Here is a 57,671-nt window from a genome sequence, read left to right as displayed (position 1 = left end):
GTTACGCCAGAGCGAACAACGTGAACGGTGAGTACTAGAAAAAGTATCATCATGATCATGTTGCGCTGCACGCTAAAATCGGTCAACCATGTTGCTGCTGCAGTAAAGCCCATCAGTTCAGCTAGCGGCGCGAACATAAACGCGAGTAGCCAACCTGACACGATTGCGTAGAAGCTTAAAATCAGTGACAAAACCACAAGACCAACAATGCCCGTAAGCGCGCCAAAGTTACGCCAAAACGGTTTGTTGCTGAGCGCTCGTAGCGCCTCTACAGGGTTGCGCTGACGCATGCGGCCAATGGTTAATTCAGCAACTAACATTGGATAAGCGAGTAGGGCAACCATGAGCAGGTAAACCAATAAGAACGCACCACCGCCATTTTGTGCAGCTTGGGTTGGAAAGCCCCATATGTTACCGACACCAACGGCAGAGCCAGCAGCAGCTAGAATAAATCCAATTCGCGATGAAAAAGCAGGAGATTTTAGGGCCATTTTTGTTATTTCTTATTGTTGTTTTAATGGACGAGCAACTTAGGCGGTAAGCTCACCGCGTAAGTTGGTTTCTAATAGATTATTGATTTCTGATTGTGACAGGTTTTGAGACAACAGGTAGTGAAGTTTGGTTAAAGCCGCTTCAACCGTCATGTCATGGCCACTTACTACGCCGACTTTTGCCAGTGCATTGCCCGTTGCATACCCGCCCATGTTCACTTTGCCTTTGAAGCATTGGGTGCAATTAAGCACTACCGTACCCTGTTCAATTGCACGTCGCAAGCTCGCCAAAAGCTGTGGGTCTTGTGGGGCGTTGCCCACCCCGTAGCTTTGCATGATCAGCGCTTTAACAGGCTGTTGGAGCATGTTATCAAAAATAGCGGCCGAGATGCCCGGGTACAAGGTGACGACACCAATAGCCTGCGGGGTTACCGGGGTAAGACGTAGTGGTTCCTGACCCAACGCATTCACTTCACCGGCTTCGACCGATATTTGAATACCGGCGCGTAATAGCGGTGAAAAATTGGGCGAATCGAAGGCATTAAACCCATTGGCGTCAGCTTTTGTAGCCCGATTCCCGCGGTACAGTATGTTGTTAAAAAACAGGCCGACTTCGTGAATTGGGTAATTCGCTGCAATGTATAAGGCATTGAGTAGATTCGTTTGACCATCCGAGCGCAATGCAGCAAGTGGAATTTGGGACCCCGTAATAATTACCGGCTTGGCCAGATTTTCGAACATAAACGACAGTGCTGAGGCTGTGTAGGCCATGGTGTCGGTGCCATGGAGAATAACAAAGCCATCGTAGTCCATGTAATGGCTGCGGATATCTTCGGCAATGTGCTGCCAGTCTGCTGGCGACATGTCCGATGAATCCATTAAAGGGGTGTATTCATGAATGGTAAATTCAGGCATTTCCTCGCGATAGAATTCGGGCATACGCTGAACACATTCGGTTAAGAAACCAGGCACAGGAATATATCCCTGTGCCGATTTTTGCATTCCTATCGTGCCGCCCGTGTAGGCGACGTAAATACGTTTTTTAGTCATGAATTACCGCAATGGACAGAGTTCGCACAGTGCATAAACACCGTTTGGATCGTTAAATTTGTCCACTAATTTAACTTCCTGCCAAACACGTTGCAATTGCATTTCAATCGGTGAGTGATTTTTCTCGACAAGTGAACTTGGCAAAATCACGCTAGCCTGACCAAATAAGTCACGCATGAACTGTTCGCGTACCGACAACTCAGGCTCAATGACTTGCACGTCATACTCAACAATGTCAGCAAATTCAGCTGCTGCACGAATTGCATCATCAAGCTCGCCAAGTTTATCAACTAAGCCATATTTCTGAGCTTGCGCGCCAGTCCAGACACGACCTTGCGCTACTTGATGCACGGCGTCATAGGTCATATCACGACTTTCAGCAACCATTCCAACGAAATCACGATAGAATTTCTCGATGGTTAGCTGCACCATTTGTTTTGCTGAATCGTCGAGACCACGCGTGATGTCTAACACCGGCAGGTTGGTGGTATGGTAGCCATCGTTGTACACACCAATTTCAGCCAGTGAGTTTTCGATGGTAAAGAACATACCAAACACGCCGATAGAACCGGTAATGGTCGATGGTGACGCCCAAATTTCATCTGCGCTGGCTGCAATCCAATAACCGCCTGAGGCTGCAACGCTACTCATGGATGCTATCACTGGTTTGCCAGCCTTTTGCAGTTCAAGTAATTCCTGACGGATAACCTCAGAAGCGAAACCGCTGCCGCCTGGGCTGTCAATACGCAACACCACGGCTTTCACTTGATCGTCAAGGCGCGCTTTGCGTAATAATTCAGCTGTGCTATCGCCGCCAATTGACCCAGGCTTTTGATGACCATCGACAATCACACCACGTGCTACCACCAACGCAATGTTTGCACGGTCAGTTTCTTCCGTTGGATACGCCTCACCATTGAGTGATTCCAGATAATTTTCATGATCAATTTTACGCCAGCTTTTCTCGTCTTTGTCGAGGCCTGTCAGGGTAATCATTTCTTGACGGAATTGTTCGCGCGAATAAAGCGCATCAACCAAGCCCGTGGCCACTGCCATTTGGGCAAAATCGTTGTCATGCTGTTCAATGGCCGCTAAAACGTCGTTGATGTCACCAGAAAGCATACTGGCATCAATGTCACGTCGTTCTGCTAAGTCGGTGATAAAAGTCTGCCACAGTTCGTCATACAACACTTTGTTGGCTTCGCGAGCTTGCTCAGACATATTATTACGGGTGTAAGGTTCTACCGCTGATTTGTAGGCACCGACTTTGAATACGTGGGTGCTGATTTTTAGTTTTTCCAGTAATTCTTGGAAATACAAGCGATACGAACCATAACCTTCGAACATTAACATGCCAAGTGGGTTCAGATAGATTTTGTCGGCGTGAGCTGCGATATAGTACTGATCTTGCGAATACGCGTCTGCGTAGGTCATTACCGGCTTTCCGGTTTCACGAAACTGCAATAACGCCTCGCCGAGTACCTGCATTTTGTTGAGGCCGCCCCCCGCAAAACTGCTTATATTTAATTGGATACCGCTAATGCGATCATCGGTTGCCGCATGTTCAATTGCGCTAACCACATCGTTGACGAGGACTTCTGCTGGGGCACCGCTGCCGCCAATCATTTCATCAAAAAACGCATCAACCGGATCAACCCATGTTTTTTCTTCAACTAAACGACCGTTTAGTTCCAACACCAGCACACCGTTGTGCGGCACACGAATCGGCTCTTCGTCAGCGGCAAATAAGCTGATGACAACAATAAGAACGATAAAAAACACGATATTCACAATGATTTTGCGAATCGTGTTTATCAGACCGAAGAGTTTCTTGAATACCGAAGCAGTCCCGCTCATACGTAGAAATCCCAAATTTAATGACAGATGCCATGAAGATTACAGTAGAATTTTCCCAGAAACCAGTAAGACAATGTAACAGAGCGTGATCATTTGCTAAGCTAGCTGCTGGAATAAATCTATCGCTTTGCTTCATTGCCTTGAGGATTATATGCACGCTCTGGAACTGCTTACACAACGTTCATCCATGCCACGTCTCATAGAGCCTGGTCCAACTTCAGAACAATTTGACTTGATGCTCAAAGCCGCTGGGCGGGCACCAGACCATATGGCCTTGATGCCTTATGAGTTTATTGTTTATGACGGCAGCAACAGACAACAGCTTGGTCAGGTTTTTCAGCGCGCGGCAGCCAATAAAGGTGTAGCCGAAGCGCAGGTGGTACAGGCGAGTCAACTGCCGTTGCGGGCCCCCTTAGTTATTGCGGTTGCAATGAAGTATCAACCCCACGATAAAGTGCCGCGTGATGAACAGTTAGCAAGTGCAGCTTGCACCGCATTACTTATGCAGCAAGCAGCCTTCGCGCAGGGGCTTGGTGCAATTTGGCGCACCGGCTGGTTTGCGGAGGATGAACAGGTAAAGGCTGAGCTTGGTTTATCGCCGGACGATGCCATTGTTGGTTTTCTCTATGTCGGTACTCCGGCGGTTCCTACGCCAATAAAGCCCGATAAAGATATCCAAAGCAAAGTTCGTTTTCCTGAATAATGGGAATAAAAAAACCAGCCGAAGCTGGTTTTTTTATGCGTGTTGACAACTAAAATTCCGCAGATTTTGGGGCCCGCGGGAATGGAATCACATCGCGGATGTTACCCATGCCGGTTACATAGGTAACCAAGCGTTCAAAACCTAGCCCAAAACCAGCATGTGGAACGGTGCCATAGCGACGCAGGTCACGATACCAGCTGTAATCTTCAATCGGTAGGCCGAGCTCCGTCATACGAGCGTCGAGACGTTCCAGGCGTTCTTCACGTGCGCTGCCGCCGATAATTTCGCCAATACCCGGTGCCAACACATCCATTGCCGCAACCGTTTTGCCGTCATCATTCTGGCGCATGTAAAACGCTTTGATATCTTTCGGATAGTTTTTCAGCACAATTGGGGCACCGACGTGCTCTTCCGCTAGATAGCGTTCGTGTTCCGACTGTAAATCAGTTCCCCATTCTACGGGGTACTCGAATTTCTTACCGCAGTTTTGCAGAATTTCCACGGCGTCGGTGTAATCCATGTGCACAAACTTGTTGCTGACCACGTGATGCAAACGATCAAGTACATTCTTATCCACGCGCTGTTGGAAAAACGCCATGTCGTCAGCGCGTTCTTCAAGTACCGCATTGATACAGTACTTCAGCATATCTTCTGCCAAGTACGCGATGTCGTTTAAGTCAGCAAATGCAACTTCAGGCTCGACCATCCAGAACTCAGCCAAATGGCGACTGGTGTTCGAGTTTTCGGCGCGAAAAGTAGGGCCGAAGGTATAAATTTTGCTTAAGGCACAAGCGTAGGTCTCGCCGTTTAACTGGCCGGAAACGGTTAAAAATGCTTCTTTACCAAAAAAGTCTTTGCTGTAGTCAATCTGGCCTTCATCAGTGCGCGGTAAGTTCATCATGTCTAGCGTAGAAACACGGAACAGTTCGCCAGCACCTTCGGCATCAGATGCTGTAATAATAGGCGTTGACACCCAGAGATAGCCGCGTTCATGGAAGAAACGATGTAGCGCTTGCGATAAACAGTTACGAACCCGCATGACAGCACCGGTTATATTGGTGCGCGGACGTAAATGGGCAAATTCCCGCAAGTATTCCATGGAGTGTGGTTTTGGTGACATCGGGTAAGTGTCTGGGTCTTCAACAAAACCATAGACATGCAGCCCGGTCGCCTGAATTTCGAAGCTTTGACCTTTGCCAGCAGATTCTGCCACGGTACCCGTCACGGCGACACTACAGCCTGTCGTCAACTTAAGCACTTCGCTCTCATAATTATCGAGATTATTCGGGACAACCGCCTGAATTGGATCAAAACACGAACCATCATGCACGTTAATAAATGAAATGCCTGCTTTTGAGTCGCGACGGGTACGAACCCACCCGCGTACAGTCACTTCATCACCAACGGCAACTTTTCCCGATAAAACATCGACAATTGTAGCGAAGGACATGGGCCTACAAACTCCGTAAGTTAGGGTATAAAGACAAAATAGGCTGATATGTTACCTTGCTTTGCGTCAGACTCAAGAGAAAATCACGCAGATGCCGCAAGCCTGCACATGGTTTGGGTTAATTGTGTCAGTTGTGATGCTGAAATCAGGAAAGGCGGCATCACATAAATAAGCTTACCGAAGGGGCGAATCCAAACCCCATTATCAACACACAGTCGCTGAGCCTTAGCAACGTCAACTGGTTCATGCATTTCAATGACACCTATCGCGCCAAAACAGCGCACGTCAGCAACCTGTGGGTAAGCTTTTGCCACTGCAAGTTCCGTACGTAACTGCGCCTCAATGGCATCCACTTGTTGCTGCCATGGGCTGTCCAATAGCAGTTTTAAGCTGGCAGTGGCGATTGCGCAAGCGAGCGGATTGCCCATAAACGTTGGGCCATGCATGAAGGTGCCACCGGCTGGGCCTGCACTAATGCTGTCAGCGACGGTGTTGGTACAAAGTACCGCCGCTTGCGTCAGGTAGCCCCCGGTTAACGCCTTACCAATACACATAATGTCCGGCGTGATGTCTGCATGTTCACAGGCAAAGAGTTTGCCGGTACGGCCGAAACCTGTGGCAATTTCGTCAGCGATTAACAGCACTTGGTATTTATCGCAGAGTTCACGCGCACCACGCAAATATTCGGGATGATAGAAACGCATTCCTCCTGCACCCTGAACGATTGGCTCCAGAATAAGAGCTGCTAATTCGTGCTGATGGTTTTCAAGAAGCTGTTGCAGCGGCAATAATGCTTCGGGGTGCCACATATCGTCCGGGCCAATTTCTGGTGTTGGCGCGAAGAGTTGCTCGCGCAGACTGCCTTTAAATAAGCTGTGCATGCCATTCACGGGGTCACATACCGACATCGCCGCAAAGGTGTCGCCGTGATAACCGCCCCGAATGGTTGCCATGCGATTTTTATCGGGCTGGTTGCGGCTAAACCAATATTGCACCGCCATTTTTATTGCAACTTCCACAGAAACCGAGCCGGAGTCAGCCAAAAACACTTTGCTGAGGCCTTCGGGAACAACCTTTAGCAAACTTTGGCAAAGTTCAATTGCAGGCTGGTGGGTAATGCCGCCGAACATGACATGACTCATACTACTAATTTGTTTGGTGGCTGCCGCATTTAATACTGGGTGATTGTACCCATGTATTGCTGCCCACCATGACGACATACCATCAACCAGTCGGGTACCATCATCGAGAATAAGTTCACAACCTTCGGCTCCAGCCACTGGATAAACGGGCAGCGGATTGTTGAACGAGGTGTAAGGGTGCCAAATGTGATCGTGATCAAAACGTAGGTCGTCTGTTGTTAACATTGATTAAAAAGTAACCGTTTGTAATTTAAAATGTGCATTTGAAGTTGACAGTCTAGGTAATCTCCGTACCCTGTGCAATATCTAATCTTCAGCAACCCGAATAAAAAAGGACATTCAACATGTCAGCAACGATTCGCCATGATTGGCAAATCCAAGAGATTGAAGCGTTATTTGCGCTGCCATTTAATGATTTGTTATTCCAAGCACAACAAGTACACCGTCAAAATTTTGATCCGAATGCGGTTCAAGTGAGCACGTTGTTATCAATAAAAACCGGAGCTTGCCCTGAGGACTGCAAATACTGTCCACAAAGCGCGCATTATCGTACAGACGTTGATAAAGAGCGCTTGATGGCAGTGGAAAAGGTTTTGGCGGAAGCCAAATCAGCCAAAGAGCAGGGCGCAAGCCGTTTTTGTATGGGTGCCGCATGGCGAAACCCCAAAGACCGCGACATGCCTTATGTGATTGAAATGGTTAAAGGTGTGAAAGAGCTTGGCTTGGAAACGTGCATGACACTGGGCATGTTAAGCCCGCAGCAAGCGCAAGTGCTCAAGCAGGCAGGACTTGATTATTACAATCACAACTTGGACACGTCACCGGAGTTTTACGGCAAAATCATTACAACACGCACCTATGCTGACCGCTTATCAACCCTACAAAATGTTCGCGATGCCGGTATGAAAGTTTGTGCTGGGGGGATTGTTGGTATGGGTGAGAGTCGTCGCGATCGCGCCGGATTATTGGCACAATTGGCAAACTTACCGCAACACCCAGAAAGCGTGCCGGTGAATATGCTGGTCAAAGTTGAAGGGACCCCCTTTGCAAAGCTGGATGATATGGACCCGTTCGAATTTGTTTGCACCATTGCTATTGCGCGCATTCTGATGCCGCAGTCGTTTGTGCGCTTATCTGCCGGACGGGAATCAATGAGTGATGAACTGCAGGCCCTTTGCTTTATGGCCGGCGCTAACTCGATTTTTTATGGTGAACGGTTGTTAACGACAGCCAACCCTGAAACGAATCACGATCTCGCTCTGTTTGAACGCTTGGGATTAGAGCCTATGCCTCATGGTGATTACAGCGATGAAGTGCATCAGGCTGTTATAAGTGATGCGGTTGCCGAGCAACAAGAACCCGTTCGCTATTACGAAGTTCGGTAACATTAACAATGCAAATTCAGGGCGTTTTACAACGGCAACTTGAATTACGCCGTCAGCAGCGCAGGCACCGTAGTCTTTCGGTTGCCGCCGCTGCGCGCGATTTTTCGGCGAACGATTACTTGGGTTTGTCGCAGCACTCTCAAGTGCGCGCTGCGTTTCAACAAGGCATACAGCAGTGGGGTGCTGGGAGTGGTTCATCGCCCCTAGTGGCCGGTTACCAAACGCCACATGCCTATTTACGGCGACAACTCAGTGAATGGCTCGAACGCGATAATGTTTTACTGTTTAGCAGCGGGTTTAGTGCAAATCAGTGCACCATGCGTGCTCTCGCGCCATTGTACGAGCGCGTAGTGTTAGACCGCTTAAGCCATGCATCACTATTGGATGGTGTGCGTGAGCAGCGCCACTGGAAACGTTTTGCACATAATGACGCCGCGCACGCGAAAAAACAGCTCAAGCCAGAAGCTACAAATTTAATCGTCACCGAGAGTGTGTTCAGCATGGATGGCGATAGTGCACCACTGTCCGAGCTGGCAGCTTTGGATGCCGATTTATGGGTTGATGATGCCCATGGTCTGGGTATTGTCGGGCCGGAAGGCCGAAGCGTTGGCGGCCAATTCAGTCAGGCGCAAGTCCCATTAGTAACGGCTACCTTTGGCAAGGCTCTCGGTGTGATGGGTGCGGCATTGGTGGGCACCGACAGTGTGACTGATTATTTAGTGAATTTCGGCCGTGAATTTATTTATTCTACTGCCTTTCCAGCTGCGCAGGCGGCTGCCGTTAGTGCTGCGATTAAGATAGTTCAGAGTGCCGAGGGCACGCAATTACGTCATCAACTGGCTACGAATATTGCGTTATTTAGTGATTTGGCGGCACGCGCCAATATTCCGCTGGGGGATAGTCGTCATGCCATTCAAACCTTGGTGGTAGGAAGCGATGCGAACGTGATGCGCATCGGTGAAGCATTAAGTTCGCAGGGGTTTAAATGTGGCACGATTCGCCCACCCACGGTGCCAGAGGGCACAGCACGGCTTCGCATAACACTCACGGCTCAACATCAGGAAGCGAACATTCGTGCTTTTGTCGCTGCATTGGCCGATTGTTACCATCAGTTAACCGAAACACAGGCAGTTTGAACGATGCTGGCGCAAAGTAACAACGCTCATAAAAGTAAAATTGCCCAACATTTCAGTAAAGCTGCCACGAGTTACTGCGATCACAACTCATTGCAACGACAATGTGCAGAAACATTGCTGCAGATGTTACCGCAATATACCGGTGTAACGGTGGATGCCGGCTGTGGCCCCGGCGTAAACACGCTGGCGCTGCAACAACGTGCCAGTCACTATATTGGATTAGATTTTGCGGCGGGCATGTTGCAGCAAGCACAAGCAGGGTATGCCGACGGCTGTTGGGTGCAGGCTGATATTGAAGCATTGCCTTTTGCGGAACGTTGTATTGACACCATTTATGCGAATTTAGCGGTGCAGTGGGTGACTGATTTATCCAAGACCCTGCAACAGTTAGTTGATTGTTTGAAACCATCTGGGCGCGCGGTGGTGAGTACCGTATTGGACGGTTCTTTGGCGCCGCTGGGTAGTTGCTTTCAACGGGTTACTGGAAGCGAACGGCATAATAAGTTTATCAATACTCGACAGCTTGATGCGTACTTAGGGAGCTTGCGCGGGGTAACGTGGCGTTGCACACAACAAAGCATTGCCGTGCCATATCATCAGGTTCGCGACATGCTGCATGACTTAAAAGGTATCGGGGCTAATTATACAATGCAACAAACACGCGGGTTGACCAAGTCACAGCTCGGTGCTGTTGAAACAGCCATGGAGGCGCATCGGAGCAGCGATGGTGTGCTGTACTTGCGCTGGGAAATCGCCTTTATTGAATTAATCAAAGATTAATTATAATTGCTTTTTAGTTGGGTTTAAATGAAGAGAATTTTTATAACAGGTACTGATACCGATGCCGGCAAGACAACGTCTGCTACCGCGCTTATCCATGCGCTACACAATCATGGTCGCAGGTGTGTGCCATTAAAACCGGTAGCTGCTGGCGCTGATGCAGTTGCGGGGCAATTGCGCAATTCGGATGCGTTGCGATTAATGGAAGCCTGCGATATCGCGGTATCCGTAAGCGCATATCAGCGGGTTAACCCATTTTGCTTTGCGCCACCCATTGCACCGCATATTGCTGCGAATCAAGCCGGTGAAGCCGTTACTTTAGCTGCATTAGTGCAACATACAGAAGCGGTGGCAACAGCGAATGCCGATGTTTTGATCATTGAGGGCGCGGGTGGTTGGCTAGTGCCGTTAAACGATGCGGTGAGTTTAGCTGATTATGCACAAGAAGCCGCTGCAGAAATTGTGTTAGTGGTTGGTATGAAGCTTGGTTGCTTAAACCATGCGTTGCTCACCGCAATCGATATTGAACGGCGCGGCCTGAAGTTAGTCGGTTGGATAGCCAACCAACCACAGGCTAAACCAATGTCGGAATACAACGCCAATATAGCTACGTTAAAGCGGTTACTTCGGGCCCCGTGTTTAGGCGAAATTCCTTATTTGCCAGAGGCCCATGCTGAGCAATTGGCTGATTTTCTGAACGTTAATTCGCTGCTTTAAGCCACTGACTGCAGTCTTGCTGAGGTGCTAGCTCGTGTTTTTCGCCGTTTAAGAATACGAATCCTGGTGTATTGCCCTGATAGCTCATGGTCTGATTTGAGATTCTAAGCGCCGTTCCTTCAGGAATAGCCACTACTGGCGTGGTTGGTTCAAGCACCATAAATTCAGCCAGGCGCTGATCACGGGTTTCGCCATGAAAACCAGGTGGTTGATAGTCGGTATAATGCGGGTTGAGTTGAAACGGCACCAGTTTAAGTGCAGTAAACGATGGTGGTTCAATGATCGGCATGTCATTGGTGGTACGAATGCTTAACCCGGCGATATTCGAACCTGCGCTCCAACCAATATAAGGTGTGCCGCTGCTCACTGCAGTTTGGATAGGCGCTATTAAGTTAAAATGATAAAGCTGCTGAAGCAGGTGAAAGGTATTGCCACCGCCAACCATTATGGCTTCAGCTTCGGCGATTGCTTTGGCCGGGTCTGCGGCGGTTTCAATACCAGTTACTTGAATGTTTCGTGGTTTTAATGCAGTTGCAACTTTTGCGGTGTAGTCCGCATATGACATTGTTACACCTGCGTATGGGATAAAGAGAACGTTTCGGGTTTCGCAAAGCGTGGCGATGGGGTCAAGACATGGCGCTAAATAGTCACTTTGTCCGGCGCGTGAGCTACTTAAGAGTAATATTTGCGCAGATTTCATTCGGTTCTCCTGATTACAGCAATAGATCATGCATATTTTGCAGCTAGATTGGTCCATAGCTTAACAAAACACGTAATAAAAAACATAGCAAAAGCCTTGTAATTAAGGGCTGACGCCCTTATAAATCGGGTAGTCGTTGGAGTCATTACGAGGTTAATGAAAATGTTGCGGATTGTTCTTTTTTTGGCAACGAACTTAGCAATTCTTTTGGTACTTGGTGTGGTTATGAATTTGGTGCTTCCAGCACTCGGTATCGAACCCTCGCAATATCAAAGTTTGTTTATATTTGCCGCTTTATTTGGCTTTGGTGGTGCGTTTATCTCGCTGGCTATGTCAAAATGGCTGGCGAAACGCGCGGTTGGGGCGCATGTTATCACGCAACCTCGTAACAGCACCGAGCAATGGCTATTCAATACCATTGCTCGCCAAGCTCAAAAAGCTGGTATTCCAATGCCAGAGGTAGCAATTTACGACTCGCCCGAGCCCAACGCGTTTGCTACGGGCGCAAGCAAAAATAATTCGTTGGTAGCTGTTAGTACAGGTCTACTGCGGGCAATGAATCAGGACGAAGTTGAAGCGGTTCTTGCACATGAGATTAGCCACATTGCTAATGGCGATATGGTGACACTGACCTTGATACAAGGTGTGGTGAACACTTTTGTAATATTTTTTGCGCGCGTGATTGCTGGGGTTATCAATAACGCAACTCGCAGTAGCTCGCAAAACGGTCAAGGGCTGGGCGGCTTTGCTTATTTTGGCATTGTGATGTTGCTGGAATTGGTATTTGGCATTCTCGCAAGCGTCATTGTAATGTGGTTTTCGCGTCATCGAGAGTTCCGTGCCGACGCAGGATCTGCAGCACTCGTGGGTAAGCATAAAATGATAGCTGCATTAAAACGTTTGCAAAACGGACAAGAGTCAACGCTCGACGGCTCCATGTTGGCTTTTGGCATTCAAAGTAAGCGCAGTTTTAGCGAACTTTTTATGAGTCATCCACCTTTAGCGAAACGTATTCGAGCGCTCGAACAACTTTAAAATTATAAGGATAATCATGACCAATTGGAGTGCCCGCAGCTGGAGGGATAAACCAATCCAGCAACAGCCTAGCTATGCGTCGTTACCAACGTTGCAAAGCGTAGAGCAGCAACTGAAAACTTTTCCGCCGTTGGTTTTCGCAGAAGAGATTCGTGCGTTGCGCACCCAATTAGGCAAAGTAAGTCAAGGTCATGGATTTCTGCTGCAAGGTGGCGACTGTGCGGAAACGTTTAGTGATTTTACCGCGCCGAAAATTCGCGATACCTTCAAAGTTATTCTGCAAATGGCGGTGGTGCTAACCTTTGCTGGCTCATGTCCGGTAACAAAGGTCGCTCGCATGGCAGGGCAATATGCCAAGCCACGTTCAAGCGATTTCGAAACTGTTGACGGTGTGTCACTTCCCAGTTATCGCGGTGATATTATTAATGCTGCAGATTTTACTTCAGAAGCCCGTGAGCCTGACCCACAGCGAATGATCAATGCCTACCATCACTCGGCAGCAACGTTAAACTTGTTGCGCGCGTTTGCGCAGGGTGGTTTAGCCGATCTACACAAAGTACATAAATGGAACATGAGCTTTGTTGAGGCTAATCCGCTTAAAGAGCAATATTTACGCGTTGCTGAGCAGATTCAGTCTGCACTGAAATTTATGGAAGTGTTGGGCATTAACGCGCAAAGCAATGCCACCATTCACGAAACGCAATTGTTTACGTCACATGAAGCGTTGTTGTTGCCCTATGAAGAGGCACTTACGCGCACCGATACACTCACTGGGCTCCCGTATGATTGTTCTGCGCATATGGTATGGATAGGCGAGCGTACGCGGCAACTTGACCATGCGCACGTTGAGTTTATGCGAGGTATTCATAACCCGCTGGGCGTTAAAATAGGTCCAACAACAAGTCCTGACGATGTGATGCGTTTGCTTGATGTGCTCAATCCGGATAATGAAGCAGGGCGGATGACGTTCATTAGTCGCATGGGTGCGAATACGTTGGCCGATGCGTTGCCAGCAATTGTTCGCCGAGTGAAAGCAGAAGGGCGCCACGTCGTGTGGTCGAGCGATCCAATGCATGGCAACACAGTGAAAGCCGAAAATGGTCTTAAAACGCGTAATTTTGATGCCATACATCAAGAATTGCGCCAATTTTTCGCGGTTCACCAAGCAGAAGGCACCTATCCTGGTGGCGTTCACCTTGAAATGACGGGTGAAGATGTTACCGAATGCACCGGTGGCGCCTATCAAATAAGCGAACGTGACTTAACCCAAAGGTATCGCACGCAATGTGATCCTCGCTTGAACGCTGACCAAGTGTTAGAATTAGCGTTTCTTGTTGCTGATTCATTGAAAGAAGCACGCCAAGGCCGCGGTTAATCCAGACATTTTCGAGGTTATAGTAGTATATGTCACACTCTGTTGAGCAATTTTTTGATAATCTTTGGAACGATTACGTTCAGTTAACACCGTCAGCTGCGAAAGTTCATCAAGTACTTGGGCAGGGCCGGTCAATCATTAACGATCATGTTGCTTTTCGTACGTTCAACATTGCACCTGTGCGTTTAGCTGCATTAGCTAAACACTTTGAAGATATGGGCTATAAAGCTTCAGGCGACTACGTGTTTGAAGCTAAGAAGCTGGTGGCCAAGCATTACGAACACAGCGATCCTCGGTTACCAAAAATATTTATTTCAGAGCTGCTGGTGGAAGAGTTTTCACCGGAGTTGCAACGAATCGTGAATGCCTTGGTTGCACAAGTTGACGCGCAAAGCGTTGCAAAACCAGAGTTTTTATACTCCGGTGCGCATTGGCAAATCAGCAGTACCGATTACGAACAATTGCTTGAAGAAAGTGAGTATGCGGCTTGGATGGCTGCTTTTGGTTTTCGAGCGAATCACTTTACCGTGAACGTGAACGAGCTACCAGACTTCGAGTCACTCGAACAAGTGAACGCAACGCTTAAAGAAGCCGGTTTTATGTTGAACACTTCAGGTGGCGAGATTAAAGGTTCGCGCGACGTGTTTTTAGAACAGTCGTCAACCATGGCCGACCATACCGCGGTGCGCTTTAGTGATATGGAAAAAGTAATTCCAAGCTGTTTCTATGAATTCGCAAAGCGTTATGAGATAGCGCCTGATCAGCTCTACACTGGTTTTGTTGCAGCTTCAGCCGACAAAATCTTCGAGAGTACCAATGCGCGTGCGCAGAAAGAGCAGGACGGCAACGCTTAAAAGCGATGCCGTTCGAGATTCGTTTCAGCCAGTATTTTGGCAGCAATCTCTTCCACTGAAAATCGGGTAGAGTCGAGAAACGGTATGGCTTCGCGGCGGTACATTTTCTCGACTTCCTGCAATTCATAGCGGCACTGTTGCATGGATGCATATTGACTGCCTTCGCGGCGCTTGCTGCGAATTTCATGCAAACGCTGCGGATCTAACGTTAATCCATAAATCTTGTGACGATGAGGCTTAAGCACCTTAGGTAGTTGCAAGTTTTCCATATTATCGTCTTCAGTAAGCGGGTAGTTCGCAGCCTTAATGCCGTAATGCAGTGCCAAGTACAGGCTGGTAGGTGTTTTACCGGTACGTGACACGCCCAGCAAAATAATATCTGCTTCGCCGTAATTTGACACGTTACTGCCATCATCGTTGGCAAGCGTGTAGTTCACTGCATCAATACGAAAATCATAATTTTCACGTTCGTCATTATTTTCTTGTATTCCATGCGTACGGTGGGTTTTAGGCTGTGCGGCCATGTCGAGTTCTTTACTTAAGGGCGCAACAAAGTAGTCCAGGAAGTCATAGCAACTGCCACGGCTTTCAGTGATAACGCGCTTTATATCAATGCTGACAAAGGTATGAAATATAATTGGGCGTTCACCTGACTCTTCAAATGCTTGATTTATTTTACGCGTTGCCAACTCAGCTTTTTCGATGGTATCGACAAAAGCTAAGGTTTTATGGATAACTTTAAGTGGAAACATTGAGAGCATTGCTTTGCCGAAAGCTTCGGCGGTAAGGGCCGTTCCATCGGAAATGTAAAAGATTGTGCGCATGTTAGCGGTATTCCCAGCAGATAAAAGTGGATAAGATGTTAACTTGTGCAGCCCCAATGTGTAAAATACATTGCCAATCGGGCAGTCAATTTTGTGACTGTGTCACGCCTAAACTCCACGAGGAACTCACCGTGCAGAATAACGTACAAGATTATGTGCTTTGGTATGATCAATTAGGGATGAATGATGTTAACCGTGTCGGCGGTAAAAATGCATCACTTGGGGAAATGATTAGTCACCTGGCTGGTGCCGGGGTCGATGTTCCCAACGGCTTTGCAACCACCGCTGAAGCATTTAATGAGTTTCTTGAGCAAAGTGGTGTGAATGAACGCATTCATGAAATTCTCGATGACCTTGATACTGACGACGTTCGCGCCTTGACTGAAGCCGGCAAAAAGATTCGTCAATGGGTTATCGAAACGCCTTTTCAAGCGGAACTCGATGAAGCAATTCGCGCGGCCTATGAACAGTTGAGCGGCGGTAATAGCGAAGTGAGCTTCGCCGTACGTAGCTCGGCGACTGCCGAAGATATGCCAGACGCATCGTTTGCAGGGCAACAAGAAACATTTCTGAACGTGCATGGCATTGACGCGATCATGGAAGCGATTAAGCATGTGTTTGCCTCGTTGTTCAACGATCGCGCTATTTCGTATCGTGTACACCAAGGTTATGACCACCGCGGTGTAGCGTTGTCAGCGGGTATTCAGCGCATGGTACGCAGTGATATTTCGGCATCTGGTGTGATGTTCTCGATTGATACAGAATCCGGTTTTGATCAAGTGGTATTTATAACCTCGTCATACGGTTTAGGCGAGATGGTGGTGCAAGGTGCGGTAAACCCTGATGAGTTTTATGTGCACAAGCCAACACTGAAAGCCGGACGCCCGGCCGTTTTACGCCGCAATCTCGGCAGTAAAAAGATACAGATGATTTATTCGGATGCCACTGATCACGGCAAGCAAACGTCTATTGTTGATATTCCAGCTGAACTATCAAACAAGTTTTCAATCACCGACGCAGAAGTTGAAGCGTTAGCGCGCCAAGCAGTAATTATTGAACAGCATTATGGCCGTCCAATGGACATTGAATGGGCAAAAGATGGCGTTGATGGCAAGCTTTACATCGTGCAGGCGCGTCCAGAAACGGTGCAGTCGAATAAGAATGGACAGGCTCTTGAGCGTTATGCACTGAAATCGAAAAGTGACGTTGTGGCAGAAGGTCGTGCCATCGGTCAGAAAATTGGCGCTGGTGTAGCGCGTGTTCTAAACAACATTTCTGAAATGGACCGAGTGCAACCGGGCGATGTATTGGTAACCGACATGACCGACCCAGATTGGGAACCTATTATGAAACGGGCGTCCGCGATAGTAACCAACCGCGGTGGCCGTACGTGTCACGCTGCCATCATTGCGCGTGAGCTGGGCATTCCTGCGGTTGTGGGGTGTGGCGATGCCACTGACCGTATCGCAGCAGGCGCTCCGGTAACCGTTTCATGCGCCGAAGGTGACACCGGCTATATCTATTCTGGTGAGCTTGAATTTGACGTTACGACGTCGGATGTGGGTGACATGCCTGCGCTACCATTAAAAATTATGATGAACGTCGGTAATCCAGATCGTGCTTTTGATTTTGCGAGTTTACCGCATGCAGGCGTGGGTCTTGCACGGTTAGAGTTCATTATTAACCGCATGATTGGCGTGCACCCGAAAGCGCTTTTAAACTTTGATCAGCAGAGTGCTGAGCTGCAGCAGCAGATTCGGGGTTACATGGCGGGCTACGACAGCCCACGTGAATACTACGTCGGTAAGCTCACAGAAGGTATTGCAACACTGGCAGCTGCGTTTTCACCAGAGCGCGTGATTGTGCGGATGTCCGATTTTAAATCGAATGAATATGCCAATCTGATTGGTGGGCGTCAGTATGAACCCCATGAAGAAAATCCGATGCTCGGCTTCCGTGGCGCAGCACGTTATATTTCGGAAGATTTCCGTGATTGTTTTGCGATGGAATGCGAAGCCATCAAGCGGGTTCGCAACGACATGGGCTTAACGAACGTTGAAGTGATGATTCCGTTCGTGCGTACCTTAGAAGAAGGGCGTAAAGTTATCGAACTACTGGCTGAGCAAGGCCTGGTGCAGGGCGAAAACGGTTTGCGTGTCATTATGATGTGTGAATTGCCATCAAATGCTCTGTTAGCTGAAGAGTTCCTTGATATTTTTGACGGCTTCTCAATTGGCTCGAATGACTTGACTCAATTAACGCTTGGTTTAGACCGTGACTCGGGGGTTATCGCCCATCTGTTTGACGAGCGTAATGAAGCAGTTAAAGCCTTACTTTCAATGGCCATTCAAGCGGCTAAGAAAAAGGGCAAATATGTTGGTATCTGTGGCCAAGGCCCTTCAGATCATGCTGATTTCGCCGCATGGTTGGTTGAACAGGGTATCGATTCGGTATCGCTGAACCCGGATACGGTTATTGAAACGTGGCTCTATTTGGCAAAACATCACAGCTAAGTTGTAGGAAGGTCAGGGCGCTTTATGACGGAAACTCGATCAGTATTACCGATATTTACCGCATATGAGCGCCTTGAAGCGCGTATCGAAACGGTTTATCAAGATTATTTGCTTGCACTTGATGCGCAAGGTTTCGATGGCGACATTGATGCGACCTATGGGGGGCGCATGGTGGCTGCAACGGATAACAGTATTTATCAGCAGGCGCCGCAAGCGGTACTGTACCCGCGCACCGTGGCCGCATTGCAGCAGGCGCTGCAGGTTGCCCAGCGCGATAGCTTTCGTGGAATTCAATTTGCGCCTCGCGGAGGCGGCACCGGTACCAACGGTCAGTCGTTAACGGCTGGTATTGTGGTTGATCTGAGTCGTTATTTCACCGATGTCACTGAAGTCAATAAAGCCGACCATTGGGTGCGTTGTCAAACGGGTGTGGTGAAAGATGCACTGAACGACGCGGTGCGCAGTGAGGGGTTGTTCTTTTCTCCTGATTTATCTACCAGCAATCGCGCGACCATAGGTGGCATGATCAATACCGATGCGTCCGGGCAAGGCTCATTGGTTTACGGTAAAACGAGTGATCATATTCTTGAGTTAACGTCGGTATTAATCAACGGCGATTGCTTGGTAACGCGGCCAATTTCGCGTGCTGAAGCTGAAGATAAAGCCCAGGGCCAAAGTTTAGAAGCCGCTATTTACCGCCAGGTACTTGCAACCTGCGTCGGGCAGCGCGCTGCCATTGACGATAAATTTCCAGCCTTAAATCGGTTTTTGACTGGCTACGACTTAAAGCATTGCTACAACCCTGAGCAAGATACGATTGATTTATCGCGCTTGTTAGCGGGCTCTGAAGGTACTTTAGCTTTTATCTGTGAAGCGCGGCTGAATTTAACCGAAATTCCAAAGCACAAAGTTCTGGTTAACGTTAAATACAGCGACTTTCAGGCCGCACTTCGCAATGCACCGTTTTTGGTGCAGGCGCGTGCAACATCTGTTGAAACCATTGACAGTAATGTGCTTGATTTGGCCCGTAACGACATTATTTGGCACCAAGTAGCTGAACAATTGCAGGATGTTCCGAATCAAACCATGCGCGGTATTAACATGGTGGAATTCACCGCAGTAAACCAAAGTGAGATTGATACCAAAGTACAGGAACTTTGTGGGCAACTGGATGCATTGATCGCTGATCAACCGGATGCCGGTGTGATTGGCTATCAAATTTGCGCTGATGCCCAGAGCATTCAAACCATATACGCCATGCGCAAAAAGGCAGTGGGCTTGCTAGGCGCTACGAAGGGCCGGCGTAAACCTGTCGCTTTTGCCGAAGATACAGCAGTACCGCCTGAGCATTTAGCCGACTTTATCGACGAATTTCGTCACTTGTTAGATGAATACGAACTGCATTACGGCATGTTTGGTCATGTTGATGCAGGCGTGCTGCATGTGCGCCCGGCGCTCGATATGACGAACCCGGAAGATGAAAAGTTACTGCGTGTGATCAGTGATAAGGTTGCTGTGCTTACCGCTAAATATGGCGGTTTAATGTGGGGTGAACACGGTAAGGGCTATCGTTCTGAGTACGCACCAACATTTTTTGGTGAAGCGCTCTATGGTGAACTGCAAAAGATTAAGGCAGTATTTGACCCTGATAACCGGCTCAACCCGGGAAAAATCTGCACGCCTTGGGGCTCAGATGCTCGTCTCGTGTCGGTAGATGCAACCAAGCGCGGTGCTTATGATCGGCAAATACCTATTCATGTTCGCGATAGCTTTAATGACGCCATGAGCTGTAACGGCAACGGTCTTTGTTTTAATTATGATGCTGATTCGGCAATGTGCCCGTCATTCAAAGCCACTGGCGACCGGCGTTATTCTCCCAAAGGGCGGGCTACGTTGATTCGGGAGTGGCTGCGGTTGAGTAGCGCACAAGGTTTTGACCCATCAGGTTTACCGCAGGGTAAACAAGCCAACTTACTACAAGAAAATGCCAGTTCGGTACCTCATGATTTTAACCATGAGGTGAAGTCGTCCATGGATGCTTGTCTTGCATGCAAAGCATGCGCAAGCCAATGCCCCGTAAAGGTCGATGTACCGCGGTTCCGAGCACGGTTTCTGGCGTGGTATCATCAGCGCTACCGGCGCCCAATTAAAGATTATTTGGTAAAAAATGTCGAGCCTATTGCGAAAAACATGGCGAAGTTCCCAAAGTTTAGCAATGTCCTGACGCATAACCCGATAAGTCGCTGGGTTACCGAGCGCGTAGTGGGGTATGTTGATGCGCCTAAACTTTCAACGCCAACGGCAGCGCAGCGTTGGCGTAAGCTGCAATGGCCAAGCTATACCGCTGAACAATTGACACAGTTAAGCGCAGCCGACCAAAAAAACTTAGTGGTTCTGGTTCAAGACCCGTTTACTAGCTTTTATGAAGCCGACTTACTTGAGGCATTTGGCACCGTTGCGGAGCGCCTTGGCTTTAAGCCGGTGTTGTTGGAGTTTGTTGGGAATGGTAAGGCGCAGCATGTTAAGGGCTTTCTTGATGCATTTACTGCCACAGCAACGCGCGTGACGCAACAATTGAATCAGGTTGCAAACTTAGGTTTACCCTTAGTTGGGCTTGATGCTTCGACAGTGCTTTGCTTACACGATGAATACCGTGAATATGTTACCGATGAGCAAAACTATCGCGTATTAATGGCTCATGAATGGTTAAGTGACGTATTGCCATCCCGTGCCGAGCGATTAAGCTTAGTGGCACCTAGGCAACCCATGCAATTGCTCAGTCATTGTACGGAACAAACCGCATTACCGACGGCGGCGAAGCAGTGGCAGCAGATATTTGCTACGTGGCATGTGCCGTTAAATCTTGTTGCGACTGGTTGTTGCGGTATGGCAGGCACTTACGGTCATGAATTGGCGCATCAGGAAACCAGCACGAAGCTTTACGATATGAGCTGGAAAGCCAAGGTAGAACAAGACGTCGTCACGCTTGCGACGGGTTTTTCGTGCCGCTCGCAGGTTCACCGAATGAGCACAAAAAAGCGGGCATTACACCCGCTTCAATGGCTTGCTAATAACTGCGCTTAACGCGCAGCTTTAGCGTTGGCAATAACTTCTCGCGCCATCTGGTCAGCAATTTCGCCAGTTGGACGCTGTTCTTCAGCTGAACGGGTAAAGATTTGATCGAGTGTGTCGTAGATATCACGTACACGCTTATCAGTCTCTGCACGGCTCATATTCGCAGCTTCACTACAAACGTGGATAACACCACCGGCGTTGATGACATAGTCAGGGGCGTACAAGATACCCATGTCCATGACAATCTTGTCGTGAGCAGGCGTTGCTAATTGGTTGTTTGCGCTGCCGGCAATGATTTTGGCCTTGATAAGTTTTAAGGTGTCATCATTGATAGTCGCGCCAAGAGCGCACGGTGCATACACGTCAACGTCTAAGCCATAGATTTCATCCAGGCCAACAACCGTGGCTTTCAATTCAGCTGCCGCACGGGCACAGGCTTCTTCGTTAATGTCTGTTACGAATAATTGCGCACCTTCTTTCGCACAATATTCAGCAAAGTCGTAACCAACTGCACCAAGACCTTGAACGGCGATTTTGACACCATTCAAATCGTCGCTACCGAACTTGTGTTTAGCAGCCGCTTTCAGCCCTAAGTACGTGCCTAACGCCGTGTGTGGCGATGGGTCACCTGCTTTTTCAGCGGTGCCAGCAACAAAATTTGTTTCTTCAGCGACGTAAGCAATGTCACTGGTGCGAATATTTACGTCTTCGGCAGTGATATAACGACCACTGAGCGAGTTCACAAAACGGCCATAGGCACGCATCAACTCTGGCGTTTTAATCGTTTTTGCATCGCCGATGATTACGGCTTTGCCGCCACCAAGGGGAAGGCCCGCCAAGGCGCTTTTATAGGTCATACCGCGTGATAAGCGCAGTACGTCAGTTAATGCTTCGGCTGATGAAGGGTAGTTCCACATGCGGGTGCCACCAAGTGATGGACCAAGCGTGGTGTCGTGAATAGCAATAATTGCTTTTAAGCCTGTTTCTTTGTCATGACAAAACACGACTTGCTCGTGTTGGTCGAACTCTTTGTGTTCGAATAGAGACATTCTAGGTAATCCTCGTTCATCCCAAAAAATTGCGCGAACATTAGCATTTTGATCTGTATTTCGCTAGTGAATTACCGAAATAAACTGTTAACGTTTACGTAAACTGTTGCAAGCTAAGTTTACAGTCGGTAAAACCGTTGCGTTTAAGCCAAATCTCGGTAGTATAACTGAACGATTTAAGCGTATATGTTAACCATTTTAAGCAGTAGGGCGAGACAAAATTATGGCAGAACAGCCGCCAAAAATGACCGAAGAACAAATTTCAGAATGGGTTCGTGCGCAATTTCAGGCCGCGAACAAATACCTGGCTGAGCAGGGCATTATTACTGATCGTATTCTTTCGAAAGATAGCCGGTATCTGGTGCCACACGTGGCAGTATGGAAGTTTACTACACAAGATAAAAAGACATTGTGGGTAATTAATGGCGATGTGCCGACCGATATTATCGGTGACAAGGCCGCAAAAGATGCGCGTGACGCCATGCGTTATTTTGCATTGCGTTGGCAGATGCAGGCCGAAGGCGTACTGCAGCAAGCAACCAATGAGCCTGAACAACAAAAGTACGCCCAGTATTTGATTAATCGCGCCGAAAATTTGTATCAGCTATCTGAAAGCAAAGAAATGTGGCAGCAGCAAGTCTAGTCTTGCTGCGCAATCACATCAATTACACCGTTATTAATAAGGTCGCGGCATAAAGCTACGGCCTTTTTATTTTGTAACACGGGTATCAAGTCGGTTAGCGCGGTGTCTTGCCATAACTCGCCAATAAACTCGGCAAGCGGCAGAACATCATTGTTTAATGGCCACGATTCACCATTTGCATAAAGCTGATCAGCGTTGGGGCCGATCAAGATCCGCGCTCCCGGCGTGCGCGCGATATACACATCGGTAGGCTGGCTTAATAGTTCAACGAGCTCTTCGGCTTGAATGAAACCTTCGGGCTGCGGCAATGGTCGTTTGCTTTGCGACAAAACTAATAGCATGGCATGGTCGAGATCAATGCTGCTCATCGAGTTCAGCAAAAACTCACGTACATGCTGCAGCTGTTCGGCTGTTACATGATGTGGCGCACCATAACTTGATGCCTGTGCGTCACGGTAGCGCGGTAGCTGTACATCATTTAACTGACTTAGCATATCGGTTACCGAAGCACCCAATTCTGCTGTGTTGGGTGCGCGAAAACCCACCGAATAATTAATGCTGGGTTCTAAAGCGACGCCATTATGCGGGCAACCGGCAGGAATATAGAGCATATCGCCGGGCTCGAGAATTGCATCAATTATGGGTTCAAATGTATCCGCAAGCTGTTTCAAATCGGGATGCGGGCAAATTTCATTAGCGGCGCTAACGCGTGCACCAACTTGCCAATGCCGGCGGCCACTTCCCTGAATAATAAATACGTCGTATTGATCAAGGTGTGGGCCAACGCCACCGTGTTCTGTGGCAAAACTAATCATCACATCATCGATACGCCAGTCAGGCAAAAATCGAAATGGCGCGATGAGTTGCTGAACTTCTGGTACCCATTCGTTCACAGACTGAACCAAGAGTGTCCAACCAGCTTCACCAAATTCATCATAGGATTCGAAAGGCCCGTGGGTAACGTTCCAAGTGCCGGCGTGATTCTCAATTACCCGAGAATCAACACCTTCTTCAAGCGCCAGCCCAGCGAGTATTTCCGGTTCAATTAAGTCATCAAAGTTCTTAAAAGCACCGCGGATTAAACGTGGGTGTTGCTGCCAACTTTCGCGCAGAAAATTGGCATGATCGATATTCAATTTCAAACTCATTCGCCCAGCTCATCAACAAAAGCAATCGCACGGCCAATGTAGGTGGCAGGTGTCAATTGTTTAAGTTCAGCTTTGGCTGCGGCTGGCATATCAAGACTGTCAATAAAATCAGCCATTGCAGCTTGGTTGATGCGTTTACCACGGGTTAATTCTTTTAGTTTTTCATACGGTTTTTCAATACCGTAGCGACGCATAACTGTTTGTACGGGCTCTGCTAATAATTCCCAATTCTGATCCAGTTCACGTAATAGGTTATCCGCATTCACTTCAAGCTTGCTAATACCTTTCAGGGTGGCTTGATAGGCAATAAGTGCGTAGGCAAAACCAACACCCAGGTTACGCAGTACGGTAGAATCTGTTAAATCGCGTTGCCAGCGGCTAATGGGCAGCTTTTGGGCTAAATGTGTCATCACCGCATTCGCCAGGCCCAGGTTGCCTTCTGAGTTTTCGAAGTCGATAGGGTTAACTTTATGCGGCATGGTTGATGAACCCACTTCACCAGCGATTGTGCGTTGTTTGAAGTGATTCAACGCAATGTAGCCCCAAACGTCGCGATTAAAATCAATGACAATGGTATTAAAGCGGGCTACGGCATCAAATAATTCCGCAATGTAGTCATGCGGTTCAATTTGTGTGGTATAGGCATTCCAAGAGAGCCCTAACGAGGTTACAAATTGCTCCGATACCTGATGCCAATCAACGTCAGGGTAGGCCGCGATATGGGCGTTATAGTTACCCACTGCACCGTTTAGTTTACCCAGAAATGGCACTGCAGTTATCTGGTCAAGTTGACGTTGCAAACGTACAAACACGTTCGCCATCTCCTTGCCCATGGTAGTTGGTGTTGCCGGTTGCCCATGGGTGCGCGCCATCATAGCCACTGACTTATGTTCAACGGCTAACCCACGAATGGCGCTGGTGAGTTCCTGCATGCTCGGTAACATGACGGTATCCATTGCCGCACGCAGCATTAACGCGTGAGATAGATTGTTAATATCTTCAGAGGTGCAGGCAAAATGAATAAATTCACTTACAGCGTTTAATTCGTCGTGTTCAGCAACTTGCTCTTTCAGATAGTATTCAACCGCTTTCACATCGTGATTGGTGGTGCGCTCAATGTCTTTCACGCGCTGCGCATCGTGTTCAGAAAAGTTATCAATGATGTTCTGCAAAAATTGGTTTGCTGACTCAGATAGCGCTGGAACTTCACTGATTTGTTCAACCGAAGCCAGTTGCTGCAACCAGCGGATTTCGACAATCACGCGGTTGTGAATAAGACCAAACTCACTGAAAATAGGGCGTAAAGTCGCTGCTTTACTGCCATAACGGCCATCAACTGGAGATAAGGCGGTGAGTGAAGATAAGTTCATCATGATAAAGGCTCCGAGTGCTCACGTAATTCGCGCAAGATTTGTTGAGCAACGCGCACCATGCGTTGCCGTGAGAAAATAAACTGACGGCGCTTGCCGTCAAGCTGACGCCATAACACCGCGTTTCGCACACCAGCTAATAGTAAGGCGCGGATCAGGTGTTGATTACTTGGCTGATTCAAAAATTCTTGTTTGCCATTGATTTTTAATGGCTGCCCAAGCGGTGAGATAACATCGCTATAGGTACTTCCCATGCCCGCAATTACGGTGTCGTCAGCAAACTGAAACTCATGACGCTGGCGATGCAGCTGTTGTAGCCGTTGGCCCAACTGATCAAGTGCCTTTGGATTGCGTTGTAAACGCCGCTCTAACGCCAATATGCCAACAACATAGCGCGTTACTTCAACGTCTTTGTCTTTCGTTGCGCCAATTTGTTGTAATAAGCTCTCTAAACCTAAGCGCAACTGGCTAAGATCTGGATACATTTCAATCACGGTAGTGGGGTTCTGATTGAGTACGCTGTCAATTAATACACGTGTTGCCAATGGGTCGCGCACGCTGCCAAAGCGGGCCACTTGCTTTACGGCTGCGGCTGCTTGCGTTAATGCCGCTAATGCCACCACGCGTTCAAACCAAGGATCACGTTGCAGGCGTGCAATATCGATCACAATAACACCTCATGACTGGCAAGGCGTTGTTCGATAATACCGCCACCGAGGCACACATCACCTTGATAAAACACGGCTGACTGGCCAGGTGTCACTGCGGCAACGGGTTCATTAAATTCAACGCGTACTTTGCCATCATCAAGCGGCGTAACGCGACACGGGATATCGTGTTGGCGATAACGCGTTTTGACAACACAATCAAACGCTTCAAGGTGTGGTTCGCGGTCTACCCAGTCTAATTGACCTGCAATTAAACCGGTTGATAATAAGCGAGGATGGTTTTTACCTTGCGCAACGACAAGCACATTTCGTTCAACATCTTTATCGACCACATACCAAGGTTCGTCGCCGGCATCAGCTAAGCCACCTATGTGTAAACCTTTGCGTTGACCCAGAGTGTGATACATCGAGCCTTCGTGTTGCCCCAGCACTGTGCCGTCAACTGATTCGATAACACCAGGCTGCGCGGGTAAGTACTGTTGTAAAAAGTCTTTGAATTTGCGCTCGCCAATGAAGCAAATGCCAGTGGAATCTTTCTTGTCTGCGGTAACCAACCCTTGCTGTTCAGCAATTCGTCGTACTTCTGGCTTCTCGATATCGCCAACAGGGAATAACGTTTGCGCGACATGGGTATGGGCGAGGGTGTACAGGAAATAACTCTGATCTTTGTTCGCGTCACGCCCGCGAATCAACTGAAATTTGCCGTTGTGTTCGCGTCTGCGCACGTAGTGCCCGGTGGCAATGTAATCGGCACCCAGCGCGCCCGCAGCGAATTCAAGAAACGCTTTAAACTTAATTTCTTTGTTGCACATAATGTCTGGATTCGGCGTGCGGCCGGCGCGGTACTCTTCTAAAAAGTACTCGAACACGTTATCCCAGTATTCAGCAGCAAAGTTTACTGTATGGAGTTCAATACCAAGCTTGGCGCAGACGGCTTCTGCATCGGCAAGATCACTTGCTGCAGCGCAATATTCGTCGGTGTCGTCTTCTTCCCAGTTCTTCATGAACAGGCCTTCGACCTGATAACCCTGCTGTTGAAGCAGATACGCAGAAACTGAGGAATCAACCCCGCCTGACATACCAACGATGACTTTTTTGCTAGCGTTTTCGCTTTGATTTACTGACATTTGTCCTAACTATACTCGCGATTCTTAATGGCCGCGGATTTTACCACACAGGAGGCTCTTCGCGCCACTCGCCTGGCTGCAAAGTACGTAATAGCCACGGCCCAATTCCGGCACGAATCAGTCGCAAAGTAGGGTGCCCAATAGCAGCTGTCATTCGGCGTACCTGGCGATTTCGCCCCTCACTGATTTTAATGCAGAGCCAACAATCGGGAACTGACTTCCGTTCCCGCACCGGTGGATTGCGTGGCCATAAATTCATGGGTTCATCCATACGGATAATTTCTGCGGGTAAGGTCATACCGTCATTCAGTTCAACGCCATCACATAACTGCTGTAGTGATTCATCCGTTGGAATACCTTCAACTTGTACCCAGTAGGTTTTGGTTAGTTTATGTTTGGGGTGACTAATCTTATGCTGCAATTCGCCATCATTCGTAAGCACCAATAAGCCTTCGCTATCTTTATCAAGACGGCCAGCAGGGTACACATCATTATATGGAACCAAACCTTTTAAGGTTGCTTCGCCGTCTTCCCCAGAGAATTGACTGACAACCCCATACGGCTTGTTTAATAAAATCAGTCGCGGATTCGCGGTGCGCGGCTTAGATGGTTTCGCGCTACGCCGTGAAAAACGGCGTTGGTTCGTTCCAGACTTCACTAAAACTCCTTGGCAAAAGGTGACCAATTGATATGAACTTGGTTTATTATCCCATAAGTGAGCTGTATTGCCATTGGTAACGCATGAATCGTTACCGTATAATCGCTGGCGAAAATCAACAAGGAGATTTTTCGCGTGTCTAATAACTCAAATAACACGACACCCAACTTACCAGTCGGGGACTTTGGCCAGGCGTTGCGTGGCGAGATTAAATTAACCATTGGGCAGTTGTTGCAGCGCTCGTGGGATATCACGTTGCGGTCACTGCCATGGATGCTTGGTGTGTTCATCGGTATTATGGCATTAAATTTCGTAGTTTCTGATGTGCTCGCATTGGTATTCCCATTCGACGAGCAGGTGCTTACCGACCAAACCGAAATTGACTGGGATCAGATTAATGTCGGTAACTTTATTGCGGGCAGTTTGCTGCAGGAACTTATATTGGCACCATTTGCAGCGATGCTGATTTATGTTGGCATGCTCAATGCGGCAGACCGTAATCCGTCGCTTAAGAAGCTGCGCGGCGTGTTAAAGTTTGCACCGCAGTTGGTGTTGGTGGCCTTTATTAAACTGTTTTTGACGGTTTTAGTGGCTGGTATTTTCGCGGCAATCGGGCTACTTCTTGGTGGTGCCTTCGCCGTGGTATTGGTCATGCTGGCAGTAATTTATTTGCAGTTGGTAATGATGTTTGCGGTACCACTAATTATTGACCGTGAACTCAACGCACCACGTGCGTTACTGGCAAGTTTCCTGGTGATCAATAAAGCGATGTTCCCCGTACTAGGGTTCATGGCGCTGGTTGTGGTTATTTGTGCGATCAGTGCAATCCCTTTGTTTTTGGGATTAATTTTTACGCTACCGATGGCGTTTAACGCAATAGGTGTTGTATACCATGCGCTTATCGGCTGCACCGATACGGAAATAGCGGAGTAACTATGCGATTTTGGGGATGGGGTGTTACAGCTTTATTGGTCGTGTTGGCAATCTGGTTGCCAACACGATTTCATCAGCAACCTGAACATTCTGAGCAAGTGGTTAGCGAACCTGCAGTTGTTGTGCCGACCATAACCGAAGTACCCGATTTTAATGACTTTACGGATGTAAGGGAAAAGAAACAGGCTTTCTTTGGCTATTTGGCGCCTATCGTTAAAGCTGAAAACGAAAAAATTGAAGCCGAGCGAAATCGTGCGCTTGAACTCAAAAATATCATTAAAAGCGCTACAAAACTGACCAAACAGCAACGCCAGCAACTTGAAACCATTGCTTCGCGTTACAACGTTGAAGTTGACTATGATGATTTAGAGGCCACCTTTGGGGTGTTGATGCGCCGCGTAGATGTGGTGCCTGAAGCACTGGTATTGGTTCAAGCTGCTAACGAGTCAGGGTGGGGCACATCACGCTTCGCCTTGGATGCGCTGAACTTCTTCGGTCAGTGGTGTTTTTCTCCTGGCTGTGGATTGGTGCCTGATTCGCGCGTGGATGGCATGAATCATGAAGTGCGTAAGTTTGACTCAGTCAATGCATCGGTGCGTAGCTATTTGCGTAATATCAATACACACCCGGCATACTTTGACTTGCGTCGATTACGTGCGGAACGGCGTAGCACTGGTGCTGACGTGAGAGCTTTAGACCTCACGCCAGGGCTGTTGAGCTATTCGGAACGTGGCGAAGACTACATTCATGAATTAAATTCAATGATACGTGTAAATCGCCCAATTATTGTCGATGTGCTTGAATCTAACTTAAATTCAGCACCCGAATAACGCCAGATTCATCAGTGAAACTCTGGTCGTCTGCTTCATCGCGATAATTCAAAAATGTGGTTGGCGTGCTGTGATCAAACGCAGTATCGCCATCACTGTTTTCTTCACCCGTTGCTTGAATTGATTTGAATTCAAATAACGCGGTATCCGCCAAATGCGAAGGCACAACATTCTGTAGTGCGCTTGCCATACTCTCAATGCGCCCGGGATACTGACGGTCCCATTGCTTGAGCAAGTCTTTAATAACTTTACGTTGCAGATTTTCCTGTGAACCACACAAGTTGCAGGGAATAATCGGAAAGTCCATATACTCTGAATACTTGGTAATGTCCTTTTCGCGCGCGTAGGCTAAGGGGCGAATCACCACATGCTTGCCGTTATCGCTGACAAGTTTTGGTGGCATTGATTTAATCGTACCGCCGTAAAACATATTCAGCATAAGTGTTTCGAGCATATCATCCCGGTGATGGCCAAGGGCAATCTTGGTGGCGCCTAATTCGCTTGCAACCCGGTATAAAATGCCACGGCGCAGGCGTGAGCAAAGCGAACAGGTGGTTTTGCCTTCAGGTATCTTTTCTTTGACGATGCTGTAGGTATCTTCTTCAATAATGCGAAAATCAACACCTTCATTTTTTAGATATTCGGGCAAGATGTGTTCAGGAAAACCGGGCTGCTTTTGGTCAAGATTCACCGCAATAATCTCAAACGTTATTGGCGCGACACGTTGCAAGAAACGCAGAATATCAAGCAGGGTATAACTGTCTTTACCGCCTGATAAACAGACCATGATGCGATCGCCATCTTCAATCATATTGAAATCTTGAATGGCTTGCCCAACGGAGCGGCGAAGTCGTTTTTTGAGCTTGTTAAAACCTTGCTGATTGGCTTGAGCCGTATTATTTTCTGCGCGCATAAGCACCTTCACTGAAACCGATAAAAAACGGCCGCGATTATAGCTTAATTGGCGACACAAATCCTTCCGGTTTTACTGCAAGTAGGTCGCAGTTTATCGATTCAATGACATGTTCTGCGGTATTGCCAAGCAATGCAGCCGAAAATCCAGTACGACCGATGGTTCCCAGTACAACCAGTTCAGCATCAAGTTCTTCAGCTAACTCTGGAATAACTTGTTCGGGCAGTCCTTCTCTAACGTGCTGATTCTGCGGCGATATATGAAAAGGCATGGCATGTTCAGCTAAAGCTATTTTGTGGTTTTCCTGAATGGTTTCGCGATAATTAGTGGTATCAAATTCAGGAATTTCAGCGGCAATGGTAATCGGCGCGCCTGGAAACGCATTCACCAAGTGCACGTCACTGTGCAGGCATTGTGCAAACTGTAATGCCGCCTCAGTGACAATGCGGTTTAAAGAACGATGGTGCTCATGTTCACCGGTGGTATGAATTGCAGCCAGTATTTTCCCGTGCTCGGGCCATTCGTGCTCTTTGACTAATAACACCTTGCACGGCGCTTTGCGCAGCAGATGCCAGTCTGTTGGTGTGAATAGCAGGGCGGCGAGGCCTTCGTGCTCATGGGTCGCTTTAACAATGATATCGTAGTTGCCTTGCATCGCGGTTTCAATGATGGCTTCAAATGGGCGGTTGTGCCATAAGATTTTCACGTCGTAGTCGATGTCGCGCGTGTTGTAGTCTTCGAGAATATCCTTCACCCATACCTCGCGATCGGTGATGAGGCTGTCACGCATACTATTACGCTCGTCGGCGGCTAACATCGTGGTCATTTCATACGAAAAGTCATAAATAGAAAGCATAAACGTAACGTGGGCACCACTAATTCGCGCTAAATGAAGGGCTCGATTCAGTGCTTTTTGCTGCTCGCGATCAGCGTCTAACACAGCGAGTATTTTTTTTACGCAACTCATAGTGCACCTCTTATATACCAGTCACTCAATGCGTTGAGTTTAGCTAACAAAAGGTTAAACAGCCAAGTTAGTTTATGAGGTGTAATTGACGCAAGGCAATAATCAATGTCCACAAGCCGTAAACAATCATTATCGCACCCATCAATTGTCGAAAACCTTTGGATTTGAGAAATTGCTGCAGACTATGACTTAACCAACCAAAGGCAAACATAGCAGGCAGCGTGCCGACGCCGAAAGCAGCCATGTACAGTGCGCCATTCGTTGCGGAACCGCTGACTGCGGCCCAGCTCAAGGCGCTGTAAACCAAACCACAGGGTAACCACCCCCATAGCATTCCAGCGCTGAATAGCATTGGATACGAATGACTGGCACGCATGCGTGATGCAAGGGGTTGCAGCTGCCGCCATAGTGGTTGCCCTAAGCGTTCGAGGTAACGCAAACCGAACCACCAATGCCCCAAGTAGAGACCAAACAAAATAAGGATGAACGCGGCAACTATTCGCAATCCAACTAAACCGTTCTCTGCAAATCCGGCAAGGTTGCTAACGGCAGCACCGATAAGCGCGCCTGCAATGCTGTAAGACACAATACGCCCGACGTTGTAGGTTAGTAGTTGAAGGCTATTTACACGGCCAGCAAAAGCGCCCGCGATACCGCCACACATCATGATGCAATGCCCTGCGCCGGCTAGCCCCATGAGTATTGCGGCAAAAATATCAATGGTCATCAGGTTCAGAGTTCTCGGGTTTCTTTTTTTGCGGCTGGTCATCAAGCAATATATTCATGCCCTGACGCTCGAGGTCTTCAAACTGATCACTACGAACGGCCCACAAGAAAACGCCAACGGCTATAAGTACGAATAGAATTGCGATGGGTATTAAAACGTAAAGACTGTCCATTAGCGATACAACCTTAGTGAATTAAGCAATACGATGAGTGAGCTCGCTGACATGCCGATAGCGGCAATATAAGGTGTCACGAATCCTGCCATCGCAACAGGCAGAATACCAATATTGTAAATTAAAGCCCATAGGATATTTTGTCGCAGTATTGTCCGTGCTTTTTGGGTGATGGTGCGAAATTCGAGTAACGCACTGAATTGATTTCGTAGCAGCACCACATCCGATGCGGTACGCGCCAAGTCAGCAGCATGGCCGAAGGTAATTGAAACATCGGCTTGTGCAAGCACTGGGCCGTCATTTAAACCATCCCCGATCATTGCAACTGGGCCGTCCTGCTGGGCTTTGGTTAAATGCGCGAGCTTATCCGCTGGCAGGCAATTGGCAAATACATGTTGAATACCCAGCTGATCTGCGACTTGTGTAGCAAGGTTGGTGCTATCTCCTGTGAGCATAATGACGCGGATATCAGCCTGTTGCAGCGCTTCTACCGTGGTTTTGGTGTCGTCGCGTAACTTGTCGCCAACATAAAACTCAGCCAATACTGCTGTTGGTGTGGCGACAAATACTTGCGCCAAATCCAACGTTGGCGTGAAAGTAGGGTGCCAGTGCTGAATGTATCTGAGACTGCCGAGTCGAATTGGTGTGGTGGTGTTTGTCGCTGCCAAATGTGGATGCCAAGTCGCTTCGATACCAAGCCCGGATTCATGGTGCACAGCAGAAACTTTCGCCTGTTGTTCGGTTAGTTGCTGCAGCGGCGCTGCTAACGGATGCTCAGAGGTAAGCTCTAACGATTGAACCAACTCTTTAATCGCTTCAGGTTGGTGCTCTGAGCTATGAAAGTGGGTGGCTTGCAGCGAAAACTCGCCGGTGGTTAAGGTGCCAGTTTTATCGACAAAGACGGTTTTTACATCAGGTAATATTTGCAACACATCTGCGTTTCGCAGCAATATTCCGGATTTATTCAACTTATGAATGGCACCTGTTACTGCTGTAGGGGCAGCTAAAGCGAGCGCGCATGGACAGGTGGCAACAAGTACCGATAAGGTGACCCAAAATGCTTGCGTAGGGTCTATTACCGTCCAAATCAAGAAGGTTGCTGCGGCCAGCATCAATATGCGTACCACGAATTTGCTTGCCATGCGCTCGGCGACGCGCGCCAGTTTTGGTTTGCGCGATAAGGCTAAGTCTTGTAGCTCAATAATACTCGCCAATACAGTTTGTTGCTGGGTTGCTGTAACTTTAATGCGAATCGGCTGTGTTTTGTTAATACTGCCCGCAAGAACAGGATCTCTTTCACGTTTCATTATCAACCTGCTTTCGCCGGTTAACAGGCTTTCATTTACGCCTGCTTGCTGCGTCAGTAGCTCGCCATCAGCTGGAATGGTGGCGCCGGGAAGTACTTGAATGATATCGCCAATTTGCAACTGACTAACCGGCACTGAGGTTAGTTTCGCCGCGCTATCTTCACGCTGCGCGATGGCGGGCAGCAGTTTAACCAAGTTGGCCGAGGCGCTGATTGCCTTTTGCCGCGCTAATAACTCGAAGTAGCGGCCAACCAACAAAAAGAAGGTAAACATAGCCACGGATTCAAAATACACTTCACCTTCGTTTATGAAGGTTGCGTAGGCACTTGCACCGTATGCTGACAGTAGGGCGACTGTAACCGGAACATCCATATTGGGTTGGCCCGCTTGAATGCTGCGAATAGCGCCAATATAGAAGGGTTGGGCGCTATAGAGTAATACAGGTGTTGCCATAAATAGGCTTATCCACCACATAAACTGTCGCAACTGCGGGTCAAGATCACTAACCACCCCGAAGTAAAGGCCAATAGCTAGCATCATTACTTGCATGGTGGCGATGCCCGCAACGCCTAAGCGCGTGACAAAGTAGCGGCGGCGCTTCTTGAAGGCTTGTTCTTGCGTTGCTGACTGAAACGGTAAAGCGCGATAACCGAGTTCAGCAATTGCTTGCAGAATTTGGCTGAGTTGGAGCTGATCATGGCGCCAGGAAATTTGCACGCGTTCGGTGGTGGCATTAACTTGAACGTGCTGAACACCTTTGAGGCGTTTCACGTGTTGCTCGATTAACCACGCACAGGCCGAGCAGGTCATCCCCTCGATAGACAAGCTAATAGTCCGAATTCCGTCGGTTTCACGCGTGAATTGCTTCTGTAGTTCGTGGTCGTCGTATGCTTTAAGCTGTTGCAACTCTTCTGGAACCAAAGGCACCTGAAGCGGGTTGCTGGTGTCTCGATAGCGATAAAAATGCAGTAAATCCTGTTGCGCAATAGTTTCTGCTACAGCCTGGCAGCCGTAGCAGCATACTGAATAGTCATGATCATCAATCGTCACACGGTAGCCACCGTCATTCGGCAGTGGCTGCAAACAATGGAAGCATTGGCCTTCCGGTGGCTGTGGTAACGAAGCACTCATGAATTAAACGCCGTAGGTTAACGGTTTTATTGCAAGCTCTCGGTAGGCGGGTAAATTCACTTGCTGTGAAACACGCCAGCTGTTGTCGAACGGGGTAATGGTAATGGTCCATTTACCTTCTTGATTGTTGAGTATCTCACCGCGGTAGACTCCTTGGCCATCCGCCGTTAAGGTTACCGAAAAATCTTTATCAGCTAAGGTGCTGTGATAAAAGCTTACGCGAAGCGCTGTTAACTGGCTTGGCGCGCCACTTGAATAAGAAAGTGTAAAACGGTTATCTGTTTGATTAAATGCGAACTCGATATTCAACGCTTGTGCGGCTTGAACTTTTTCAACTTGTGCATTAATGCCGCGGCCTTTCTTATAGTAGTCATCAACAACCATCGGGTTATCGCCATAACTGCTCGCAACGGTCAGCGTAATAATCATCGCGACGATAACTGAAAACGGAATGAGCATTAGGAACCACGGCCAAAACTGCTTATACCAAGGTTTTACCATGCGACATTGACCTCAATTTAATTCTAATTAAAAGAAAAAACCCCGCAGCAGCGGGGTCTTTAGTTTAGTCCTGCGAGAGCCCGTAAACGTACGAACTTATTACATGGATTTTATCCTCACCGAGAATATCTTTCCAAGCTGGCATGACGCCATTACGCCCATTGCGTAAGGTTTCTTCAATTGCGTCTTGTGAACCGCCATATAACCATATGTTGTCGGTTAAGTTTGGCGCGCCAAGCGCTTGATTCCCTTTACCATCCTGGCCATGACATGCCGCACATACCGCAAAGTTAGCCTCACCTGCTTTGGCAAGTTCAGGGTCAACTTTACGACCACTTAGGCCAATAACATACGTAGCAAGTTCGGTAATCTGTTGTTCATTGAACTGGCTTTGTGCCGGCATCATACCGTTACGACCTGCAATTAACGATTGTTTGATATCAGCAGGGGTTCCGCCGTAAAGCCAATCGTCGTCAGTTAGGTTAGGGAAGCCTTTACCGCCCATAGCATTAGAACCATGGCATTGCGCACAGTTTTGGATAAACAAACGTTGACCAATTTTAACCGCTTCCGGATCCTGCGAAAGTTCTTCAACGGAACGCTCAGAAAGCGCCGCGAAGACCGGACCAAACTTTTCTTCGGCTTGATCAATTTGGCGGTCATACTCAACAATTAAACCAGCTTCATGTGCTGCTTTAGTTGCTTGTTTTGACTCTTCTAAAGAACGCACATCCTGGTTTGAGCTGCTCCAGCCAAGCAGGCCAGCAAAGTTACCCAAACCTGGATACAGAGCTAAATATAAAAAGCCCCACACGATGGTGATCCAGAACAATATTGTCCACCAGCGTGGCATCGGGTTATTAATTTCCACGATGCCATCAAACTCGTGGTCCATTAACTCGCCTTCTTTGATACCCGTATAGTTGGTCATATTCCAGCGAAGAAGCCAGATAATACCGACCAAAAAGGCCAAAGTTAGCACAATTATCCATGCACTCCAGAAGCTACTCATTATTCTTCGACTCCTGTTTAGTAGTGTCCTTGGTTACTGACGATTTTTTATCTTCATCAAAAATAGAGTTGGCAGCCTCGTCAAAACGTTTCTTTTGACCTTTACTGAACGCCCACCAAACTACACCAATGAACAGTACGAAAACTAAAACGGTGTAAAAACTACGCCAAGTGATGTAATCCATCTTACTTAGCCTGCGTCAAGCCAGTTCCGAGCACTTGCAGATAAGCAATCAAGGCTTCCATTTCGGTTTTACCTTGCACTGCTGCCTGTGCACCGGCGATTTCCTCGTCGGTATAAGGCGCTCCAAATTTGCGGAATACTTCAAGTTTTTTTGCTGTTAATTCGCCATCAAGCGTATTCTCAGCAAGCCATGGGAAGCCTGGCATATTCGACTCAGGAACCACATCACGAGGGTTCATCAAATGAACGTAGTGCCATTCATCACTATAACGACCACCAACGCGAGCAAGATCAGGGCCTGTCCGTTTTGAACCCCACAAAAATGGGCGTTCCCAAACGTGCTCACCCGCAAGCGAGTAGTGACCATAACGTTCGGTTTCGGAACGGAATGGACGAATCATCTGGCTGTGACAGTTATTGCACCCTTCACGGATGTATATATCACGACCTTCCATTTGCAATGCAGTATAAGGTTCCAACCCAATTACTGGTTCGTTCGTTTGCTTTTGGAACAACAGTGGCGTGATTTCGACCAAGCCGCCGATTGAAATAGCAATAGTCATTAATACTGCTAACCAACCAACGCGCTTTTCAACGAAATCGTGTTTAATGTTTTTGCTCATTGAATCGACTCCTTACGCTGACTGAGTAGCTGTTGAGGCGGGCGCATGGGCAACTGCTTCAACATGTTCAACAGTTGGCTTGCCTGCGCGAACGGTGCGATACACGTTAACCGCCATTAAGACCATACCCGCTACAATAAATAGGCCACCAACAAAGCGGATGAACCAGAACGGATAGGACGCCACGACGCTTTCTGCGAAACTGTAGGTAAGCGTACCGTCAGTTGCATTCACTGCTCGCCACATCAGACCTTGCATTACGCCTGAAATCCATAGCGCAACGATGTAGAGCACAACACCTATGGTGTGCAACCAGAAATGAATGTTAATCCAACGTATGTTGTGCATTTGCGTTTGGCTCCACAAGCGTGGAATCAAATAGTACAACGAGCCGATGGTAATCATTGCGACCCAACCTAACGCGCCTGAGTGCACATGGCCAATTGTCCAGTCGGTGTAGTGTGAAAGAGCATTCACCGACTTAATGGCCATCATTGGACCTTCAAAGGTAGACATGCCATAAAACGACAATGAAACGATAAGGAAGCGCAAAATTGGATCGGTTTTCAGCTTATGCCATGCACCTGACAGGGTCATGATACCGTTGATCATACCGCCCCATGAAGGTACGAATAGAATCACCGACATAACCATGCCCAGTGACTGGGTCCAGTCAGGCAGCGCGGTATAATGCAAGTGGTGCGGACCGGCCCAGATGTAAAGTGAAATCAACGCCCAAAAGTGAACGACCGACAAACGATATGAATAAACTGGACGTTCGGCTTGTTTAGGTACGAAGTAGTACATCATACCCAAGAAGCCCGCAGTAAGGAGGAAGCCCACAGCATTATGGCCATACCACCATTGCACCATGGCATCCACTGAGCCTGCGTAGAGACTGTACGACTTCGTGAACGATACCGGAACGACCATACTATTGACGATATGAAGCACGGCTATCGTGACAATAAAGCCACCGTAAAACCAATTGGCAACGTAGATATGTGAAGTGTTGCGCTTAACCAACGTACCAAAGAATACAATAATGTATGCGACCCAAACGAGTGCGATTAAAATATCAATTGGCCATTCAAGTTCGGCGTACTCTTTTGAGCTGGTCAACCCCATAGGCAAGGTAATTACGGCGAGAACGATTACCGTTTGCCAGCCCCAAAACACAAAACTAGCCAACTTATCTGAGAACAACGCGGTTTTACATGTTTTCTGAACAATATAAAACGATGTTCCTATAAGTGCTGATGTACCAAATGCAAAAATCACCGCGTTGGTATGCAATGGACGTAACCTGGAGTAGGTTAGCCAAGGCGTGTCAAAGTTTAATTCTGGCCAGATCAGCTGGGCAGCAATAAATACGCCCACTGTCATGCCAATGATTCCCCAAATAACGGTCATAATGGCAAACTGCCTTACAACCTTTAGGTTATATTCAATCTGTAGTGGATTCGTTTGGCTCATTTTTGTTTTCCGCGTTGATGCTCTGAAAGTTTAAGACAGAGTAACGTGACATATAATAAGGTTGCCTGTCGGTTCCCATGTCGGTAGTTTGACAAACGCCGTTATTTTACGATTTTTACAGCAAGAAAAATAGGCTGAAAACAGGAAAAATGCGCGGTATACAGGCGCTTGGCGAATTTTTAGACAACTATTTTATTTCCTATTTTAAGGTCATTTATACCCACATGAAACATATGGTCATTATTTTCGTGCTTTGTAGCCTGATTATGTTAACCGCTTGTGAACAGCGAGCGCACAGGGTTGAGGATAGTTCAAATAAAAAAATCTTCCATAAAATTGATCCTGATCAACTCCAGGTGGAGCAAGAAATACTTGTGATTTTTGAAGCACCTGAAGCATTTCAACTGCAGCAGGGGCGGGTTGAAGGCGTGAGCATGTATATGGGCTATATGCCCGTTCAAGTGTCGCGGATAAACGCAACGCAATGGCAGGCTAAATTTCAGTTAGGCGCCTGTACTGAGCCATCAATGCGCTGGCGGGTTAGTGTTCCGTGGCAACGGAATGATGGAAACGAGCAGGGCGTTTATCGATTCGAATTTACGACCGAAACTAATTGAAACAAATATTACAAGTGTAAAGCTTATGCGCATGATATATTTTTAAAAATAACATTTGGCTACAAGGTGACTACATGTCTATTGCATTACTATGGATTTTAGTGGGCGTAGTGCTAATTTTGTCCGAACTCATGTTAACCAGCGTGGTTGCAGTGTTTCTAGGCATAGGTGCTATTGTAACCGGGCTTTTAGTTCACTGGGGATTGATTGAGGAAATATCAATTCAGTTTGCAGTTTTCGGAACTGTGAGCTTGGTAACATTGTTGTTGGCCCGAGGCCGTATAAAGCAGTGGTTTACGGGCTACACGGCCGATCATGATGAAACCAAACCTAATTTTCAACGTGATATTGGTGCGCGTGTTACGGTTGTGAAAGAGTTCAAACATGGCGCGGGCCGCGTTTTATTAAATGGGGTGCAGTGGGATGCTTTTTCGGAAGATGAATTGAAAGTCGGCGACACCGCATGGGTAATTGCTAATGAAGGCATTCAACTCACTGTGCAAAAGAAACGGATGCCCGTTCAAACGAAGGAAGGTAATTCATGAATGCTACTTTTAATGTAGAAACGGTATTAGCAATTGGCTTTGCTATTGCAGTTATTATTGTTGTTCTCAAGTCAGCCCGGATTGTTCCGCAACGCTCTAACTATGTCATTGAGCGGCTAGGCAAATATAACCGCACGCTTGATTCAGGCTTTCACTTTTTAATTCCTTTTATCGACAAAGTTGCCTATCAGCATACGCTAAAAGAAGAAGTAATTGATGTTGAGCGTCAGGCTTGTGTAACCCGGGATAATATTCAAGTTGGTATAAATGGTGTGCTGTATATTCAGGTGGTTGACGCACATAAAGCCAGTTACGGTATTAATAACTACCGTTATGCCGCATCACAGTTGGCGCAAACCACCATGCGCTCGGTGATTGGTCAGACTGACCTTGATAAAACGTTCGAGGAACGCGCAAAAATTAATGAAATAGTGGTTCAAGCGCTTGATGAAGCGGCCTCACCTTGGGGTATCAAGGTATTACGTTACGAAATTTCTGACATTGAGCTGCCGCTAAGTATAAAAGATGCGCTCGAACAGCAAATGCGCGCGGAGCGTGAACGTCGTGCAGCCATTGCTAAATCTGAGGGTGAGCGTCAGGCAATGATTAACGTATCTGAGGGCCAGAAACAGGAAGTTATTAACTTATCTGAAGCTGAAAAACAAAAGCAGATTAATGAAGCCGAAGGCCGCGCACGCGAGATTGAATTGATCGCGGTGGCTACAGCTGAAGGCCTGGGCAAAATTGCTATCGCAATTCAACAGCCTGGTGGCCAAGACGCCGTGAGTTTGCGCGTTGCTGAACAATACGTGAAAGAGTTCGGTAATTTAGCGAAAGAAAGCACCACGCTCATTTTACCTGCACAACTTGCTGATATTGGCAGTGCGGTTGCTGGGCTTACTGAGATTATTAAGAAAAAGAGTTAATGTAGTTTTCCTTTCCAGCGTAACTAAAAGGTCGTTCATCGAAGATGAGCGACCTTTTGTGATCAATTTTGCCAATATATACCTATAAAGCACAATCATTTTCATTGGGATATTATTTCATGCAGTTGTTTAATCGGTTCGTAATTATCGGAAGCTTCATTGTTATTGGCCTTACTGCGCCGCATAGTGCGCACGGGCAGCAATGGGGTGGCGGTGACCGAGCAGCGTTGGTGGTGATGCAACCGGTGGGATTTGAACGTGTGCAACGTAATGTTGAATCTGTTGGTTACGCTGAAGCGCTGCGTTCAGTCGCGCTTTATCCAGCGGTGGGGGATTTGGTGTTATCGGTAAACTTCAATCCTGGTGACCGTGTTAAGGCCGGCGATGTGTTGGTTCGTTTAGATGATCGCCAGCAACAGATTGACCTTGAACGATCGCGTATTCAACTCGAAGACGCTGAACGAACAGTTAAACGTTTAACCACGAGCCGCCAGCAAGGCGCAATATCGCAAAGTGAACTTGATGTGGCTGTTACTGCGCGTGATTTATTGAAAGTTGCGGTACGCGAAGCTGAGGTTGCTTATGAAGACCGCCAAGTACGCGCACCGTTTGATGGCATCGTAGGTATAACAGACGTTGAAGCAGGCGACCGCATTACTGAACAAACGATGATTACAACGTTGGATCAACGTGATGAATTGTATGTGGATTTTAATGCTCCGGAAGTTGCAATCGAAATGTTACAACAGGACGCAGAATTGATTGTACGCCCTTGGACCAGCCGTAACACCGATATACCTGCCGAAATCATAGACATTGACTCGCGTGTTGATGTCACCAACCGAACCATTCGCGTGCGCGCAAAAATTGATAATAGTAATGACCTCTGGCGGCCAGGCATGAGCTTTCGGGTTGCCTTGGCTTATCAAGGCGATAGCTATGCGGTTGTACCTGAGGCGGCATTAATGTGGAGCGCTGATGGCGCCTACGTATGGGTGGAAAAGGAAGGCAAAGCCCAGCGCGTTGAAGTGAATATTCAACAGCGTCTTGAAGGCCGCATCTTGGTGACTGGGAATCTACAACTGGGTGATAACCTCATTGTTGAAGGGGTGCAAAGCATTCGTCCAGGCCAGAGCGTTCGTGATGTAACGGACGCGGAGTCAGAGTCATGAAATTTGCGCCTCAACTGAACGATTTACCGTCGTTGGCCATTCGCCGGCCAATCTTAATTATTGTTTTAAATTTACTCATTATCTTGGCCGGTTACGCTGCTATTAATGGCGTTGAAGTACGCGAGTTACCTGATGTTGACCGTCCTATCGTTACGGTTTCAGGAAGTTTCCCTGGGGCAGCACCTGAAACCGTTGATACCGAGGTAACGAGTCGGCTTGAAGGTGCTGTGGCGCGCGTCAGTGGTGTCAAACAAATTCGCGCTTCAAGTGAAGAGGGTAGCTCACGTATCGTGGTTGAGTTTCGGCCGGGTATTGATCTTGATAATGCGGCCAATGAAATTCGTGAGGCAGTCAGCCAAGTACAACGGCAATTGCCAGAAGAAGTTGAAAATGTTGCAATAATTAAAGCTGACAACGATGCTCAATCGGTCGTTTCACTCGCTATTTCAAGTAAAACACTGGATTTAGAAACGCTTACAGAACGCGTTGAAACCGATTTAGCACCCAACTTTTTAAGCGTGCCCGGGGTTGCCGATGTACGCCTGAATGGCGATAGAGAACGCGTTCTGCGGGTAATACTTGACCCCTTAAGGCTTGCCAGTTACGAATTAACCGTAACTGACGTGGCCAATGTGTTGCGCCAAGCGCCATTTGATGTGCCGGCTGGCAGTTTAAAGTCAACCGACCAACAATTGATTGTACGTGCCGATGCGAGCTCCATATCGGTTGACGATGTGGAAAACATTGTGGTGCGTGATACGACCAGAATTGGTGATGTTGCAACCGTGTTTTTTGGCCCCGCGGACGCAAACAGCATGGTTCGCCTTGATGGGAAACCAGTCATCGGCTTGGGTGTGATTCGTCAAGCGCGGTCTAACACCATCGAAATTTCCGACGAAGTGCTTGCCCTCGTTGATAAACTTAAGCTGCAGTATCCGGAGCTTGAAATACAAGTCACCTCAGATGATGCAAAATTCATTCGTAGCTCGGTGGAAGAAGTCTTTATTTCACTGGCTTTGACCATTGCATTGGTGGTGGTCACGCTTTGGGTGTTTATTGGTTCTGGGCGCGCAACAATTATTCCAGCTTTAGCGATACCGGTTGCGCTTATTGGTTCGATAGCCGTTATTTGGGTGCTCGGTTTCTCCGTCAATATTTTGACATTACTCGCCTTAGTACTGGCGACGGGCCTTATCGTCGATGATGCGATTGTCGTTTCTGAAAATATTCAGCGCCGTCGTAGCTTGGGGCTTGGCGCTCGTGCCGCCGCAGTTATTGGTACTCGTGAAGTGTTCTTCGCTGTTGTTGCAACAACCGCTGTGCTTGTTGCGGTTTTTGTGCCAATTGCGTTTCTGCCTTCAACAGCGGGGCGACTGTTTAGAGAGTTTGGCGGTGTGCTGGCTGCAGCTGTCATCATTTCATCATTCGTCGCGTTGTCTCTGGTACCGGCATTGACCGCTCGATTACCACTTAAAGCTGCGAAGGAAACAAAGCTGCAGCGCTTTGGTACAAAATTGCGCAATGCGTATAGCAAAACCTTACATATCGCGCTCGATAAAGCTATTTGGGTATTTTTAGCGAGCTGCATTATTGCGGCCGCCGCCGCATATTTATACTTTCAGGTGGATAATGAATTAATGCCTGATGAAGACCGCGGTACAATTCGTATCTTCGCGCGCGGACCTGATGGCGTAGGTATCGATTTTATGGATCGCCAAGCCCAACAAATGGAAGAAATTCTGTTGCCGTACGTTAACGGCGGGGCGGTTGACAGTATCAACACCGTGGTTGGCCAATGGGATCCAAATTTAGTATTCATTACGGTGCGCCTTACCGATTGGGAAGAGCGCGACAAAAGCCAGCAAGACATCATTGATGAAATTAGTGGGCCGCTGAGCGAAATCCCAGGTGCACCAGCCCGAGCTTTTGGCTCAAACAGCCTGAACTTGCGTGGCCAAGGTGGTGGTCTCGAGTTTGCGTTAACTGGCGAAAATTACGCTGAAATATTCCGTGCAGCGCAGAAATTTACCGCGCGACTGCAAGAAGAATTGCCCGAAGTGGGTTACCCACGAATTTCGTATCAACCAACGCAGCCGCAGTTAAGGGTTAATATTGACCGAAAACGTGCGGAAGAGCTGGGCGTACCATTAAGTGATATTTCGACCACGCTGCGAGCCGCAATTAATGGGTTGGATGTTACTGATCTGAACATTGGTGATCAGGCTGTACCAATCATGTTGCAAGCGCAACGCAGTTTAATTCGTGATCCAACCGATATCATGAATCTGTATGTCGGCTCCCGTGAAACGGGTCTGGTGCCACTGTCGAGTTTAACCAACATTACCGAAGAAGGGGTTCCAGCCGAACTGGAGCGTCGCGCACAACGCCGCGCAATTGAAGTGGACATGGAGCAGCCGACGTCTATTCCATTAGAGGATGTGGTTGCGCAGTTACGTCAATTGGCAGCTGAGGAGCTGCCGAGTGGGATTGGCTTAGTGTTACTTGGTGAAGCTGAGGCGTATGAAGAAACATCTCGCGAAGTAGCACTGACGTACATTCTTGCTTTTATTATTGTATTTCTGGTACTTGCCGCGCAGTTCGAAAGCGTCAACTCAGCAGTTGTTGTTATGGCGACGGTGCCATTTGGTATTGCCGCAGCGTTTTTCGCGCTTTACGTGACGGGCACCTCAATCAATATCTTTTCGCAAATTGGACTGGTTATGCTGATAGGCCTTATCGCGAAAAACTCAATTCTCTTGGTCGAATTTGCCGACCAATTGCGTGACCAAGGGCAAAATGTACGTGAAGCCATTGAAAATGCGGCTGAAATTCGCTTGCGCCCAATAATGATGACATTGGTATCAACGCTACTGGGTGCGCTGCCGTTAATTTTATCGATGGGCGCGGGCGCGGAATCGCGCAACTCTATCGGTTGGGTTGTATTTGGTGGGTTAGCCTTTGCTGTTCTGTTTACGTTATATTTAACGCCTGTAATTTATTTGGCCTTGGCTCGCTTCACGAAGCCACGTGCTGACGAAACGAACCGACTCGAAAGCGAAATGGAAAAGGCAGGTGACATGTAATGAAAGTTCAAGCTACAGGGAATGTGCTCGGATTATTGGCTGGGTGGCTGTTACTCACGCAGCCAGCCAATGCCGAGGTTATTGATAGTGCCCAAAATGGGTTTACCATTGAATTTACGCGTGAAATTAATGCACCAGTTACTGACGTCTATGGTGCACTCACGGACAACATTGGCCAGTGGTGGCTTGATGCCCACACCTGGTATGGCTCTGGTAAAAACATGACGCTAACACCTGCCGCTATGGGGTGCTTTTGTGAGACGTTTGGTGACTCCGAAACCATGCACATGCAAGTTGCAAAGGTTGAGCCGAATAGTCTTGTTCGCTTACTTGGCGGGCTTGGTCCGTTGCAAGGCGAGGGCGTAACTGGCGTCATGGAGTGGCGCATGAAAGCCATTGCAGATAATCGCACTGAGTTTTCGCTGTTCTACCGCGTCGGCGGATACACTCCGAGTGATTTGAGTCAGTGGGCTGGTGCAGTCGATGGTGTACTGCAAGAACAAATGGGTGCTATGAAAAATTTCGTTGAGCGAGTTACCCAATAAAAACTGGCACTTACGTTTAACTCATCTAAACTTATCCCGTCTAAAAATTTTGATGGGACCACTATGTATTCACGACGCTTTCCTCGATTAGCCGCAGCCTTAACACTCTGCGGCTTATCTTCAGCGGCTTACGCACAAGAATCTCTGCCTTTATGTGAAACAACAATTAAAGAAGGCGCATTTACTTCAGAAGCGACCTTATATGAAGACGAGTATGATTACGTTTATGTGAGTATTTGGATTTCGCGTCAACTGAAAGATGGCACGACCATCGTAACAGACGATCCAGAAGCTGAATTTATCTCCCAGGTTGTTAATGCTTCAACGCTTAAGTTTAAATTCAATTACGATTCAAATGCCAATGGCGAGTGGGGGTATAGCCCACAAGTGGGCCAGCTTTGGTTGCCTGGGTTTTACACAACAAACGACCAAGGCGAGCGTTTAGAACATCAGGTGCAGGTACAAAGTTTTCGCGTTAAAAATACCGACTACAACGTAACAACCGATGCCGAGCATAACGGCAATTTTATGTACGATTATGAATTACCTCGTGATGCAATTACTGCAATGAACAATTTCTGGGTCATGAATGAGCCAGTGCAGGTGATTATGTCATTGTCTCCAAATTCACCAAGTGCTTATGTTACGGTTGATGATGCCGGTTGGCTGAAATTCAGTGAGCGAATTAATTCCAGCACCAAAGGGTTAATGGACGATTATGTTGCTGAGAAATGTGACCCCGAATACGCTTGCTTTTTTACAACGGCAGCGGTTCATAACATTGGTTTAAACGATGACTGTTGGGAACTAAGTTATTTGAGAAGATTTAGAGATACTGTTTTACAACGTACCGATGCAGGCCGACGTGCTATCGAAATCTATTACCAACAAGCGCCCAAAATTGTTCGCCAAATAGAACGACGCACCGATGCGAAATTAATTTGGTTAAAAACCTACTGGTTAGGTGTATTACCAACAGCAGCTCTTGCTCAACTGGGATTAAACGGATTGGCCGTTAAATATTATGAAAGATTATTTAATAAATTACAGAAATTAGCCCATTCATAAAATCGTGCGCTACGTGAAATCTATCCGAGTTTGCTTAGCGTAACCGCCAAATATTAAAAAAACAGGCTTATTTTCCATAAAAGTGTAAGTCATCACTTGTTCTACTCTTCATTCACAATAGTCTATTTAACATAATGTACATTATACGAAATTGATATTGGATGTAAAAAAGGAGGCCGCGGGCGAACTTCCCACGGCCTCTCATGTGTGCAATTAACTGCAGTCAGGCTACGACGGATTCGCTAGAAACGTCACAGCAGCGCCTATCGCCATACCGAATAGTAGAATCCCAACATAAACAAGCCACTGCTTGCCTAATACCGCTCGTTGCAGCTGTTGATCATTTCTACGCGGTACAACAAATAATTCTTCCCGTGTTATTTCGAATACTGCGCAAAGTGCCGATAAAGTTTCAGGAGCTGCGTTGCCGTCCTTCTCGATACGTTGAACCGTTCTTAAACTTACACCGCATGCTTCAGCAAGGTGTTGTTGGGTCCATCCGTGTTGGCTTCTAAGTTCTCGAACTTTTCGAGCTTGAATATCCATTGAATGCCCCTACGCGAAAAGTTTTACGAGATATGCGCTCAGCGCACCAAAAATTAAGCCTGCAACAAACATGATAAAGAAGGTTTTCCAGCCCAATTTGGTTTTATTAATTGCCATAGCGTGCTCATTGGTTTCAACGCGTTTATCGTCAATATATAAATGACAGGCAATTTGTCCTTTCCATATACTCACAACGTCAAACTCAACACGGTATTTGTGGCCATCAAGCTCAAACTCATGCCCACTTTTGAAGCGCCAGGATATTTTCGTAGAAACTTTACTGTCATCCACATATATTGTTTCGCGGCCACTAAACCCGCTGGCGTGTGCCGCTATTTCATGGTTGTTATGGGTAAAATAAAACCAAAATCCATTACGTAGAATGTCTAACATGCCAACAGTTTGTTCGTCTTTTTTCATTTTTTTATTCCTAGGTGTCGATAACAAGTTAGGTGTAAGTTACCGATAATCCTGCACCACCGTGACGACATTTAGCGGACAGTCATATAATTTGTCACATCTGTCGTATTCGTGTCGTATTTAACGCGCCGTGATATATTGTGCCATTCAGGCATATGATTCAACTGGGGTTATCGGGCTATGCGCTATTTACTTGTTGTTGCTTTGTCACTTTATTTTGCCGTTCTGACGCCGGCACAAGCGAACATATTTTTTAAGGTTTCTCATCCCGAACAGCAACCCACTTCGTATCTTTTCGGTACCATGCATATGGTTTGCGGTGTTGACATTGCAACGCCTAAGCCGGTTCTGAATGCGTTTGAACGTTCCCAGCAACTGGTTGTTGAAGTGAATTTAGCGGAGCCGGAGCAACAGCTCGCGCTGCAACAGAACGTGTTGCAACATCCCGCGGACTACCTTGAGCAAGCATTGAGTAACGCGCAGTATTTGCAATTAAAGTCGCTTGTTGAAGAAGAGTTAAACCTACCGTTTCAACAGGTATCAGCGATACGACCGGTATTTTTAAGTGCCCTATTTCTACAAAACTATCTGGAATGCGCAACAGCACCGTTACGGCTCGACGAATTTTTTACAGTTCAGGCCAACCGAACCGAGAAAATGATTGTGGGACTGGAGTCCGTTGTTGACCAGATTTCGCTTTTTGATGCCATTCCACTCGATTTACAAGTGACTGCACTGTTTGAGTTGGCCACTGAACCAAACCAAAGTAAGCAATCATTACAGCAGCTTGAGCAAGCTTATCTAACCGGTAACGGGCATGAAGTTTATCAACTTATTCAAGATCAAGATGACTTTGGCGATTACCAATATGGATTGCTTGATCATCGAAACGTACAGTGGTTTGAGAAGCTCCCTAAATTGTTGGCATCTCAATCGACTTTTATTGCCGTTGGCGCTGGCCATTTAGGTGGTTCAAACGGGCTTGTCGCGTTGTTAGAAAACGCGGGATATACCGTTACCCCTATTCCAGTCAGTTTTGTTAATCAAGACTAAGGGAATGCGTGGCGAGCATCGCTTACAGTGGTATCATGGGCTGTAACTTAAAGGGAGACAAAGAATGCGCATTGCTGCGGAAGCACTACAACCAAAAATTACCGAATGGGCCGAACAACGGCCAACCACCTCAGCACCAAGTGCGTTGGTTGGGCAGCAACGTGCGCTGTCAGCACTGCACCAGGCATTAAGCATAGCTGGTCGCTACGCGCATGGATATATTGTAACCCCCGCGGGCATGCGGACGCTTGATGTGCTGAATGAAGTGCAGAATGAACAACACTGGTTACATGCCAACAAATTTGACTGGGTATATGTATCAAACCCAGAAAGCGCCTATCAGCCGCTTTGCGTAAACCTGCCATGTGGAAAAGCCAATGATTTTCTCATTAAACTCTGGGAATTTTTACAGGCGGATGTATCTGTACGTGGCCCGTTGAAAGACTTTATTTTAGAAACTTACGCCAGTGAACGCGTTGCTAAATATATTGCGTTGATTGAAGATAAAACCTTTGACGATTTGCCCGGTTCTGAACTGGCGACAGTTATTGTAACGCACGATGAACATGAGCCATTCATGTTGTGTGATCGTGTTACTGAGTCGACCTTGTTTGGTAGCATTCGGTTACAAAGTGTTGAAGGAACTATTTCATCCGATCTTCACCTCATTGAAGCTGGGGCGGTGCTGAAAGCGAACGGTGGTGTGCTAGCCATTGACGCCGAAGAGCTCTTAATACAACCAGGCTTGTGGCGTAAATTAAAGTATATTTTACGCACTAGCGAATTTGATTGGGCGCAACCAGGTGATGCCAATATAGCGGCGTATTACCAGCCTGAAGCCATTCCTATACACATTAAAGTGCTACTGCTTGGCGAGCGAGAAATTTATGCTCAATTAAGGGAACTTGATCGTGATTTTGATAATTTATTTCCCTATTTAGCTGACTTTTCGTCACATTACTCGCTGCAAAAAGCGCCTCTTGCGCCCTACTTTGACTATTTAAGCTATGTTGTGCGCGAAGCCGCTGTGCAGCCATTAGCTGCCGATGCATATTCCGCAATATTTAAGTTTGTAACCCGTATTACTGATTTTCAAACCGAGTTGTCGCTCGACACTATCGCAATAATGCAGTTGCTGCGAGAAGCTTGCGCGCTGGCAAACAAGGCGCAAAGCGCTGAAATAAGCGGTGAACATATTCGCCAGGCGCTTGCACAGCGCGACCAGCGCGATGGCTACATTGCCGAGCTAAGTCGTCGTTCCATTCTTGAAGGGCAAGTTTATATTGCCACCGAAGGCGAAGTGATTGGCCAGATTAATGGCCTTACTGTTATTACCGCTGGCGGTCATGAATTTGGTGAGCCAACGCGAATCACAGCAACGGTGCATTATGGTGACGGCGATATTATCGATATTGACCGTAAGTCTGAGCTGAGTGGCAGTATTCACACGAAAGGCGTGATGATTTTAAGCGCCTATATTGCCAATGTATTCGCTCGCAATGAAGCTATGGCATTGTCAGCCACGATTGTGTTTGAACAGTCCTACCACGAAGTTGACGGCGACAGCGCGTCGCTGGCTGAACTCTGCTGCTTGCTGTCGGCTTTAGCCGAAGCGCCGATTCAACAAGGCTTGGCAATTACCGGTGCTGTTGACCAATTTGGCCGTGTACAAGCGATTGGTGCCGTTAATGAAAAGATTGAAGGTTATTTCGAACTCTGTCGTATCCGTGGCTTAACGGGGCACCAAGGCGTAATTATTCCTGCAGCTAACTTGAGCCAACTCAATCTTGGTGACGATGTGATTAAAGCTGTTAAAGCCAATCAATTTCATGTATTCGCGATAGAACACGTTGGCCAGGCATTGGAGTTACTAACACAATCTGAGCAAAAACAACTATATGCACGCATTGAGCAGCGCTTAAATGAATTGCAACGTATTGACCGCGAGCTACCTTGGTGGCGAAAATTAATTGCACGATAATACTTGTCGGACTTGTTAAGCGTACACGTGTTCGCTAATCTACGCGAGAAACCTCACAATGATTAGCGCTTTCTAATGATTGACGCAGCAAAACAAGGTACTTATGAAACAAAATAGCTTTACTCGCGAAGAGCTCTTAGCCTGCTCACGCGGCGAAATGTTTGGTCCTGGCAATAGCCAGCTCCCTGCCCCTAATATGCTCATGATGGACCGTGTCTTAGAGATTACGGAAGACGGCGGAGCCTACGGTAAAGGGTACATTCATGCCGAACTGGATATAAACCCAGATTTATGGTTTTTTGACTGCCACTTTATTGGCGATCCGGTCATGCCCGGTTGTCTTGGGCTCGATGCGATGTGGCAACTGACAGGCTTCTTCTTAGCCTGTTTAGGTGGTCCTGGTCGTGGTCGCGCGCTTGGTGTTGGTGAAGTTAAATTTACCGGACAAATTCTGCCATCTGCTAAAAAAGTAAGTTATTTCATTGATTATAAACGTGTTTTAAAACGTTCATTGTACATGGGAATAGCTGATGGGCGCGTTGAAGTCGACGGTAGAACTATCTATACCGCAAAAGATTTAAAAGTTGGTTTGTTTACTGACACATCAACGTTTTAAATAAATACAGGCTGTAGAAATGTTAAAAGCCCGCTAATTTTTGGCGGGCTTTTTCATGGGTAGGATTATTTTTTTTCCACGCATCATGTGGACGGGATTTATATCAGCGGAATAAACCGCCTCCTCGCGCTTCCATGGCATCTCGCCAACCGCCTAACCACTGTGATCGTACTTCTTGGTTCTGATAAGGACATAGTTCCTTTGAACGACCAGATACTCCGGCTTTAAAACCCTGTGCGTGCGCACGTTCTAGGCGATCGCGTTTTTGTCGTTTCATAATTCACTTCCTCGTCCGATTTTACGAAATTTTAATTGTTCTCAGAGCATCGTGGCTGCCAATTTATTGCATTGGCTGACGCTCTTAATTAATAGATAGCAATTTTGGGAGGGAGTTCAAATCAAAAAAACGGCGTATTTCCGAATGACTTTTTAAGTCAATGAAAACACGCCGTTTATTAAAACAAGTTTGCTTAGATTAACTTGTTTGATTAACGCATTAATTTACGACGAACTGTAATAAGGCCACCAATCAGCAACATAGCAAACAGGCCGAACGGAGACATAGCCCCACCTTGGCGTTGAATTTGGCTGCCCTCATCTGTGCAGTTGGTGATTTCACCAGATTCAGGGTTCAGAACTAAGCTTACTGACACCTGTTCAGACTGAGTTTCACCGTCGGAATCGGTGTAATCTTTGTCCGTAGTGGCCGTCACAATAATTTGGTTTTGTTCGTTGATACCGTCCGCTGACACGATAAAATAATCGGCACTGCAGCCAACGGCGTCATTTAAGTCGATCAAACCTTGCTCAGGATTGTTCATATCATAAGCGAAACCAACGCGACGACGGGTAGTGTTTGCAGTGGAATCTATTTCTGCGCTTCCCACCACGATACCTTGGTTATTGATTGCGTTTGGATACGTTGATGAACCATTAAAGAAAGTTGGCAACACTTCAAACGTATCGCTGTTTACGTCAAACTTAAACGGGTACGCACGGCGTGTTCCTTCAAAATTACTCAACACAAAGCCCACTGCAATATCGTCATCATTAATGTCTGTGGCCGTACCCCAAACATAGGTTTCATCCGTTGTTACCGGGCGTGTCTCACCATTGATAAATATGGCTGGCATTTTAATACGCGCCGCCACCTGTGGTTCTTCGCCAAAATAGGTCCAGCTTTGGCCTACAGCAACGTCATTGTTATTCACTGCGTAGGCATACGTTGACCATTCATTTTCGTCGTCAGCCAGTTGTTCGACCAGCGGTGCATATTCGGTTTGACTGATAACTTCGCCCTGGGCATCAAGTTGCCAAAGCGTTGCATGCATATTGTAGATGGAACCATTGGTGCGAAGCTCCGTACCACGGAATGAACTTAAGTTCGTTGCGGTGCCACGTTGAAACGCATGCCAGGCACTCCAAACACACGTATAGCTGGGTATCGAAGAGCTTGGATCGGAGTCAAGTTCAAGGCACGTATCAATACGGGTCTGCGCTCGTGGTGTTATTGAAACACTACTAAAACCAACCGCAACATTGTTTTCATTAATATCAAATAAGCCCGACTCGCCGCCAAGAATAGTTTGTTCGGAAGGCGCCAATAATTTGTAGGTTGTTCCGTCATACCACATGGCACGACTGGTAAAATCGCGCTTCACATAGCTTGTAGTGACTGGATCAGGCGTGTCTTGCCCTTCGGCCGGTTCGGGTTGATACGTGTACTCAAAACGCTCATAAGGCGCTGTAGCAATACCCACGCGAATATTATTCTGATTCAAGCCTAAAAACTGATGGTCGGCTGAATTTAACTGGCTTGACGCCCCATTACCTTCGCTATTTAGAAATGCAGGTAACGACACGGTTTGGCCGTCGTAATCGGCGGCGAAATTTACAGCGATGCGCAGCGAAGAAGGCGACTCATTATATTGATCTTCAAGGCGTTGCACCAACGCAACGTATTGCGCGTAACTTAGCGTATCGGTTTCCGGGTCGAAGTCAGCTGGAATACCAAGCTCTTGCAGTAAAGCCAAGCTAATGAATTCAAAATCCAATTCAGCGTTGCGGGGAATTCGAGCTTGCAGTGCCGCTATACCTTGGTCATTCAAGGCCACACCATAAACGTTTCGAACAGATTCCGGCGATTCGATAACTTGTAGCGAGTAACTTTGTGCAGCGGCACCTGTGCTAACGAGCGCGGCAACTGAGGCCGCAAGCAAACGGGTCTTAAATTGTTTCATATATGACTTAACTACTCTCTTGTTGTAGATTTTCTAACTCATCCCAGCGTTCAAGGGCTGCCATAAGTTCATTTTCTAGTTCACCCAAGCGTTCAAGTACCGGTGCCGTCACTGTGTGTGGCTGGTTGTAAAAATCCGGTGCGCTTGATTGCCGCTCTAATTGTTGTTGTTCTTGTTCTAGCGCCGCAACTTGCTCAGGCAGCATATCTAATTCACGTTGTAATTTGTAGGATAACTTTTTCCGCGGCTCAGCAGAACCCCGTTCTTTCTGAACTGGCTTGTCTGACTGACCTGAACTTGGTTTAGTTCCCTGTTTTTCGCTCAAATAATGGTTTATCTCCGTGAAGCCACCAACAATTTCGGTTACTACACCCTGCCCCTCAAATAACAATACGCTGGTGGCTGTATTATCAACAAATTCACGATCGTGACTGACTAAAATCACCGTGCCTTGATAATCAGCAATAATCTGCTCAAGTAACTCAAGTGTATCGATGTCGAGGTCGTTGGTTGGTTCATCAAGTATTAAAAAGTTACTTGGTTGTAGAAACAGTTTGGCCAGCAACGCCCTATTGCGCTCACCACCCGATAAAGCTTTAACTGGTGTACGCGCTTGTTTTGGACTGAATAGAAAGTCTTGTAAATAGCTTAAAATATGCCGTGTCCGGCCATTATAGGTAACATCCTGCTTACCATCGCCAATATTTTCAGCGACCGACAGTTCAGGGTCTAGCTGAGCACGATGCTGATCAAAATAAGCAACTTCAAGGTTAGTGCCTACCTTAACCATGCCAGAATCAACGTTCTGCTGCCCAATTAATACGCGAATCAGTGTGCTTTTTCCGCAACCATTAGGGCCAACCAGTGCAATTTTGTCGCCACGCTGAAGCGTTAAACTCAAATCATTCAGTATTGGCTTATCCGCGAAGCGCAACTGTAAATGTTCGCCTTCAAATACAAGTTTGCCCGAGCGATTAGCTTCTTGCACCGCAAGCTTGGCTGAACCTTGTTGTTCGCGTCGGGCCTGACGTTCACGGCGTAATGCTTGCAATGCACGAACACGCCCTTCGTTACGTGTACGACGCGCTTTAACACCCTGACGAATCCACGCTTCTTCTTGAGCAAGTTTCTTATCAAACTCAGCGTTTTGCGAGGCTTCAATTTCAATTTGCTCTTGTTTAGCAGTTAAATATTTCTCGTAATCACCTGGGAAGCTCGTTAACTTGCCACGATCAAGGTCAATAATGCGGGTTGCCAAATTACGAATGAAAGCGCGATCATGGCTGATAAATAACACGGCGCCGCGAAACTCTTTAACCATGGTTTCAAGCCAAGTCACCATTTCTACATCAAGATGGTTCGTTGGCTCATCAAGCAGCAACAGATCAGGACTAACAACCAAGGCACGCGCCAACGCAACACGGCGTAGCCAACCACCGGACAATGAGTCCATTGTGGCGTCTTCAGGTAGCTCTAGTTGGGTTAATATACTTTCAATACGTGACTGCAACTGCCAACCATCAGCGGCCTCTATCGCAGTTTGCAGACGCGCTAAAGTCTGTAACGCTTTATCGTCATCGGGGTGATCATTTAACCGCGATACCGCGCTGTGGTATTGCTGCAATACATGACCAACATCAGCCAGCCCTTCAGCAACGTAGTCATATACCGACTGCGACGAGTTCGCGGGTGGATCTTGCGGTAAGCGAGCCACAACGGTATCCCCCACCACTTGCACCACACCATCATCAAGCAGCACATCGCCCGCAATAATTTTCAGTAGCGTTGATTTCCCTGCACCATTACGGCCCACGATACAAACGCGTTCGCCTGATTCGATGACCAGATCTGCATGATCCAAGATAGGATCGTTACCAAACGCGAGCTGAGCTTGGTTAAGTCGGACTAAATTCATGTATTTAAAAATTCCTCAATAGGTTGGCTAAAGGGCCAACGCAATTCTGCATCGTCACGGGCCCGAACTAACACCGGAACCAGCCATGCATATTCGTCTTGTAGTTCAAGTTGCTCTGTAATATCAACCACATGCAACCGTATTGGGTTCTCAGGCTTCGCCTGATGCAACAACTTAAGCGCTTCATCACAGAGCGGACACTTAGGCTTACTCAGCAAATAGAAATCAGTCACTGTGACGTACCTTAAACAAGTGATGAATGCCTTTATTACGGGCAAAATCGGGTGATATCGATCGCTGGGTTAGATCTTCAGCAACCAAGTACTCCCCGTTCAACCCTTCTTCATCTAATTTGAAACGGCGTTTGTTGTTGGAAAACAGAATGACGCCGTCATCGGTTAATAACCGTGCCGCCAATTTCAGCAACATCACGTGATCACGTTGAATATCCAGTACATCATCCATACGTTTTGAATTTGAAAACGTTGGTGGGTCTAGAAAAATAACATCAAAACGTTGCTGCGGACGCTGGTCACGAAGCCACTGCAGACAGTCGGCTTGCACAAATTCGAATTGGCGCCCGTGAAGCTTATTCAAGCTGAAGTTTCGTTGTCCCCAGGCAAGGTAGGTGTTTGAAAGGTCAACAGAAACGACTTCTTTCGCTCCACCTAGCGCCGCGTGGACAGATGCGGTACACGTGTATGCAAACAAATTGAGAACGCTTTTACCTGCACTTAATTTGCCAAGCTCACGACGCGTCCAACGGTGGTCAAGAAATAGGCCCGTGTCCAAATAATCACTTAAGTTCACTTCAAACTGCGCATCATATTCGTGCACGATACGAACTAACCCACGCGGCTCCTGCTTTTCATACTGTTGCTTGCCAGATTGACGTTGGCGAACTTTTAACGTCATATTTTCGGCGGCAAACGGCAGCTCTTGTGCGAGTGTGTCGATTAAAAACCACAACCTGTCTTTTGCAACTGCTTCAGGAATGTCTTTCGGGGCTGCATATTCCTGAATTACAAGGCAATCGTCATATACATCAACCGCTGCATTGTATTCCGGCAAGTCGGCGTCATACAGTCGCCACGCACTAACCCCTTCTTTTGCCGCCCATTTTTCAAATTTCTGATAGTTTTTCTTGAACCTGTTAGCCAAGTCGCTTGATTGCGTTTGAGTAAACTCTGGTTGCTCAACCGTTAAGTCATAGAGCGCTAAAGTAGTCTCTAACGCACCGTTAAATAGCTTATATTTGCGTTGGCTACGCAATTTCATACGCTTGAGTAAGGTGTCGTCACCCGCTAGAACCCCAACCTGCCAACCGGTGAAATGATTACGTAACTGCGCACCAAATCGACGGTACATCAGTAAGGTTTCAATCTCTTCGCCTAACCGCTCGCCGTAGGGCGGATTACAGATCAATAACGGCGCTGTAACGTTTTCGATATTCGGTGGTGTTACCTGCTCAGCATTGGCAACCTGCCATTCACAATGGCTATCTAGACCAAGCCGTATGGCATTTTGTTCAGCGATAGCAAGCATCTTAGGGTCATTATCGTAACCAATAAAGCGTGCTTCACGTTGTGCGCGTGCGGTTTCGTAGCGCTGTTGCGCTTCGCTAAGAACTTGTTGCCAAGCGGTCGCGTCATGCCCACGCCACTGCTCAAATCCCCAGTGGCTTCGAGTGAGTCCCGGCGCGCGGTCAAAGCGAATCATTGCAGCTTCAAGTAATAGTGTTCCTGACCCACAAAATGGGTCAAACACCACATTCGTTTCAGCTGTCATACCGCTACGAATGACAACGGCCGCCGCTAAGGTTTCACGCAGCGGAGCCGCGCCCTGCTGTTGCCTGTAGCCCCGCTTGTGCAGGCTTTCACCAGCTAAATCGAGATACCAAGTGAGTTTGTCTTTTTGAATGTGTGCATTAACACGTATATCAGGTTGTTCTTTTGATACATTTGGCCGTTCGAGGCCTTGCGCACGAAATCGGTCCACAATACCGTCTTTAATCAGCTGCGCGCCAAACTGGGTGTGACGAATCTCATGGTGACGTCCACTAAAGTCGATAAGAAAGGTCTGTTCAGAACTAAAAACCTCTTCCCATGGCGTTTCGGCAACGGCTGCGGGGATGTCCTGCGCGTTTTTAAAATAAGTATCACCCAGAGTCAGCAACACGCGGTTCGCTAAACGCGTCCACAGGCAGACACGATAAGCGTTCTCAAGATTACTTTGAAACCAGCAACCTCCGGCAGTTTGGCGAACATCGCTAACACCTAACTGATGTAGCTCGTCAAATAAGAGTGGCTCAAGGCCCTTTGCGCAGGTTGCAAATAAACGCATTGAAGAAGACGGTGTGGTCATTGAATTATCAAGGTTAGTTATCATGGCGGCTATTATAGCGAAATCGACACCGTCT

The 57,671-nt window shown here is 47.5% G+C and carries 53 protein-coding genes (1 of these 53 only partly in view); 23 read left to right on the top strand and 30 right to left on the bottom strand.

Features of this window, described 5'->3' with window-relative positions; translation table 11 throughout:
* The 3 genes in view from ACN0UN_RS01270 to sppA are tightly spaced (at most 39 nt apart) and all read right to left on the bottom strand, a layout consistent with a single transcriptional unit that may run on beyond the window.
* Nucleotides 1–491: the 5' portion of a sodium-dependent transporter gene (locus ACN0UN_RS01270; protein ID WP_417658363.1), read on the bottom strand. 853 nt of this gene lie to the left of the window's left edge; 491 of the gene's 1,344 nt are visible here — the first part of the coding sequence; the start codon lies at nucleotides 489–491; its stop codon lies off the left edge, out of view.
* Nucleotides 492–530: 39 nt separating this feature from the next.
* Nucleotides 531–1,541, bottom strand: a complete 1,011-nt coding sequence (gene ansA, locus ACN0UN_RS01265) for an asparaginase (RefSeq protein ID WP_417658362.1) — start codon at nucleotides 1,539–1,541, stop codon at nucleotides 531–533.
* 3 nt (nucleotides 1,542–1,544) lie between these two features.
* Nucleotides 1,545–3,398: a signal peptide peptidase SppA gene (gene sppA, locus ACN0UN_RS01260; protein WP_417658361.1), complete on the bottom strand. Its 1,854-nt coding sequence runs from the start codon at nucleotides 3,396–3,398 to the stop codon at nucleotides 1,545–1,547.
* A 151-nt stretch (nucleotides 3,399–3,549) separates the two neighbouring features.
* Here sppA and ACN0UN_RS01255 point away from each other — a divergent pair, with 151 nt between their 5' ends.
* Nucleotides 3,550–4,101 carry a nitroreductase family protein gene (locus ACN0UN_RS01255; protein ID WP_417658360.1) on the top strand — a complete coding sequence of 184 codons (552 nt, stop codon included), beginning with the start codon at nucleotides 3,550–3,552 and terminating at the stop codon, nucleotides 4,099–4,101.
* Nucleotides 4,102–4,150: 49 nt separating this feature from the next.
* Here the strand turns inward: ACN0UN_RS01255 and asnS are convergent, their stop codons facing one another.
* Both asnS and bioA read right to left on the bottom strand, forming a co-directional pair.
* Complete coding sequence (gene asnS / locus ACN0UN_RS01250; RefSeq protein WP_417658359.1) at nucleotides 4,151–5,551, bottom strand: asparagine--tRNA ligase; 1,401 nt, start codon at nucleotides 5,549–5,551, stop codon at nucleotides 4,151–4,153.
* 83 nt (nucleotides 5,552–5,634) lie between these two features.
* The gene (gene bioA, locus ACN0UN_RS01245; protein WP_417658358.1) at nucleotides 5,635–6,918 is read right to left on the bottom strand and encodes an adenosylmethionine--8-amino-7-oxononanoate transaminase; all 1,284 of its coding nucleotides are present in this window, start codon (nucleotides 6,916–6,918) and stop codon (nucleotides 5,635–5,637) included.
* A 119-nt stretch (nucleotides 6,919–7,037) separates the two neighbouring features.
* Here bioA and bioB point away from each other — a divergent pair, with 119 nt between their 5' ends.
* Genes bioB through bioD form a run of 4 tightly spaced genes read left to right on the top strand, consistent with a single transcriptional unit; the run spans nucleotide 7,038 to nucleotide 10,711 of the window.
* Nucleotides 7,038–8,078, top strand: a complete 1,041-nt coding sequence (gene bioB / locus ACN0UN_RS01240) for a biotin synthase BioB (protein ID WP_417658357.1) — start codon at nucleotides 7,038–7,040, stop codon at nucleotides 8,076–8,078.
* 8 nt (nucleotides 8,079–8,086) lie between these two features.
* Complete coding sequence (locus tag ACN0UN_RS01235; protein ID WP_417658356.1) at nucleotides 8,087–9,214, top strand: 8-amino-7-oxononanoate synthase; 1,128 nt, start codon at nucleotides 8,087–8,089, stop codon at nucleotides 9,212–9,214.
* A 3-nt stretch (nucleotides 9,215–9,217) separates the two neighbouring features.
* Complete coding sequence (locus ACN0UN_RS01230) at nucleotides 9,218–9,994, top strand: methyltransferase domain-containing protein (protein WP_417658355.1); 777 nt, start codon at nucleotides 9,218–9,220, stop codon at nucleotides 9,992–9,994.
* A gap of 27 nt (nucleotides 9,995–10,021) precedes the next feature.
* Entirely contained in the window at nucleotides 10,022–10,711 is a 690-nt protein-coding gene (bioD, locus tag ACN0UN_RS01225) for a dethiobiotin synthase (protein WP_417658354.1), read from the top strand.
* On the opposite strand, the gene pepE is transcribed toward bioD, so the two are convergent.
* A complete protein-coding gene (gene pepE / locus ACN0UN_RS01220; RefSeq protein ID WP_417658353.1) occupies nucleotides 10,695–11,411 on the bottom strand; it encodes a dipeptidase PepE in 717 nt (238 codons plus the stop codon). The genes bioD and pepE overlap by 17 nt on opposite strands.
* 162 nt (nucleotides 11,412–11,573) lie before the next feature.
* Here pepE and htpX point away from each other — a divergent pair, with 162 nt between their 5' ends.
* Genes htpX through ACN0UN_RS01205 form a run of 3 tightly spaced genes read left to right on the top strand, consistent with a single transcriptional unit; the run spans nucleotide 11,574 to nucleotide 14,675 of the window.
* Complete coding sequence (gene htpX / locus ACN0UN_RS01215; protein ID WP_417658352.1) at nucleotides 11,574–12,446, top strand: protease HtpX; 873 nt, start codon at nucleotides 11,574–11,576, stop codon at nucleotides 12,444–12,446.
* A gap of 16 nt (nucleotides 12,447–12,462) precedes the next feature.
* Complete coding sequence (locus ACN0UN_RS01210; protein WP_417658351.1) at nucleotides 12,463–13,821, top strand: class II 3-deoxy-7-phosphoheptulonate synthase; 1,359 nt, start codon at nucleotides 12,463–12,465, stop codon at nucleotides 13,819–13,821.
* Between the two features lie 29 nt (nucleotides 13,822–13,850).
* Nucleotides 13,851–14,675 (top strand): DUF1338 domain-containing protein, encoded by an 825-nt coding sequence (locus ACN0UN_RS01205; protein WP_417658350.1) that lies wholly within the window; start codon nucleotides 13,851–13,853, stop codon nucleotides 14,673–14,675.
* Here ACN0UN_RS01205 and ACN0UN_RS01200 read toward each other — a convergent pair.
* The gene (locus ACN0UN_RS01200; protein ID WP_417658349.1) at nucleotides 14,672–15,499 is read right to left on the bottom strand and encodes a pyruvate, water dikinase regulatory protein; all 828 of its coding nucleotides are present in this window, start codon (nucleotides 15,497–15,499) and stop codon (nucleotides 14,672–14,674) included. The genes ACN0UN_RS01205 and ACN0UN_RS01200 overlap by 4 nt on opposite strands.
* 131 nt (nucleotides 15,500–15,630) lie before the next feature.
* On the opposite strand from ACN0UN_RS01200, the gene ppsA reads away from it, so the two are divergent.
* Together ppsA and ACN0UN_RS01190 are read left to right on the top strand one after the other, a co-directional pair.
* Complete coding sequence (gene ppsA, locus ACN0UN_RS01195; protein WP_417658348.1) at nucleotides 15,631–18,012, top strand: phosphoenolpyruvate synthase; 2,382 nt, start codon at nucleotides 15,631–15,633, stop codon at nucleotides 18,010–18,012.
* A gap of 24 nt (nucleotides 18,013–18,036) precedes the next feature.
* Nucleotides 18,037–21,096: an FAD-binding and (Fe-S)-binding domain-containing protein gene (locus tag ACN0UN_RS01190; RefSeq protein ID WP_417658347.1), complete on the top strand. Its 3,060-nt coding sequence runs from the start codon at nucleotides 18,037–18,039 to the stop codon at nucleotides 21,094–21,096.
* Here the strand turns inward: ACN0UN_RS01190 and ACN0UN_RS01185 are convergent.
* Entirely contained in the window at nucleotides 21,093–22,136 is a 1,044-nt protein-coding gene (locus ACN0UN_RS01185) for a Glu/Leu/Phe/Val dehydrogenase dimerization domain-containing protein (protein WP_417658346.1), read from the bottom strand. The two genes, ACN0UN_RS01190 and ACN0UN_RS01185, sit on opposite strands and share 4 nt — an antisense overlap.
* 223 nt (nucleotides 22,137–22,359) lie before the next feature.
* Here ACN0UN_RS01185 and ACN0UN_RS01180 point away from each other — a divergent pair, with 223 nt between their 5' ends.
* A complete protein-coding gene (locus ACN0UN_RS01180) occupies nucleotides 22,360–22,779 on the top strand; it encodes a DUF4826 family protein (protein WP_417658345.1) in 420 nt (139 codons plus the stop codon).
* Here ACN0UN_RS01180 and ACN0UN_RS01175 read toward each other — a convergent pair.
* Genes ACN0UN_RS01175 through ACN0UN_RS01155 form a run of 5 tightly spaced genes read right to left on the bottom strand, consistent with a single transcriptional unit; the run spans nucleotide 22,776 to nucleotide 27,669 of the window.
* Entirely contained in the window at nucleotides 22,776–23,927 is a 1,152-nt protein-coding gene (locus ACN0UN_RS01175; protein ID WP_417658344.1) for a cupin domain-containing protein, read from the bottom strand. The two genes, ACN0UN_RS01180 and ACN0UN_RS01175, sit on opposite strands and share 4 nt — an antisense overlap.
* Complete coding sequence (gene purB, locus ACN0UN_RS01170; RefSeq protein WP_417658642.1) at nucleotides 23,924–25,297, bottom strand: adenylosuccinate lyase; 1,374 nt, start codon at nucleotides 25,295–25,297, stop codon at nucleotides 23,924–23,926. The genes ACN0UN_RS01175 and purB overlap by 4 nt, the downstream gene beginning before the upstream one ends.
* Complete coding sequence (hflD, locus tag ACN0UN_RS01165) at nucleotides 25,297–25,965, bottom strand: high frequency lysogenization protein HflD (protein ID WP_417658343.1); 669 nt, start codon at nucleotides 25,963–25,965, stop codon at nucleotides 25,297–25,299. The genes purB and hflD overlap by 1 nt, the downstream gene beginning before the upstream one ends.
* Nucleotides 25,962–27,092 (bottom strand): tRNA 2-thiouridine(34) synthase MnmA, encoded by a 1,131-nt coding sequence (mnmA, locus tag ACN0UN_RS01160; RefSeq protein ID WP_417658342.1) that lies wholly within the window; start codon nucleotides 27,090–27,092, stop codon nucleotides 25,962–25,964. Before mnmA ends, hflD begins: the two co-directional genes overlap by 4 nt.
* A 40-nt stretch (nucleotides 27,093–27,132) precedes the next feature.
* Nucleotides 27,133–27,669: a pseudouridine synthase gene (locus ACN0UN_RS01155; RefSeq protein ID WP_417658641.1), complete on the bottom strand. Its 537-nt coding sequence runs from the start codon at nucleotides 27,667–27,669 to the stop codon at nucleotides 27,133–27,135.
* 216 nt (nucleotides 27,670–27,885) lie between these two features.
* On the opposite strand from ACN0UN_RS01155, the gene ACN0UN_RS01150 reads away from it, so the two are divergent.
* Entirely contained in the window at nucleotides 27,886–28,683 is a 798-nt protein-coding gene (locus ACN0UN_RS01150; protein WP_417658341.1) for a hypothetical protein, read from the top strand.
* 2 nt (nucleotides 28,684–28,685) lie between these two features.
* Nucleotides 28,686–29,513, top strand: coding sequence for a glucosaminidase domain-containing protein (locus tag ACN0UN_RS01145; protein WP_417658340.1), 828 nt, complete (start codon nucleotides 28,686–28,688; stop codon nucleotides 29,511–29,513).
* Here the strand turns inward: ACN0UN_RS01145 and ttcA are convergent.
* From ttcA to ccoN, 10 genes are all read right to left on the bottom strand, one after another.
* On the bottom strand, nucleotides 29,488–30,426 hold the full coding sequence (ttcA, locus tag ACN0UN_RS01140; RefSeq protein ID WP_417658339.1) for a tRNA 2-thiocytidine(32) synthetase TtcA: 939 nt from the start codon (nucleotides 30,424–30,426) through the stop codon (nucleotides 29,488–29,490). The genes ACN0UN_RS01145 and ttcA overlap by 26 nt on opposite strands.
* A 37-nt stretch (nucleotides 30,427–30,463) precedes the next feature.
* On the bottom strand, nucleotides 30,464–31,393 hold the full coding sequence (gene uspE / locus ACN0UN_RS01135; protein ID WP_417658338.1) for a universal stress protein UspE: 930 nt from the start codon (nucleotides 31,391–31,393) through the stop codon (nucleotides 30,464–30,466).
* A 67-nt stretch (nucleotides 31,394–31,460) separates the two neighbouring features.
* The gene (locus ACN0UN_RS01130; protein ID WP_417658337.1) at nucleotides 31,461–32,120 is read right to left on the bottom strand and encodes a sulfite exporter TauE/SafE family protein; all 660 of its coding nucleotides are present in this window, start codon (nucleotides 32,118–32,120) and stop codon (nucleotides 31,461–31,463) included.
* Nucleotides 32,110–32,292 carry a cbb3-type cytochrome oxidase assembly protein CcoS gene (gene ccoS, locus ACN0UN_RS01125; protein WP_417658336.1) on the bottom strand — a complete coding sequence of 61 codons (183 nt, stop codon included), beginning with the start codon at nucleotides 32,290–32,292 and terminating at the stop codon, nucleotides 32,110–32,112. Before ccoS ends, ACN0UN_RS01130 begins: the two co-directional genes overlap by 11 nt.
* Nucleotides 32,292–34,730, bottom strand: a complete 2,439-nt coding sequence (locus ACN0UN_RS01120; protein ID WP_417658335.1) for a heavy metal translocating P-type ATPase — start codon at nucleotides 34,728–34,730, stop codon at nucleotides 32,292–32,294. Before ACN0UN_RS01120 ends, ccoS begins: the two co-directional genes overlap by 1 nt.
* Nucleotides 34,731–34,733: 3 nt before the next feature.
* Nucleotides 34,734–35,231, bottom strand: a complete 498-nt coding sequence (locus ACN0UN_RS01115) for a FixH family protein (protein ID WP_417658334.1) — start codon at nucleotides 35,229–35,231, stop codon at nucleotides 34,734–34,736.
* A 64-nt stretch (nucleotides 35,232–35,295) separates the two neighbouring features.
* A complete protein-coding gene (gene ccoP, locus ACN0UN_RS01110) occupies nucleotides 35,296–36,243 on the bottom strand; it encodes a cytochrome-c oxidase, cbb3-type subunit III (RefSeq protein WP_417658333.1) in 948 nt (315 codons plus the stop codon).
* A complete protein-coding gene (locus ACN0UN_RS01105; RefSeq protein WP_128351550.1) occupies nucleotides 36,236–36,427 on the bottom strand; it encodes a cbb3-type cytochrome oxidase subunit 3 in 192 nt (63 codons plus the stop codon). Before ACN0UN_RS01105 ends, ccoP begins: the two co-directional genes overlap by 8 nt.
* A gap of 1 nt (nucleotide 36,428) precedes the next feature.
* Complete coding sequence (gene ccoO / locus ACN0UN_RS01100) at nucleotides 36,429–37,049, bottom strand: cytochrome-c oxidase, cbb3-type subunit II (protein ID WP_417658332.1); 621 nt, start codon at nucleotides 37,047–37,049, stop codon at nucleotides 36,429–36,431.
* A gap of 12 nt (nucleotides 37,050–37,061) precedes the next feature.
* Nucleotides 37,062–38,525 carry a cytochrome-c oxidase, cbb3-type subunit I gene (gene ccoN, locus ACN0UN_RS01095; protein ID WP_417658331.1) on the bottom strand — a complete coding sequence of 488 codons (1,464 nt, stop codon included), beginning with the start codon at nucleotides 38,523–38,525 and terminating at the stop codon, nucleotides 37,062–37,064.
* A gap of 149 nt (nucleotides 38,526–38,674) precedes the next feature.
* Between ccoN and ACN0UN_RS01090 the strand changes: the two genes are divergently transcribed.
* The 7 genes from ACN0UN_RS01090 to ACN0UN_RS01060 all read left to right on the top strand — a co-directional run bounded on the left by ACN0UN_RS01090 (nucleotide 38,675) and on the right by ACN0UN_RS01060 (nucleotide 46,481).
* Entirely contained in the window at nucleotides 38,675–39,142 is a 468-nt protein-coding gene (locus tag ACN0UN_RS01090; protein WP_417658330.1) for a hypothetical protein, read from the top strand.
* Nucleotides 39,143–39,216: 74 nt separating this feature from the next.
* Nucleotides 39,217–39,687 (top strand): NfeD family protein, encoded by a 471-nt coding sequence (locus ACN0UN_RS01085; RefSeq protein WP_417658329.1) that lies wholly within the window; start codon nucleotides 39,217–39,219, stop codon nucleotides 39,685–39,687.
* Nucleotides 39,684–40,613, top strand: coding sequence for an SPFH domain-containing protein (locus ACN0UN_RS01080; RefSeq protein WP_417658328.1), 930 nt, complete (start codon nucleotides 39,684–39,686; stop codon nucleotides 40,611–40,613). Before ACN0UN_RS01085 ends, ACN0UN_RS01080 begins: the two co-directional genes overlap by 4 nt.
* Nucleotides 40,614–40,732: 119 nt before the next feature.
* Nucleotides 40,733–41,785, top strand: coding sequence for an efflux RND transporter periplasmic adaptor subunit (locus ACN0UN_RS01075; RefSeq protein WP_417658327.1), 1,053 nt, complete (start codon nucleotides 40,733–40,735; stop codon nucleotides 41,783–41,785).
* On the top strand, nucleotides 41,782–44,868 hold the full coding sequence (locus ACN0UN_RS01070) for an efflux RND transporter permease subunit (protein ID WP_417658326.1): 3,087 nt from the start codon (nucleotides 41,782–41,784) through the stop codon (nucleotides 44,866–44,868). The genes ACN0UN_RS01075 and ACN0UN_RS01070 overlap by 4 nt, the downstream gene beginning before the upstream one ends.
* Nucleotides 44,868–45,413 (top strand): SRPBCC family protein, encoded by a 546-nt coding sequence (locus tag ACN0UN_RS01065; protein ID WP_417658325.1) that lies wholly within the window; start codon nucleotides 44,868–44,870, stop codon nucleotides 45,411–45,413. Before ACN0UN_RS01070 ends, ACN0UN_RS01065 begins: the two co-directional genes overlap by 1 nt.
* Before the next feature lie 63 nt (nucleotides 45,414–45,476).
* Complete coding sequence (locus ACN0UN_RS01060; RefSeq protein WP_417658324.1) at nucleotides 45,477–46,481, top strand: CFI-box-CTERM domain-containing protein; 1,005 nt, start codon at nucleotides 45,477–45,479, stop codon at nucleotides 46,479–46,481.
* A 228-nt stretch (nucleotides 46,482–46,709) separates the two neighbouring features.
* Here the strand turns inward: ACN0UN_RS01060 and ACN0UN_RS01055 are convergent, their stop codons facing one another.
* Together ACN0UN_RS01055 and ACN0UN_RS01050 are read right to left on the bottom strand one after the other, a co-directional pair.
* A complete protein-coding gene (locus ACN0UN_RS01055) occupies nucleotides 46,710–47,027 on the bottom strand; it encodes a helix-turn-helix transcriptional regulator (RefSeq protein ID WP_417658323.1) in 318 nt (105 codons plus the stop codon).
* A gap of 9 nt (nucleotides 47,028–47,036) precedes the next feature.
* The gene (locus ACN0UN_RS01050) at nucleotides 47,037–47,447 is read right to left on the bottom strand and encodes a hypothetical protein (RefSeq protein ID WP_417658322.1); all 411 of its coding nucleotides are present in this window, start codon (nucleotides 47,445–47,447) and stop codon (nucleotides 47,037–47,039) included.
* Between the two features lie 180 nt (nucleotides 47,448–47,627).
* On the opposite strand from ACN0UN_RS01050, the gene ACN0UN_RS01045 reads away from it, so the two are divergent.
* The 3 genes from ACN0UN_RS01045 (at nucleotide 47,628) to fabA (ending at nucleotide 51,097) form a co-directional block, all read left to right on the top strand.
* Nucleotides 47,628–48,500, top strand: a complete 873-nt coding sequence (locus ACN0UN_RS01045; protein WP_417658321.1) for a TraB/GumN family protein — start codon at nucleotides 47,628–47,630, stop codon at nucleotides 48,498–48,500.
* Nucleotides 48,501–48,564: 64 nt separating this feature from the next.
* A complete protein-coding gene (locus ACN0UN_RS01040) occupies nucleotides 48,565–50,481 on the top strand; it encodes an AAA family ATPase (protein WP_417658320.1) in 1,917 nt (638 codons plus the stop codon).
* Between the two features lie 103 nt (nucleotides 50,482–50,584).
* Nucleotides 50,585–51,097: a 3-hydroxyacyl-[acyl-carrier-protein] dehydratase FabA gene (gene fabA, locus ACN0UN_RS01035; protein WP_128351537.1), complete on the top strand. Its 513-nt coding sequence runs from the start codon at nucleotides 50,585–50,587 to the stop codon at nucleotides 51,095–51,097.
* A gap of 103 nt (nucleotides 51,098–51,200) precedes the next feature.
* Here fabA and rmf read toward each other — a convergent pair whose 3' ends face one another.
* The 5 genes from rmf to rlmKL all read right to left on the bottom strand — a co-directional run bounded on the left by rmf (nucleotide 51,201) and on the right by rlmKL (nucleotide 57,640).
* Complete coding sequence (gene rmf, locus ACN0UN_RS01030) at nucleotides 51,201–51,374, bottom strand: ribosome modulation factor (RefSeq protein WP_128351536.1); 174 nt, start codon at nucleotides 51,372–51,374, stop codon at nucleotides 51,201–51,203.
* Between the two features lie 211 nt (nucleotides 51,375–51,585).
* The gene (locus ACN0UN_RS01025; protein WP_417658319.1) at nucleotides 51,586–53,337 is read right to left on the bottom strand and encodes a DUF3466 family protein; all 1,752 of its coding nucleotides are present in this window, start codon (nucleotides 53,335–53,337) and stop codon (nucleotides 51,586–51,588) included.
* Between the two features lie 7 nt (nucleotides 53,338–53,344).
* Complete coding sequence (locus ACN0UN_RS01020) at nucleotides 53,345–55,252, bottom strand: ABC transporter ATP-binding protein (protein WP_417658318.1); 1,908 nt, start codon at nucleotides 55,250–55,252, stop codon at nucleotides 53,345–53,347.
* Nucleotides 55,249–55,485: a glutaredoxin family protein gene (locus ACN0UN_RS01015; protein WP_417658317.1), complete on the bottom strand. Its 237-nt coding sequence runs from the start codon at nucleotides 55,483–55,485 to the stop codon at nucleotides 55,249–55,251. The genes ACN0UN_RS01020 and ACN0UN_RS01015 overlap by 4 nt, the downstream gene beginning before the upstream one ends.
* A complete protein-coding gene (rlmKL, locus tag ACN0UN_RS01010) occupies nucleotides 55,478–57,640 on the bottom strand; it encodes a bifunctional 23S rRNA (guanine(2069)-N(7))-methyltransferase RlmK/23S rRNA (guanine(2445)-N(2))-methyltransferase RlmL (RefSeq protein WP_417658316.1) in 2,163 nt (720 codons plus the stop codon). Before rlmKL ends, ACN0UN_RS01015 begins: the two co-directional genes overlap by 8 nt.
* Nucleotides 57,641–57,671: the final 31 nt, after the last annotated feature.

The organism is Pseudidiomarina sp., assembly GCF_048267825.1.
GTDB lineage: Bacteria > Pseudomonadota > Gammaproteobacteria > Enterobacterales > Alteromonadaceae > Pseudidiomarina.
This window is presented reverse-complemented; position numbering and strand designations above follow the sequence as displayed.

Excerpts from the sequence above, each read along its gene's own strand:
- ansA (WP_417658362.1), bottom strand. The coding sequence starts at position 1,541 with ATGACTAAAAAACGTATTTACGTCGCCTACACGGGCGGCACGATAGGA.
- sppA (WP_417658361.1), bottom strand. The coding sequence starts at position 3,398 with ATGAGCGGGACTGCTTCGGTATTCAAGAAACTCTTCGGTCTGATAAAC.
- ACN0UN_RS01255 (WP_417658360.1), top strand. The coding sequence starts at position 3,550 with ATGCACGCTCTGGAACTGCTTACACAACGTTCATCCATGCCACGTCTC.
- asnS (WP_417658359.1), bottom strand. The coding sequence starts at position 5,551 with ATGTCCTTCGCTACAATTGTCGATGTTTTATCGGGAAAAGTTGCCGTT.
- bioA (WP_417658358.1), bottom strand. The coding sequence starts at position 6,918 with ATGTTAACAACAGACGACCTACGTTTTGATCACGATCACATTTGGCAC.
- bioB (WP_417658357.1), top strand. The coding sequence starts at position 7,038 with ATGTCAGCAACGATTCGCCATGATTGGCAAATCCAAGAGATTGAAGCG.
- ACN0UN_RS01235 (WP_417658356.1), top strand. The coding sequence starts at position 8,087 with ATGCAAATTCAGGGCGTTTTACAACGGCAACTTGAATTACGCCGTCAG.
- ACN0UN_RS01230 (WP_417658355.1), top strand. The coding sequence starts at position 9,218 with ATGCTGGCGCAAAGTAACAACGCTCATAAAAGTAAAATTGCCCAACAT.
- bioD (WP_417658354.1), top strand. The coding sequence starts at position 10,022 with ATGAAGAGAATTTTTATAACAGGTACTGATACCGATGCCGGCAAGACA.
- pepE (WP_417658353.1), bottom strand. The coding sequence starts at position 11,411 with ATGAAATCTGCGCAAATATTACTCTTAAGTAGCTCACGCGCCGGACAA.
- htpX (WP_417658352.1), top strand. The coding sequence starts at position 11,574 with ATGTTGCGGATTGTTCTTTTTTTGGCAACGAACTTAGCAATTCTTTTG.
- ACN0UN_RS01210 (WP_417658351.1), top strand. The coding sequence starts at position 12,463 with ATGACCAATTGGAGTGCCCGCAGCTGGAGGGATAAACCAATCCAGCAA.
- ACN0UN_RS01205 (WP_417658350.1), top strand. The coding sequence starts at position 13,851 with ATGTCACACTCTGTTGAGCAATTTTTTGATAATCTTTGGAACGATTAC.
- ACN0UN_RS01200 (WP_417658349.1), bottom strand. The coding sequence starts at position 15,499 with ATGCGCACAATCTTTTACATTTCCGATGGAACGGCCCTTACCGCCGAA.
- ACN0UN_RS01190 (WP_417658347.1), top strand. The coding sequence starts at position 18,037 with ATGACGGAAACTCGATCAGTATTACCGATATTTACCGCATATGAGCGC.
- ACN0UN_RS01185 (WP_417658346.1), bottom strand. The coding sequence starts at position 22,136 with ATGTCTCTATTCGAACACAAAGAGTTCGACCAACACGAGCAAGTCGTG.
- ACN0UN_RS01180 (WP_417658345.1), top strand. The coding sequence starts at position 22,360 with ATGGCAGAACAGCCGCCAAAAATGACCGAAGAACAAATTTCAGAATGG.
- ACN0UN_RS01175 (WP_417658344.1), bottom strand. The coding sequence starts at position 23,927 with ATGAGTTTGAAATTGAATATCGATCATGCCAATTTTCTGCGCGAAAGT.
- purB (WP_417658642.1), bottom strand. The coding sequence starts at position 25,297 with ATGAACTTATCTTCACTCACCGCCTTATCTCCAGTTGATGGCCGTTAT.
- mnmA (WP_417658342.1), bottom strand. The coding sequence starts at position 27,092 with ATGTCAGTAAATCAAAGCGAAAACGCTAGCAAAAAAGTCATCGTTGGT.
- ACN0UN_RS01145 (WP_417658340.1), top strand. The coding sequence starts at position 28,686 with ATGCGATTTTGGGGATGGGGTGTTACAGCTTTATTGGTCGTGTTGGCA.
- ttcA (WP_417658339.1), bottom strand. The coding sequence starts at position 30,426 with ATGCGCGCAGAAAATAATACGGCTCAAGCCAATCAGCAAGGTTTTAAC.
- uspE (WP_417658338.1), bottom strand. The coding sequence starts at position 31,393 with ATGAGTTGCGTAAAAAAAATACTCGCTGTGTTAGACGCTGATCGCGAG.
- ACN0UN_RS01130 (WP_417658337.1), bottom strand. The coding sequence starts at position 32,120 with ATGACCATTGATATTTTTGCCGCAATACTCATGGGGCTAGCCGGCGCA.
- ccoS (WP_417658336.1), bottom strand. The coding sequence starts at position 32,292 with ATGGACAGTCTTTACGTTTTAATACCCATCGCAATTCTATTCGTACTT.
- ACN0UN_RS01120 (WP_417658335.1), bottom strand. The coding sequence starts at position 34,730 with ATGAGTGCTTCGTTACCACAGCCACCGGAAGGCCAATGCTTCCATTGT.
- ACN0UN_RS01115 (WP_417658334.1), bottom strand. The coding sequence starts at position 35,231 with ATGGTAAAACCTTGGTATAAGCAGTTTTGGCCGTGGTTCCTAATGCTC.
- ccoP (WP_417658333.1), bottom strand. The coding sequence starts at position 36,243 with ATGAGTAGCTTCTGGAGTGCATGGATAATTGTGCTAACTTTGGCCTTT.
- ACN0UN_RS01105 (WP_128351550.1), bottom strand. The coding sequence starts at position 36,427 with ATGGATTACATCACTTGGCGTAGTTTTTACACCGTTTTAGTTTTCGTA.
- ccoO (WP_417658332.1), bottom strand. The coding sequence starts at position 37,049 with ATGAGCAAAAACATTAAACACGATTTCGTTGAAAAGCGCGTTGGTTGG.
- ccoN (WP_417658331.1), bottom strand. The coding sequence starts at position 38,525 with ATGAGCCAAACGAATCCACTACAGATTGAATATAACCTAAAGGTTGTA.
- ACN0UN_RS01090 (WP_417658330.1), top strand. The coding sequence starts at position 38,675 with ATGCGCGGTATACAGGCGCTTGGCGAATTTTTAGACAACTATTTTATT.
- ACN0UN_RS01085 (WP_417658329.1), top strand. The coding sequence starts at position 39,217 with ATGTCTATTGCATTACTATGGATTTTAGTGGGCGTAGTGCTAATTTTG.
- ACN0UN_RS01080 (WP_417658328.1), top strand. The coding sequence starts at position 39,684 with ATGAATGCTACTTTTAATGTAGAAACGGTATTAGCAATTGGCTTTGCT.
- ACN0UN_RS01075 (WP_417658327.1), top strand. The coding sequence starts at position 40,733 with ATGCAGTTGTTTAATCGGTTCGTAATTATCGGAAGCTTCATTGTTATT.
- ACN0UN_RS01070 (WP_417658326.1), top strand. The coding sequence starts at position 41,782 with ATGAAATTTGCGCCTCAACTGAACGATTTACCGTCGTTGGCCATTCGC.
- ACN0UN_RS01065 (WP_417658325.1), top strand. The coding sequence starts at position 44,868 with ATGAAAGTTCAAGCTACAGGGAATGTGCTCGGATTATTGGCTGGGTGG.
- ACN0UN_RS01060 (WP_417658324.1), top strand. The coding sequence starts at position 45,477 with ATGTATTCACGACGCTTTCCTCGATTAGCCGCAGCCTTAACACTCTGC.
- ACN0UN_RS01055 (WP_417658323.1), bottom strand. The coding sequence starts at position 47,027 with ATGGATATTCAAGCTCGAAAAGTTCGAGAACTTAGAAGCCAACACGGA.
- ACN0UN_RS01050 (WP_417658322.1), bottom strand. The coding sequence starts at position 47,447 with ATGAAAAAAGACGAACAAACTGTTGGCATGTTAGACATTCTACGTAAT.
- ACN0UN_RS01045 (WP_417658321.1), top strand. The coding sequence starts at position 47,628 with ATGCGCTATTTACTTGTTGTTGCTTTGTCACTTTATTTTGCCGTTCTG.
- ACN0UN_RS01040 (WP_417658320.1), top strand. The coding sequence starts at position 48,565 with ATGCGCATTGCTGCGGAAGCACTACAACCAAAAATTACCGAATGGGCC.
- fabA (WP_128351537.1), top strand. The coding sequence starts at position 50,585 with ATGAAACAAAATAGCTTTACTCGCGAAGAGCTCTTAGCCTGCTCACGC.
- rmf (WP_128351536.1), bottom strand. The coding sequence starts at position 51,374 with ATGAAACGACAAAAACGCGATCGCCTAGAACGTGCGCACGCACAGGGT.
- ACN0UN_RS01025 (WP_417658319.1), bottom strand. The coding sequence starts at position 53,337 with ATGAAACAATTTAAGACCCGTTTGCTTGCGGCCTCAGTTGCCGCGCTC.
- ACN0UN_RS01020 (WP_417658318.1), bottom strand. The coding sequence starts at position 55,252 with ATGAATTTAGTCCGACTTAACCAAGCTCAGCTCGCGTTTGGTAACGAT.
- rlmKL (WP_417658316.1), bottom strand. The coding sequence starts at position 57,640 with ATGATAACTAACCTTGATAATTCAATGACCACACCGTCTTCTTCAATG.